Origin of the sequence: Zoogloea sp., from assembly GCF_028689785.1 — a bacterium.
Lineage (GTDB): Bacteria > Pseudomonadota > Gammaproteobacteria > Burkholderiales > Rhodocyclaceae > Zoogloea.
Genome location: NZ_JAQVCN010000009.1, coordinates 1 through 55,621 on the forward strand (window position 1 = coordinate 1; position 55,621 = coordinate 55,621).

The following is a 55,621-nucleotide window of genomic DNA, read 5'->3' on the forward strand; positions in this document are numbered from 1 at the left end:
TGGTCCAGCGTCACCATTTCCAGTTCGGTCTGAGCGGAGGCGGCGGCAGGCTTGAGCATGCCGCTATTATAAAAAAACGAAGCCCCCGACGGGCGGGGGCTTGGGGCTTTGTCAGCAGTCTGAAACGCCGCGGGATTCGCGGCGTTTTTGTTTCAGTTGGCGGATGCGCGGATCATCGACGTCGTTCGTAGGTCACCCATGCAAACGCGAGGCCCGACGTCGAGACCTGGGCATCGCGCTGCGTTTCGTGCCAGGCATTCTGGTCGAATTCTGGAAAGAACGCGTCGCCGGAAAATTCCGCATCGATCTCGGTGAGGTAAAGCCGATCGGCGATGGGCAAAGCTTGGCGGTACAAGTCGGCGCCGCCCATCACGAAGACGATGTCTGCATCCCCGGCAGCGCTCAGTGCGTCGGGCAGGCTGCCCACCATCGTGGCGCCGTCAGCCTGGTAGGCCGCATTACGGCTCACCACGATGTTGATCCGGCCGGGCAGTGGGCGGAAGGCGTCGGGCAGTGACTCCCAGGTCTTGCGACCCATGATGACCGGCTTGCCGCGGGTGGTCTCGCGGAAGAACTTCATGTCTTCCGGCAGGTGCCAGGGCATGCGGTTGTCGACTCCGATCACGCTGTCGCGGGCGCATGCGGCAATAAGCGCCAGAATGGGTCTGCTCATACCGCCACCGGAGCGGAGATGTGGGGGTGCGGATCGTAGCCCTCAAGGGTGAAGTCGTCGATGGTGAAGGCAAAGATGTCCTTCACCGCCGGATTGATGTGCATCGTCGGCAGGGCGCGGGGTTCGCGGGAGAGCTGCAGCTGCGTCTGCTCCAGGTGATTCACGTAGAGGTGGCAATCGCCGCCGGTCCATACGAAATCGCCCGGTTCATAGCCGCACACCTGCGCCACCATCATGGTGAAAAGGGCGTAGGACGCAATGTTGAAGGGGACGCCCAGGAAAATGTCGGCGCTGCGCTGATATAGCTGGCAGGACAGTCTGCCGCCAGCCACGTAGAACTGGAACAGCGCATGGCAGGGGGGCAGGGCCATACCGTCGATTTCGCCCGGATTCCAGGCCGAAACGATGTGGCGACGGGAGTCCGGGTTCTTCTTGAGTGCCTCAATCAGCTGGCCGATCTGGTCGATGCTGCGCCCGTCTGCGGTTTCCCAGTGCCGCCACTGCTTGCCATACACCGGCCCGAGCTCGCCATTCTCGTCTGCCCACTCGTCCCAGATCGAAACCTTGTTGTCCTTCAGGTACTGGATGTTGGTTTCGCCGCGCAGGAACCACAGCAGTTCGTGGATGATCGAGCGGGTATGGAGTTTCTTGGTGGTGAGGAGGGGAAAACCTTCCGTAAGGTCGAAGCGCATCTGCCAGCCGAAAACCGAGAGGGTGCCAGTGCCGGTGCGGTCGTCCTTGCGGTGGCCGCGCTCCGCCACATGGCGCATGAGTTCAAGGTACTGTCGCATGGAGGCTCGCAGGCAAAAACGCCAGTTTACCCGATCGAGGGCCGTCCGGCTTCGACCGGGGGTGTCTGCCGGATTGTGTCGGGCGTGTTTCCCACTGCCGGCCCTCCGAAAAGATCAATAGACCTTTGTGCTAACATCGCCCGGCGTAAAAAAACGTTTCAATCGGCTTGTTTGGGAGGCTAGAGGTTCGTCATGGGGGGAGGCACGGTGGTACACAATGCGCATCCACTCCTGCATCCCGATACCCTGGGAAAGACGCTAACCGAGATTGCCACCAATGCGGCGCCCACCGCCATCATCGAGCTGATCCGCTGGCTGGATTCTTTCCACTACGAGGCCGAGCTGTCCGTTTCTGAGCTGGCCCGTCTAGTGGTCATCCTCGATGAGGCCGCTCAACCCCAGTTGCGGCAGGCGGCGGGGCTCTACCTCTCCAATGCCTTTGGGTCCCGCAGCGTCCGCTACAAGGCCTTGGGCCGGGATTTTTACGCCAGTCTTGGGCGCGCCTACGATCTGGTGCTGGGCGGGCTGCTCCTCGATACGGCCCTTTCTCCGGCAACCGGCCTGCACACGGAAATCCTGTTGCGCACTGTGCGCAGTGCGGCAGGAGAGATGAAATGGGCAGCCTTTGACTATCAGGGGTTGGCGCCGGAAGTGTGGCTGCGGGCCGGCGGTGCCTTCCGCACGGCCAGTGCCAGCGGTGCGCTCAACACACCGGTATCGATCCGCGAGGGGCGCGAGACCCGTTCCACAATCAGCCGCGAGTTTGTGCGCCTGGTGGCCTTGCAATGCGCCAGCCTTGATCAGTTGTCGCCCGAGCGTATCGAAGCGACCGACAAGCTGGTGCGCTACCTGCAGCATTCTCTTGAACTGAGCAGCGAGCCAGCCCCGGGGGGGCTGTTTTCGATTGATCTGGAAACCTTGGCACCACCGCGGCGCTGCCTCAGCTTGCCCGAGGTGCCGTCGACGGCCCTGCGCTTCTTCCGGCCGGCGGACGCCGTGCCCATGCTTGAGGAGTTGCAGCAAACCCTGATTGAGGCGCCGGGGGCTCCGGCCTTCGCCGGGCTCAGCCTGCCTTCGGTGACGGCAAGCATTCGCCACCTGTCTCGACAGTGGGGCGCACAGCCACCCATGCGCCAGTACCGGCGGCATCAGGTGCAAGGGCAGTTGGCGTTGGCCACCGGGCTGGGTTTCATCCGCTCGCTGCTGTCGGGGGATGCGCAACTGCGGCCGGCAGCTGCTTGGACGCTGATGGACGCGAGCCGCAATGGCTTCGGCGTGTCGTCCTCCATGATGGATCCGGAGGTGTGCCGTGTCGGCGCCCTGGTGGGCGCCCATGTGGGTGAGACCGGGCGCTGGGTGCTGGCCCTGGTGCGGCGTGTCCGCTCTTGTGATCAGGCCGGGGTTTCGGTCGGGCTGCAGACCATTTCCAGCGATCCTCAGCATGTCGTCCTGGATGACGGCAGCCGTAGCTGGAGCGGTATTCTGTGTGACCCGGTGGTCCGCGGACGAACTGTCCGGGTGGCGTGTGAGCCCGGTTTCATGCGCGTCGAAGGGCAGGTGTTTGCCAGGCTCGGTGCCCGCATGGTGAAGCTCGAACCGGGGCGGATGTTGATGGGTGGGCCGGGCTACCAGATTATTGTTTGTCAGGTGCCTTAGATTGTTGCTATTGGCTTAATTGTTTGACGCCGCACAGCGGACCTGCTAATTTCCGTCCATGACCTCCAAGCAACAGACCACGCTTCTCTCCCTACTGGCCCTCTCCGGGCTGGGTCTGCTGCTGCCCTAACGGGCACATCTTCTCTCCCCCTTCCTGTTGTCGTACCCCGTCGCCTTTCACAGGCGGATTGCGTCTTTGCACGCGTTTTGAACGGAGTTTCACCATGACCACGCCGAATCTTTCCCTACTGTCCCTACGACTGCGCCCCGGTTGCCAGGCCACGAGCCCGCGGCAGTCTGGCAGCCCTGCGTCCGCATCCGAATACCGTATCCGACGAAAGCAAAGGACAAGTTCATCATGTTGAAGAATCCGAACACCAAGTATTCCGCCTTTCCCCCGGTCGCCCTCGCCGACCGTCAGTGGCCGAGCCGCACGATCACCCATCCGCCGATCTGGATGAGTACCGATCTTCGTGATGGCAACCAGGCCCTCTTCGAGCCCATGAACCCGGCCCGCAAGTTGCAGATGTTCCGCAAGCTCGTGGCCATCGGCTTCAAGGAAATCGAAGTTGCCTTCCCTTCCGCCTCCCAGACCGATTTCGACTTCGTGCGCAAGCTCATTGAGGAAAACGAGATCCCCGATGATGTGACCATCGAAGTCCTCAGTCAGGCCCGTGAGCACCTCATCCGGCGCACCATGGAATCCCTCAAGGGCGCCCGTCGCGCCATCGTGCACATCTACAACGCCACTTCGCCGGTGTTCCGCGAGACGGTGTTTGGCATGAGCAAGGAGGAGGTCAAGGCGCTTGCCGTCTCCAGCGTGACGCTCGTCAAAGCGCTTGCCGCAGAACAGCCGGAGACGGAGTTCATCCTTGAGTACAGCCCGGAGACCTTCACCGCCACGGAGCTCGATTTTGCCAAGGAGGTGTGTGACGCCGTTGTCGATGCCTGGAATCCGCAGCCGGGTGAGAAGGTCATCATCAACCTCCCGTCCACGGTAGAGGTCGCCAGCCCGAATGTGTATGCCGATCAGATCGAGTGGATGAGTCGCCACCTCGCTCGGCGCGATCAGATCGTTCTCAGCCTTCACCCCCACAACGATCGGGGTACGGCGGTGGCGGCGGCAGAGCTCGGCGTGCTCGCCGGTGCCGACCGTGTCGAGGGCTGCCTCTTCGGCAACGGTGAGCGCACGGGCAATGTGGATCTCGTGACCCTTGCCCTCAACATGTACACGCAGGGCATCCATCCGGGGCTCGACTTCTCCGACATCAATGACATCGCCCGCGTGGCGGAGGAATGCACCCAGTTGCCGATCCACCCACGCCACCCGTATGTGGGCGATCTCGTCTTCACGGCTTTCTCGGGTTCGCACCAGGACGCGATCAAGAAGGGCTTTGAGGTGCAGCGCCCCGATGCGCCTTGGGCAGTCCCCTATATGCCGGTTGATCCCGCCGACCTCGGGCGCACCTACGACTCGGTGATCCGCGTCAACAGCCAGTCGGGCAAGGGCGGTGTCGCCCATTTGCTCCAGACGGCCTATGGTTTGGTGATGCCGCGCCGCATGCAGGTGGAGTTCAGTGGGGCGGTGCAGCGTCTTACTGACGAGACCGGCCAGGAGGTGGATGCCCACCAGTTGTGGGCCCTTTTCGGTCGTGAGTACCTTGAGGCCGATGCGCCGATCCGTTACGTGGCCCATCATCTCTTCGAGGCCGGTAGCCGCCAGGGTATCCGCATCGAGGCTGAGGTGAGGGGGCAGGCAGTGGAGTTTGTCGGCGAAGGCAATGGTCCGGTGGAGGCCGCAGTGGCCGCTATCGGCGTGCCGATCCGGGTTCAGAGCTTCGAGGAGCGTTCGATGGGTGAGGGGGCGGATGCCGTGGCCATGTGCATCGTCGAGGTGGCCATGGACGGCGTTGCCGGCAGTCGCTTCGGCGCGGGCATGCACCGCAATACCGTGACGGCGTCGGTGCAGGCGATCATCAGTGCGGCCAACCGAGCCGGTATGCATGTCGCGCCGGTTGCCGAGGACGCTACGGAGGGCTGCGTGGCCTGAGTGCTTATCGTGGTCTGAAATGAAAAACGCCGGACTTCAAGTCGCCGGACTTCAAGTCCGGCGTTTTTCTTTGCTGATGCAGACGCGATCAGACCGCAGCCAGGGCTTGGTCCAGATCGGCCAGGATGTCGTCGATGTGCTCGATCCCGATGGACAGGCGCACCATGTCTTCCGAGACGCCGGCCTTCTTCATCTCTTCCGGGGACAACTGACGGTGAGTGGTGGACGCCGGGTGGCAGGCCAGGCTCTTGCTGTCACCGATGTTCACCAGGCGGGTCACTAGCTTGAGGGCCTCCTGCAGCCTGGCCGTTACCGTCGGCACTCTTTACGCCGAAGTTGAGGATGCCCGAGGCGCGACCGCCCATGTACTTGTGCACCAGAGCGTTGTCCGGATGGTCGGGCAGTCCGGCGTAGTTCACCCAAGCAACCTTGGCATGCCCCTGCAGGAACTCTGCTACCTTCAGGGTGCTTTCGCAGATCCGATCCATGCGCAGCGCCAGGGTTTCGACGCCCTGCAGGATCAGGAAGGCGTTGAAGGGGCTGATGGCGGCGCCCATGTTGCGCAGCGGCACGACACGGGCACGGGCGATGTAGGCCGCCGGGCCCAGGGCCTCGGTGTAGACCACGCCGTGGTAGGACACATCCGGCTCGTTCAGGCGGCGGAAGCGCTCCTTGTGCTCGGCCCACGGGAACTTGCCGCTGTCGACAATGATGCCGCCGATGGAGGTGCCGTGGCCGCCGATGTACTTGGTCAGCGAATGGACCACGATGTCGGCACCGTGCTCGATGGGACGACACAGGTAGGGCGAGGGCACGGTGTTGTCCACGATCAGCGGGATGCCGTGGGCATGGGCGATGGCCGCCAGGGCTTCGAAATCGGTGATGTTGCCCAGGGGGTTGCCGACCGACTCGCAGAAGATGGCCTTGGTGCGCGCATCGATCAGCGGAGCGAAGGAGGCCGGGTCACGGTGGTCGGCAAAGCGCACGTTGATGCCGATCTGCGGCAGCGTGTGGGCGAACAGGTTGTAGGTGCCCCCGTAAAGGGTGGCGGCCGAGACAATGTTGTCGCCAGCTTCGGCGATGGTCTGGATTGCATAGGTGATGGCAGCCATGCCGGAGGCCAGGGCCAGGCCGGCAATGCCGCCTTCCATGGCGGCCACCCGGGCTTCGAGCACGGCCTGGGTGGGGTTCATGATGCGGGTGTAGATGTTGCCGGCCACCTTCAGGTCGAACAGGTCGGCACCGTGTTGGGTGTCGTCGAAGGCATACGACGTGGTCTGGTAGATGGGCACGGCCACGGCCTTGGTGGTCGGGTCCGGGCTGTAGCCACCGTGGACGGCGAGTGTCTCGATTTTCATTGTGTTTTTCTCCGTTTGAAAGCGTGTGGGAAGCTTGCTTTAGTTTGTCTGCTTCCGAGGGGGGATTGGCTGCTGCTCGAAAAACCCTCCCCATGTCTGGGTTATTTGTCGATAATACTCAGAGTGTCGCGGAAATCTCCCTGATTTTGGCGCTTTTCAGCAGGCACATCAAAAATAATGGAGGGGACAAATGGAACTTAAAGGACGCAATGCGACCTGGCTTGAGCTCGCAGTGGCACCGCTCTGGCGCCTGGGGCAGACCCGGATACGCATCCATACATTGAAAGGTGGGCGTGATTGCTGCATGGGCATCACGGTGGATGATCGCTGGCTGTGCGCCAACGACGGCCGGCTTACGGTTTTTGATAGTCGCGATTCTGCCATCCGCTTTCTCGAGCTGTTGCGCATCGAGCACATGGAAGAAGGCTGCCCGACGGACTTGGGGGCCCATTGCGGCACTGGAGAGGTACAGTGTCTGCGCCTGGGCTCCCGCGGATTGCGCGAGTGTGACGGCACGGGTGGGCGTCCGCGGCAAGCCCAAGGGCCGCAGAAGGTTGCCATCCGACCATCTTCGCGACGGACATCCTTTCGAACCGATTTCCTGCGCTGACGCGCACAAATTCAGTATCGTTGTTCCTGACGCCCCGGCCTGTTCCCGGGGCGTTTTGCGTCATGGGGCCGGCATCTGTACTGACTGTCATTCCGTGTGGCATGCCTTGTCGAATCCGGTGGTGGAATTCAATCCGTCGTACGCAGCTTGTGTTTGCAGTGGTCTTGGGTAAAATAATACGGTATTACCTAATGGAGGTTCTGTGGCAAGAGCCAAGGTGGTGACTGTGCTTTCCCAGAAGGGGGGCGCGGGGAAGTCGACCCTCACGATGCAGCTGGCCGGTGGCCTGGCACGTGGTGGGCTGCAGGTGATCGTGATTGATCTTGACCCCCAGGAGACGGCCTTGCGCTGGTCTCATTCCGCGCCGGAGGAAACACCTTTCCCGGCCCGGGTGGTGCGGCTCGACGGGCCTGCCGAGGGCTTGCGGGCCTTCTTGCGACAGCTTGGGCGGGAAGCCGGGGTGGTGTTGCTCGATTGTCCGCCGTCCATCGAACATCCCATGACGCTGGCGGCCTTGGCGGAGGCCGATGTCGCCTTGGTACCCGTGGTGCCCAGTCCGGCTGACCTCTGGTCCACCAAGGCGGTGGAGCGATTGATTCTCCAGGCCCAGGCCAGCCGCAAGGGGCTGCGTGCGGCGCTGGTGCCCAACCGTGTGTTGCGGACCAATCTTGCCTGGGATGTGCTTGAGGTAATGCGCGACTTCTCTCTGCCGGTCCTCGGTGCGGCGCTGTCTCAGCGCAATGCTTTTGCCCAGAGTGCGGTCATTGGCGGCACGGTGTATCAATTGGGCCGCAGTGGGGCCGAGGCAGCACGGGAAGTGGACAAGCTGGTTGTGGAAGTATTGAAATTGACAGGAGAAAAGGTATGAACAGCAAGACCAAGTCTGCTCTGCGTTCGACGCTGCAGAAGGAAAATGAAGCCCTGGCGGTACGCCTGCCTGACCCGGTTCAGGATGCCTCGGCGACGCCTGCCGAACTACCCGCGCCGGTGGCCGAGTCGCCCACCCAGGTGGTGGCCGATGAGGCCGCGCCGGTGGTGGCTGTGGTGGCGCCTGCTACGCCCGAGCTGGTTGCCGCGCCGGCAGCACCGGTGAAGGCCCCGGCCCGGGGGGCGACTGCCAAGCAGACGCCTGCAGCAAAGGTGGCCAAGCCTGTCAAGGCAGCTGCTCCGGCCAAAGCCAGGGTCGCCAGCAAGCCGGTAAAGGCGCCCGCGCCGGCCGTTGAGGCGCCTGTCAAGCCGCTTGCGGCCAAAAAGGCGGTCCCTGCCAAGGCAGTAGCCGCCGTGAAGGCACCCAAGGTCGAGAAGCCGAAGGCCGTGAAGGCGGAGAAGCCGGTGAAGGAGAAGGCGGCCAAGGCAGAGAAGCCGGTCAAGGCTAGCCGCGAGAAGGTGGTACGTGATTCTTTCTCGATGCCCAAAAGCGAGCATGCCCAGCTCAAGCAGCTGCGTGAAACCCTGGCAAAAGCCGGGCGCATCTGCACCAAGTCGGAATTGCTGCGTGCAGGTGTCCAGCTGCTGCTGAAGGAAGATGCGGCCAGCGCCAAAGCTCTTGTGGAACGCCTTGCCGTGGTGCCTAAGGGCAAGGGCGCCAAGTAAAGTTGGGGCCTCTCAGGCCAGGCTTGCTTGCTCCGTGGTTTCCAGCCGGACACGGAGCAGGCCACGCAGGCCGTTACCCATGAAAATGGCCTCCGCGTCATAGAGGTCGCCCAGGTCGAGGTGGGCTTCGCGGGCCTTTCCCTCGCTGAGCAGGCGCTGGCGCAGGACACCATTCAATACTCCGGCCTCCAGCGGCGGGGTCAGCAGGATGCCTCCCTTTTCCACGAAGAGATTGCTGCGGGTGCCTTCGGTCAGCTGCTTCTTCTCGTTCATGAACACCGCGTCGAAATGCCCGAGGGCCATGACCCGCGCCAGTTCTGCGTCGTACAGGGTGCGGGCAGTGGTCTTGTGGCGGAACAGCAGCTCGCGGCTTGAGGTGCGCAGCGGGGACAGCACGATGCTCGGTTTGGCCGTGGGGGCACCCAAGGTCAGGCTGGTCTGCTCCAGCGTGAAGTCGCCGTCGGGCCCCAGGGTGATGCGTACGCGCAGGGCTTCGTCTGCACGTACGCTGTCGAGCAGTTGCAGGAAAATCTTCTCGTCGAAGGGAAAGCCGAAAGTGGCCGCCGAGCTTTGCATCCGTGCCCGGTGTTCATCCATGAAAGGGAATGGGTTTCCCCCAGGGGTGTAGCGGAGGGTTTCAATCAAGCGCAGGCCTTTGGGCAGCGCGGTCAGGAAGCGGGACTTCAGGTGGCATTCGGCCCATTCGGAGGCCGGGATGGAGTCATGCACTACACCGCTGCCCACATTCAGACGGGCCACACCGGATTTGTCCACCAGCAGGCTGCGGATCGGGACGCTGAAGCGGAAGTCGCCGCCGGGGCGTATCCGGCCGAGTGCTCCGCAATACAGGCCGCGGGCCTCCACTTCGAGTTCGTGGATGATCTCCATGGCCCTGATCTTCGGGGCTCCGGTGATCGAACCGCAGGGGAAGAGGGCGCCGAAGATCGTGCCGAGGTCGGCCTTCACCGGTTCGGCAATGACCCTGGACGTCATCTGCCAGACGGTGGGGTAGGGGTCGATGCGGAACAGGTCCTCGACCCTCACGCCGCCCGGAGGGGCCAGGCGCCCCATGTCGTTGCGGATCAGGTCGACGATCATGATGTTCTCGGCCCGGTCCTTCTCGGAGGCGGCGAGCGCCTCTGGTGAAGTATGGCGGGCTGCCGTGCCCTTCATGGGCTGGCTGCTCAGGGTGTGGCCCCGGCGTTCGAGAAAGAGCTCCGGCGAGCGGGACAAGACGGCACCACCGGCGTGGCTGATGAAGGCGCCGTAGCGTACGGGCTGAGCCTTGCGCAGGGCGCGGTAGAGGCTGGCCGGATCACCGAAGGCCTGGCCTGACAGGGGGAAGGTGAAGTTGACCTGGTAACAGTCACCCTCTGCGATGTACTCGCGGATGCGGGCGATGCTTGCCAGGTAGGCGTCTTCCTCGATGAGGGTGTCCAGATGGCTGGTGCCGCCGGCGGGTGATGTGGCTTGCGCGGCGAGCCAGGCGTCGCACGCATCGTCGTTGAGCCATTGACCCTGTTCAAAGATCCAGCCGGTGAATAGCGGGGCCTCTCCAGGGGGAAGCAGCGGGCGCAGGCGTGCTTCGATCATGTAGCCGAGTTCGTAACTGGCGGCCAGCGCTACCCATGCGCCGCGGCGGGCGGCGTCCTCAAGGCGCACCAGAGTGGCCTGCCAGTCGTCCGTGTGCCGGCATTCCACGGTTTCCCGAAGATCGGTGAGAAGCCAGGCGCCGCGTGCATCGGCGGCATCCAGATTGTTGTCGAACAGGGCGAAGGTGAGGGTAGGAGGCTGGGCGTTCACACGCCGCAGTTTAACCGCTCGTCACGGATTGGCGTAGTGGAAGGCCCGGAAGCCATTTTTATGCGCCCTTTGCCGAGCCCCCCGACGGAGGGCTCATGCTGCCTTTAAAGCAAGGGGCTGCCAGCGTGTTCGCCGCGTTCGTATACCACGTGGGCACGGCCGACCAGCAGTGGGTCGAGGGGGCCGATGTGGTCCATGTCCTTGTTGGTGTAGGGGAGCTTGTGCAGGATGTAGCGCATGGCGTTGAGGCGTGCGCGCTTCTTGCAGTCGGATTTGATCACCGTCCACGGGGCATCGGCGGTGTCGGTGTGGAAGAACATGGCTTCCTTGGCCTTGGTGTAGTCGTCCCACTTGTCGAGGGAGGCCAGGTCGATGGGGCTGAGCTTCCACTGCTTGAGGGGGTGAGCCTCCCGCTCCTTGAAGCGGCGGCGCTGCTCTTCACGACTGACCGAGAACCAGAACTTGATGATGTGTACGCCGCTGCGCACAAGCTGGCGTTCGAACTCGGGGGTCTGGCGCATGAACTCCAGATATTCGTCCGGCGAGCAGAAACCCATGACGCGTTCGACGCCTGCCCGGTTGTACCAGGAGCGGTCAAACAGGGTGATTTCGCCGGCGGTGGGAAGATGCTGCACATAGCGCTGGAAGTACCACTGGCCACGTTCGGTCTCGGTGGGCTTTTCCAGGGCGACGACTCGCGCGCCGCGTGGGTTGAGGTGTTCCATGAAGCGCTTGATGGTGCCACCCTTGCCGGCGGCATCGCGGCCTTCAAACAGGATCACGACGCGCTGGCCGGTTTCCTTCACCCAGGCCTGGAGCTTGAGCAGTTCCACCTGCAGGCGGTACTTCTGCTTCTCGTAGGCCTTGCGGGACATCAGGTTCTTGTAGGGGTAGCCGCCGTCACGCCAGCCATCGGCGAGCTCCTCGTCCGGGTGGGAGGGGAGCTTTTTGTAGACGGCCTCGTCCTCGGCCAGCAGGGCGTTGCGCAGGATGGCTGCATCGTCGGGGGAGGCGCCAGCCATGATGGCCTGCAGGGTCTCGGCGATGCTGTGGGTGTCGTGGCGGGCGAGGGTGGCGACGATGTCGCTGACAGCGGAAAGCTTGGCGTCCCGTGCCGCTTCCACCGCCTCGTCGACCACGTAGTCCTCAAGGGCTTCGGGGGTATTTCGGGGGGCAATGTCACCGCCGCTGCTGGGGCGCGGGGGGGATGCCTTTCGTGGGGGCTTGGCAGTGTTGCGAGGGGTGGCGTCCTGTTTTGCACTCATGGCCTGGCTTCCTTCTTCTTGATGACTGCGATTCGCAGGCGCTCGTCACGGCGAAGGGGAAAGATCGGCGCTGGCGAGCAAAAGGTGTTCACCCGTCATTTTCTGGGAAGTGGCAATTCCCCGCAACGGGTATGGTCTTCTAGAGCGCCGAGCGGGAGGCTCTCCGGGCACAGCGTTCGGTGTAGGCGCGGCAACGCTCGATGTATTCGTTGGCGCTCTTGGGCATGGGGGTACGTGCCCGCGTGATGTAGCTGACGAGATCGCGCCCCTGCTGGATGAGCAGGCGGCCGTCGGCCACCAGGTGCTGTTCTTCGAGGTTGGCCGGCATGGCTTCAGCGTTGAAGTGGCCGCACATGCGCTCGGAGGCGGTGACGAAGCTGGTCCAGATGTCGAAGATGTCCGGGTCGGTACGCAGGGTCTCGGTCTTGATCTTGGCTGCGTTGGCGAATTCGTGGATATGGGGCTCGACACCCTTGAAACAGGGGAGCGCCTCGAAGGTGGCGATCATCGCTTCTGCCAGCTGATCGATGTCACGCAGGGTCATGGCGATCTTGACGTAGCGACTCTCGTAGAAGTCTTCGAGGGGAATCGAAAACGCCTTGAAGGGTTCGCCCCACAACTCGTCGATACCTTCTTCGCCGGAGCGGTGCAGGACCAGTCGTCCCAGGCCCAGGGCTTCCTGCAGGCAGCGCCCGCACTCGCGCATCAGCGCATTGTCGGACTGGATCTCGATGCCGACACTCTGCAGTTCGACCAGTTTGGTGAAGATGTCGGCGGCCCGGTTGAACAGCGCGCCGGCCAGCATGGCGCCCTTCACCCTGCGGCGGTCGGTGTCGGTTTCGTCCTCGTAGCTCTTGCGGGCCTCGTTAAGCCGGCTGCCAGGAATGTTGAGGCCGTGCTCGACGTGGTTGAAAAGTCGGCGGGTAAGGGCGCCGATGAGCTTGCGCTTGGCTTGCAGGGTGTCTTCGGGAACCGTATAGGTCTTGACCCAGTATCCCGAGTAAAAAACCCGTTCACGCCCATCAATGATCTGCTTGGTGCCTTCCGGGACGTCGTTGTTCATGATCCGCTCTTGCTAGGGTTGGGGGGCGGCTTGGCCATTTAATGGCTTCGTATGTTTTGCTGCAGCACGAAATTTTGCACCATAACGGGCCTGTCGACGTAGTCGACCAACAAATTCACCCGAAAACTATGCACCTCGTCACAGGGCGGCCTTGCCACCCCCGCCTGCCAGGCGGGGGTCAACCCCCGATGTAGGACATTTCGATCTTGCGCAGGGATGCGGTTTCGGCGGTGCGGATCTCGGAGTAGCGGTCGCTGCGCCCCTGCCAGATGTGCCGGATGGCGGCGGAGAGTTCGGCGTCGCTGCGGCCGCTACGCATGAGGCTGCGCAGATCGTGGCCGCTCTGGGCGAAGAGGCAGGTGTAGAGGCTGCCCTCGGTGGAAAGGCGGGCGCGGGTACAGGTGGCGCAGAAGGCCTGGGTGACCGACGAGATGACGCCGATCTCGCCGCCCCCGTCGGCAAAACGCCAGCGCTCGGCGACTTCGCCCATGTAGTTGGGGTCCACCTGGACCAGCGGATGGTGCTCATGGATGCGCCGCACGACCTCGGCCGACGGCACCACATCGTCCATCCGCCAGCCGTTGGAGCTGCCCACGTCCATGAACTCGATGAAGCGCAGGATGTGCCCGGTGCCGCGGAAGCGTTCGACCATGGGCAGGATCTCCTGGTCGTTGAGGCCGCGCTTGACCACCATGTTGATCTTGATCGGCCCGAGCCCGGCCGCCTCCGCGGCTGCGATGCCCTTGAGCACGTCAGTGACAGGTACGTCCATGTCGTTCATGGCGCGGAAGACGGCGTCGTCGAGGGAGTCGAGGCTGATCGTCACGCGCTGGAGCCCTGCCGCCTTAAGGGCTGCCGCTTTCTTGGGCAGCAGCACGCCGTTGGTGGTCAGGGTGACCTCCATGCCGGGAATGCTCACCAGCTGACTGATCAGCTGCTCGAGATTGCGGCGCAGCAGGGGCTCGCCACCGGTCAGGCGGATCTTGGTGACCCCGTGGGCGGCAAACAGCCGGGCCAGTCGGGTGATCTCCTCGAAGGACAGCAGGGAGTTGCGCGGCAGGAAGGCGTAGTCCTTGTCGAACACCGACTTGGGCATGCAGTAAACGCAGCGGAAATTGCAGCGGTCGGTAACCGAGATGCGCAGATCCTTGACCGGGCGTCCACGGCTGTCCAGCAGCGTGCCGCTGGCGGGGCTCAGGTCGGCCGGAATGGCAGGCTGTTGCCGGAGCTGGCGCTCGTCGGCAAGAGGAATCACTCGCTGGTTCATCGCGTTGTCGGGGGGGGGGGGGGGGGGCGGCACCACCGGCCTTTATAGGGGGGGGGGACGGTACTACTGCCGTTTATCGGTCGATGGGGGGGCACGCCTTGTCTCGCGCTAAGAAACCCCCGTGTTTCAAAAATTATGGCGCCTGGCGGGAGGCAGGGCAAGGCGGAAGCGCGGGCCGACTCGCCGCATGGAGTGGCTGCGTGGCCACGACAAAAAGCAGAAAGCCAGCCCCGAAGGACTGGCTTTCTGCTTGAATCTTGGCTCCTCGACCTGGGCTCGAACCAGGGACCTACGGATTAACAGTCCGGCGCTCTACCGACTGAGCTATCGAGGAATTGAGCTCGATAGTCTAAAGATAAGAAGGGCGGCTGTCAACGATGCCTGATTTGCCGCGCCACGCTGTCCTTGAGTTGCTGGATGACATCCACCACTCTCCGGGCTTCGTCGCGGATACGGTGGATTGCTTCGCCGGCACGGTTGGCGAGGCGGACGCCCTCGGCGACCTGGGTGAGGTTGGCATTCATGTTGGCGGTGACGGCCTTGTTCTCGGTCTGGATGGCGACCACCATACGGGTGATTTCTTCGGTGGACCGGGTGGTGCGCTCCGCGAGTTTGCGAACCTCGTCGGCGACCACGGCAAAGCCCCGCCCGGATTCGCCGGCCCGGGCCGCTTCGATGGCGGCGTTCAGGGCGAGCAGATTGGTCTGGTCGGCGATCTCCTTGATGGTGCTGGTGATCACTGAAATGTCGGCCGTGCGCTGGCCCAGGGAATCCACCTGGACGGCGGCCTCGTCGACGGCGCGGGAGATCGACTGGATCCTGGCGACGGTCTCGAGGATGATGGCTTCCCCGTCGGCGGAGATCCTCTCGGTTTCCTGGGCGGCAGCGGCAGCTGTGGCTGTGCTCTCCTGCTCGGCGTGGTAGCGGCGTACCTGGGTGGTGACATCGGATGCCGTCTTCACGATCCGCACCACCTGACCGTCTTCGTCCAGTACGGGGTTGTAGCTGGCCTCGAGCCAGACGGGGGCGCCGCGTTTGTCGAGGCGGCAGAACTGGCCGCTGAAATGGTGACCGGCCCGCAGGTCGCGCCAGAAGTTTTCGTATTCGCTGCTGCCAGCGAGGTCGGTGGGGCAGAACAGACGGTGGTGCTTTCCGATCACCTCGCCGGCGCTATAGCCCATGGTCTGGAGAAAGTTGTCGTTGGCGCGCAGGACGGTGCCGTCGGGGGAGAACTCGATGACGGCCTTGGAGCGCTCGATGGCGGCGATCAGGGCTGCCGCCCTCGCGGCCTCCTCGACGCGTTCGGTGATGTCCGTGGCGAACTTGATGACCCGGGTGATGTGACCGCTCCGGGGATCGACAACGGGGTTGTAGGTGGCCTCCAGCCAGACCGCCCGGCCGGAGCGATGGCGCCGCCGGAAGCGCCCTCGGAAGAACTTGCCGGCGCGCAGGTCGGACCAGAACTGCTGGTAAGCATGGCTGGTCGTGTAGGCCGGGTCGCACAGGCTGGCGTGGGGCTGCCCGATGATCTCCGTCTGGCGTGCACCCATGGCGGCGCAGAAGTTGTCGTTGGCGGCAAGCACGGTGCCGTCGGGGCTCAGTTCGACGATGGAAAGCGATCGATCCAGGGCTTGTCGGATGGCGATGTGTTCTGCGAGCCGGATTTCGAGTTCTGATACCTGACGTTTCAATCCGCTGCCAAACATTAAGCCATCCTTCCGCTGATACCCGTGCCCGAGGTGCTGTCGTGTGCTGTGGAGGCGATTGTGTCGCCATGCCTTGATCGGGAGTAAAACGACCGTCAGGCGGTGTTCTTGAGGGAGGGGTGTGGCAGATTGTGAAACGATTGATGCAAAGCAAAAAGCCAACCCGGAAGGGTTGGCTTTTTGCTTGAATCTTTGGCTCCTCGACCTGGGCTCGAACCAGGGACCTACGGATTAACAGTCCGGCGCTCTACCGACTGAGCTATCGAGGAACAGAGGCCCGCATTCTAGATGGTGATCTCGGGTAAGTCAAGAATTCGCCGTCTTGGAAGCGTGAATTTCTGCCTCCACTGTAAATGTGGAGGCAGAAACCACCATCAGGCCTTGATGACGGCGGCGATGGCGTCGGCGACGTAGTCGAGGTTCTTGCTGTTCAGTGCGGCCAGGCAGATGCGGCCGGTACCGACGGCGTAGATACCGAACTCGTCCTTCATGCGCTCCACCTGGACGGCGCTGAGGCCGGTGTAGGAGAACATGCCACGCTGCTTGATCACGAAGGAGAAGTCCTGGTCTACCTTGCGGGCGGCCAGCTGCTCGACCAGGCCGGTGCGCATGGCACGGATGCGGTCACGCATGCCGGCCAGCTCAGTTTCCCACTCGGCACGCAGGGCCGGGGTGGACAGCACGGCGGCAACCACCGCGCCACCGTGGATCGGCGGGTTGGAGTAGTTGGTGCGGATCACGCGCTTGAGCTGGGACAGCACGCGGGCGGACTCGTCCTTGTTCTGGGTGACGATGGACAGGGCGCCGACGCGCTCGCCGTAGAGCGAGAAGCTCTTGGAGAAGGAGCTGGACACGAAGAAGGACAGGCCGGAGGCGGAGAACAGGTTCACCGCCACGGCGTCCGGCTCGATGCCGTCGGCGAAGCCCTGGTAGGCCATGTCGAGGAAGGGGATCAGGCCACGGTTGGCACAGGCCTTGACCACCTCGGCCCATTGGGCTTCGGTGAGGTCGGCGCCGGTGGGGTTGTGGCAACAGGCGTGCAGCACGATCACCGAGCCGGCGGGCAGGGTGTTCAGCTTGGCGATCATCGCCTCAGCGTTGGCGCCGCGGGTTTCGGGGTTGTAATACGGGTAGGTGTCCACCGGGAAGCCGGCCGCCTCGAAGAGGGCGCGGTGGTTTTCCCAGGAGGGGTCGGAGATGTACACGGTGGCGCCCGGCACCACGCGCTTGATCAGGTCGCCGCCGATGCGCAGTGCGCCGGTACCGCCGAGGGCTTGGGCGGTGACGACGCGGCCGTCACGGATCAGTGCGCTGTCGGCTCCGAACAGCAGGTTCTGAACGGCGTTGTTGTAGGCAACGGGGCCTTCGATGGGCTGGTAACCCCGGGGCGGGGCGGCTTCGAGGCGGGCCTTTTCGGCGGTCTTGACGGCGCCGAGCAGAGGGATCTTGCCGTTGTCGTCGAAGTAGACGCCAACGCCGAGGTTGACCTTGGTGCTGCGGGTATCCGCATTGAAGGCTTCGTTCAGGCCAAGAATCGGATCGCGGGGGGCCATTTCCACCGCAGCAAAGATCGACGAGCTCATGGGTTCTCCAAATGGGCGAAAGGTGCGGGGCACGGGGTGCCGGCCGCTGGGCGATAATGCGGCCTTGTCCGGATGGTTCCGGGCAGTGCCGACTGACTTCAACCTGAAATTTTATCATGGCCGATCAATCCGATAGTGGGCGTGTGGTGGTTTTCGAGGGGAGCCCCTTCCGGCTCCATCAACCTTTTGCGCCTGGCGGGGACCAGCCGGAGGCGATCCGCCAGCTTGTAGAAGGGATCGGGGACGGCCTGATGTTCCAGACCCTGCTGGGGGTCACCGGGTCGGGCAAGACCTACACCATGGCCAACGTGATTGCCCGCTGCGGCCGACCCGCGCTGGTGCTGGCCCACAACAAGACCCTGGCAGCCCAGTTGTACTCGGAGTTCCGGGAGTTCTTCCCCGAGAACGCGGTGGAGTATTTCGTCAGCTACTACGATTACTACCAGCCCGAAGCCTACGTGCCCTCCCGGGATCTGTTCATCGAGAAGGACTCGGCGATCAACGAGCATATTGAGCAGATGCGCCTGTCGGCCACCAAAAGCCTGATGGAACGTCGCGACGTGGTCATCGTGGCTTCGGTGTCATGCATCTACGGGATTGGCGATCCGGGTGACTATCACAGCATGGTGCTGCACCTGCGTGAGGGCGAGCAGGTGGTGCACCGGGATCTGGTGCAGCGGCTGGTGGCCATGCAGTACAGCCGGGCCGATGTGGACTTCAAGCGCGGTACTTTTCGGGTGCGCGGGGACGTGATCGACATCTTCCCCGCCGAAAGTGCGGAGCACGCCCTGCGGGTGGAGATGTTTGACGATGAAATCGAGCATCTGACCCTGTTTGATCCGCTCACCGGCCACCTCAAGCAGAAGCTGGCGCGCTTCACGGTGTATCCGTCCAGCCATTATGTGACGCCCCGGGCCACCGTGTTGCGGGCGGTTGAGGCGATCAAGGAGGAGCTGCGGGAGCGCATCGAAACCTTCCAGAAGGCCGGCAAGCTGGTGGAGGCCCAGCGCATTGAGCAGCGCACCCGCTTCGACCTGGAAATGCTCAACGAACTGGGCTTCTGCAAGGGCATCGAGAATTACTCCCGACACATGTCCGGGCGCAACCCCGGCGATGCGCCGCCGACCCTCATCGACTACCTGCCCAAGGATGGATTGATGTTCATCGACGAATCCCATGTGTCCATCGGGCAGGTGGGGGCGATGTACAAGGGGGATCGCTCCCGCAAGGAGAACCTGGTGGAATACGGCTTTCGCCTGCCTTCGGCGCTGGACAACCGGCCCCTCAAGTTTGAGGAGTTTGAGCGCCTGCTGCCCCAGACGGTTTTTGTCTCGGCGACCCCGGCGGCTTACGAGAAGGCCAACCAGGGGCAGGTGGTGGAGCAGGTGGTGCGGCCGACCGGGCTGGTGGACCCCATCATCATCGTGAAGCCGGCCACGACCCAGGTCGATGATCTGCTGGGCGAGATCAAGCAGCGGCTGGTGGCGCAGGAGCGGATTCTGGTGACAGTGCTGACCAAGCGCCTCGCCGAGGATCTGACCGAATACCTGGCCGAGAACGGTATTCGCGTGCGTTATCTGCACTCGGACATTGACACCGTGGAGCGGGTCGAGATCATCCGCGACCTGCGCTTGGGCGAATTTGACGTGCTGGTGGGCATCAACCTGTTGCGGGAGGGGCTGGATATCCCCGAGGTGTCCTTGGTGGCGATCCTGGATGCGGACAAGGAGGGCTTTCTGCGCTCGGAACGCTCCTTGATCCAGACCATTGGCCGGGCGGCCCGGCATCTGCACGGTACCGCGATTCTTTACGCGGACCGTATCACCGACTCGATGAAGGCTGCAATCGGCGAAACGGAGCGTCGCCGGGAAAAACAGCTGGCCTTCAACGCTGCTAACGGAATTACACCCAAGTCCGTGACAAAACGCATAAAGGACATCATTGACGGTGTCTATGATGCAGGTTCAGGGGATGCCCCTGTCAGCGCCGCCGAGACCCGTGTCGAGTATGGGGTTCTGGATGAAAAGGCGCTGGCCAAGACCATCCGTCAGCTCGAGAAGGAAATGCAGGAGCACGCCCGCAACCTGGAGTTCGAAAAGGCTGCTGCGGCGCGCGACCGGCTTTTTCGTCTGCGTCAGCAGGCCTTCGGGGCGGAAGGACATGATGCATCCGCTTCACCCGACGCCACTGGCTGAGAGAATCTGAAGAAATTGGTCCTTGAGCTTGTACGTTCCGCCCGCCGGCTGCTTAAATTACCGGTAGGAGGGACACCCATAATGAAAATACTGTTTGTGTGCACCGGCAATATCTGTCGGTCACCCACGGCGGAGGGCGTGGCACGCCGCTGGTTGGCCATGGCAGGGCTGGAGGATGTGGTCGGCGTCGATTCTGCCGGCACCCAGGGCTATCACGCCGGCGAGGCGCCGGATCCGCGTGCCCAGACGGCCGCCCTGCGTCGGGGGTACGACCTTTCCCGTCTCCGGGCGCGCAAGGTTCAGCCCAAGGATTACGCCGATTTCGATCTGGTGCTGGCCATGGACCGGGACCACTTCAACTATCTGCGGGACAGGGCGCCCGATGGTTGCAAGCACAAGGTGCGCATGTTCATGAGCTTTGCCCACAGCTCTCGTCGCGATGATGTTCCTGACCCCTACTATGGCGGGGCAAAGGGCTTCGATGCCGTTCTCGATCTGTGTGAGGACGCGGTGCAGGGGCTGATCGAAGACATTCTTCCGGAAGTGAATCGGCGGCGTCAGTCGGTGAGCTGAGGCGTTTGGCCTGTGCCTGCCTTAGGCAGGGGCCAACAAAGGCAAAAGGCCAGTCCCGGGGGACTGGCCTTTTGCTTGTCGTGCTGCTGATTACTTCTGGGTTTCCACCTGGACCAGCGCTTCCTCTACGACCGGCGCTGCACTGCGGGTGCGACGACGGCCGAGGGGTTGGGCGGGCTCTGCAGGTGTCGCCGCCTGGGCGCTCACCGAGCCAGCACGGGTTTCGATCATCACCAGACCACTGGCTTCGAGATCGGGGAGTTCGATGGCTGCCGGGGCCGCCTTGGTGGCGATCTCGACGATGCTGCTGGCCGCTTCGGGCTCCGCCGGGGCGGTGGGCGTCACCACGTCAGCAGGGGCTTCGACGACGACCGCTTCGGCCGTGGTGGGGCTAAGGTCTTCGCTGGGGGCCGCCACTTCGACCGGAGCCTCGATGGAATCGGGAGCCGCCGGCGCTGCGGGGGCCTCGGCTGCCGCTTCGACCGCGGGCTGCCGGGCGGCCGCAACGGCCTGTTCGATCAGATCAAGATCTGTGCTTGGCGACACTACAGGCGGGGTGATGACCGCCTCTGCGACAATGGGGGCTTCCTCGACTTGTGCGACTGCAGGGGCAGGTTCTGCCGCGGCCTCCGCCACTTCCATGGTTTCGGGAGCTGCAGGAGTCGGTGCCGGAGCGGCTTCGACGGTAGCTGCGACCGCTTCTGCTGCTGCGGTGCTTGTCGCGGCAGTTTCAGCAGGTTCTGCGGCTTGTGGCTGTTCGCCAATCTCCAGCTCACCCTGGGCAGCGTTTTCGTTGGTGTTGGCTTCCTCGTTGCGACGACCGCCACGACGGCCACGACGGCTGCGACGACTGCGTTCGGCACCCGCTTCACCTTCGACGGCGGCGCTTGCCTCGGGGGCAGCGACGGCTGCTGCTACGGCAACCGCGGTCAGTTGCTCGGCGGCGACGAGAGTTTCGGTCTCGGCCGGCTTCGGGGCCTGGGCGTTGCGGTTGCGGCCGCGCTCTCCACGTTCGCTGCGATCACCGCGATCATTCCGCTCACCACGTTCGGCACGCTCACCGTTGCGGCCTTCCCGCTCCTGGCGCTCGCCACGCTGACGCTGGGGCTTTTCGCGGGTCTCGGCCTGGGCCTCGGGGGCGTTGTTGCGGTTGTTGTCCCGGGCTTCACGGTTGTCGCTACGCTCTTCGCGCTGGCCATCACGGCGGCCACGGCCTTCGCGGCCTTCGCGACCCTCCCGGCGGCCCCGTTCGTTGCGCGGACGGGATTCACGACGGGGGGCTTCCGGCTGGACGACCACCGGTGCGGGCTCGGGCTGCTTCTCACCACGGAAGAAGGCAAAGATGCGGGACAGCAGGCCGGGCTGGCTTTCAGGCACGGGGGCGGGGGCCGGCGCTGCCTTTGCTTCCACGATGGGGGCGGGCTGATCTGGCGTGATGCCCTTGACGGCGGCTTCCTGGCGTACCGGGCGATCGGTGTTGGCCGACGGCGGGGAGTAGGACTCGTCAGCGGGCTTGGTGGCCATGCGATAGCTCGGCAGGGTGCTGTCTTCCTGGTTGAGCTGGTCGTGGCGCAGGCGGACGATTTCGTGCTGAGGCGTTTCGAGGTGGCGGTTGGGGATCAGCACCAGGCTGACCTTGTGGCGCACTTCGATCTTGGCAATGTCGTCGCGCTTTTCGTTGAGCAGGAAGGTGGCCACGTCCACCGGCACCTGGCAGTGCAGGGCGCCGGTGTTGTCCTTCATCGCCTCCTCTTCGAGGATGCGCAGGATGTGCAGCGCAGAGGATTCGGTGCTGCGGATGTGGCCGGTGCCGTTGCAGCGCGGGCAAGGGATGTAGCTGGTCTCGGCGAGGGCGGGACGCAGGCGCTGGCGGGACAGTTCCAACAGGCCGAAGCGGCTGATTTTGCCGGTCTGGACGCGGGCACGGTCGTAGCGCAGGGCGTCGCGCAGGCGGTTCTCGACCTCGCGCTGGTTCTTCTGCGACTCCATGTCGATGAAGTCGATGACGATCAGGCCACCAAGGTCGCGCAGGCGCAGTTGGCGGGCAACTTCGTCGGCGGCTTCGCAGTTGGTCTTGAACGCGGTTTCCTCGATGTCGGCACCACGGGTAGCGCGGCCGGAGTTCACATCCACAGAGACCAGGGCCTCGGTGTGGTCGATCACGATGGCGCCGCCGGAAGGCAGGCTGACCTGGCGCGAGTAGGCCGATTCGATCTGGTGTTCGATCTGGAAGCGCGAGAACAGCGGTACGTCGTCGTGGTAGCGCTTCACGCGGTTCACGTTCTGCGGCATCACGTGAGCCATAAACTGGCGAGCCTGTTCGTACACGTCGTCGGTGTCGATCAGGATTTCGCCGATGTCGGGCTGGAAGTAGTCACGGATGGCGCGGATGACCAGGCTACCTTCCTGGTAGATCAGGAAGGCGCCATCCTGGGACTGGGCTGCACCGTCAATGGCGCGCCACAGTTGCAGGAGGTAGTTCAAGTCCCATTGCAGCTCTTCGGCATTGCGGCCGATGGCTGCGGTGCGGGCGATCAGGCTCATGCCACCGGGCACTTCGAGCTGATCCATGACGTCACGCAGTTCGGCGCGCTCGTCACCCTCGACGCGACGGGATACGCCACCACCACGGGGGTTGTTGGGCATCAGCACCAGGTAACGGCCGGCCAGGGAGACGAAGGTGGTGAGCGCGGCGCCCTTGTTGCCCCGTTCGTCCTTTTCAACCTGGACAATCAGTTCCTGGCCTTCCTTGAGGGCTTCCTTGATGGAAGCACGGCTGGCTTCCACGCCAGGCTGAAAGTAGGAGCGGGAGATTTCCTTGAACGGCAGGAAGCCGTGGCGCTCGGCGCCATAGTTGACAAACGCGGCTTCAAGGCTGGGCTCGATGCGCGTGATGACGGCTTTGTAGATGTTGCTTTTACGTTGTTCCTTGGCGGCCGATTCAATGTCGAGGTCAATCAGCTTCTGACCATCGACAATGGCAACGCGGAGTTCCTCGGCCTGCGTCGCGTTGAAGAGCATGCGCTTCATTCGTCTTCTTCTCCCGCGCGGCACACGGGCAGGACGAAGCGCGCCACCCGCTTAACTGCGGTGACTTAGTTTGGCGTTTTCGCGACTATCCTTCATCGGGGGGAAACAAACTAAAGTGGGTGGCGGGATTCGTCTTTTGCACCCTGAACCCGCGATATACGCTGGGGGGCTGCGAAGCGCCGGCTGCGTCGCCTGGTCTCGCCATTCCGGGACGGGGCGTACTCACGGGTACGACGGCGTCTCTCGTTGCGACCTCGGGCCTGCTTGCCTGGTGTGCTTCGCGGCCCCCGGTTTCAGGGCCGTCAATCTGCGTGTGCGCCTGCGCGCAATTGGTACAAGTTTATTGTCGAATACAGTACCATCGCCCTCTTTTTGTCTGGCGATGGACCTTCCTGTGATTTTTCCGGGAGCGGTGAAGGCGCTGGATATCCAGGCGTTGAGTCGCTCTGGGACGACGCGGACCGGTGTTGAAATCTGCCAACACACCTGCAGGTGAGCGCGACGCATCAGAACCGAAAAAACCGTTAATTAGTATATTTCAAAAAGATGGCCTTGAGTAAAGCACCCGCAGTAAGCCATACCCGCGTGGATGAAGGCAGTGCGGGGCAGCGCATCGACAACTACCTGGTAAGAGTGTGCAAGGGGGTGCCCAAGAGCCACATCTACCGCATTCTGCGCAGCGGTGAAGTGCGGGTGAATAGCCGGCGTGTCGACCAGACCTACCGCCTGCAGGAGGGGGACGAGCTGCGCATCCCGCCGATCCGTCTGGCTGACAAGGCTGCGGCCGCACCGGTGCCGGTGGGCAAGGCCTTCGATATCGTCTTCGAGGATGAAGCGCTGCTGGTGCTCGACAAGCCCGCCGGTCTGGCGGTGCATGGTGGAAGCGGTGTCAGCTTCGGGGTCATCGAGCAGTTGCGCCGGCAGCGACCGGAGGCTAAGTTTCTGGAGTTGGTGCATCGCCTCGACCGCGAGACTTCCGGTCTCCTGATCGTTGCCAAGAAGCGCAGCGCGCTTACGGTGCTCCATGACATGATGCGCGACGGTAAGGTGCAGAAGCGCTATTTGACCATGGTGGCGGGGCGCTGGCTCAATCAGCAGCAGCACGTAAAGCTGTCGCTGCACAAGTATCTGCTGGACAACGGTGAGCGCCGTGTCAGCGTGAACCCGGAGGGAAAGCCGGCGCACAGCATCGTCCGGCTGGTGAGGCGCTGGAGTGGTTACAGCCTTGTGGAGGTGGAGCTGAAGACCGGCCGAACCCACCAGATCCGTGTTCATCTCAGTCATCTGGGCTTCCCCTTGTGCGGTGACGACAAGTACGGGGATTTCGCGCTCAACAAGCAGCTCGAGAAGGAGGGGCTCAAGCGGATGTTTCTGCATGCCGCCAAGTTGGCGTTCCGGCATCCGCTGACAGATCAGGCGATTGAACTCTCGGCGCCCCTGCCGGCCGAACTGGAGGGTTTTGTGGCCTTCGTCGAGCAGACCCGGGAGAGAGAGCATGGCTAAGCGCTTTGAGCTGATCGTTTTTGACTGGGATGGCACGCTGATGGATTCGGCGGCAGCCATCGTGCGCGCCATCCAGGCGGCCAGTGCCGACCTGGGGTTGCCGGTGCCGCCGGATGCGCGGGCCCGCTACGTCATCGGCCTGGGGCTGGTGGATGCCTTGCGCCATGCGGTTCCCGAGCTGGCCGAGAAAGACTACCCGGCCATGGTGGAGCGTTATCGCCATCATTATTTGTCGGGTGATCATGAGCTCGCGCTTTTTGAGGGTACATACGCGTTGATCGAGTCGCTCCACGGGCGGGGTTACAGCCTGGCCGTGGCAACGGGCAAGAGCCGCAAGGGCTTGGCGCGGGCCCTTGAGTTTTCGGGTCTGGGGCGTTTCTTTCATGCCACGCGCTGTGCTGACGAGTGTTTCTCGAAGCCTCATCCGGCCATGCTGCATGAGCTGATGGATGAGTTTGGGTTGGGGCCGGACGCCTGTCTGATGATCGGTGATACCACCCATGATCTGCAAATGGCCAAAAATGCCGGGATGGCGGGGTTGGCGGTCAGCTTTGGTGCCCATTCGGTGGGGCAGTTGCTGGCGGAGGCACCCCTGGCCTGCGTGCATACCCCTGCCGAGCTGCGTGCCTGGCTTGAGGAGCGGGCGTGATCTGCAGGTCAGAGGCGGTGCGCGAGGGGGAAGATGGGGTGCGCTTCAGCGTGACGCGCGTGACCGGTGAGGAGCCGGCCTTTGTGGTGCGCTTTCAGGGGCGGGTTCACGCCTATATCAATCGTTGCGCCCATGTGCCGGTGGAGCTGGACTGGCTACCCGGCAAATTCTTCGATGACGCCCGCCTGTATCTTGTCTGCGCGACCCATGGTGCCTTGTACGAACCCGAGACCGGATACTGCGTCTCAGGCCCCTGCCGTGGTGCGCGTTTGGTGTCGTTGGGTGTCGAAGAGCGGGACGGCGGGGTCTATCTGGTCGATTGAACTGGCTCGGGCCCGCTCTTGTTCAGGCGGCGAGGATCAGGAATACAGTGGGTCGTCGAGCGAGATCGGGGGCCGGCGCCCGCTTCCAGTCAGTAATGCTGTGCGTGCTAATCCACTCGCTCTCGAGGGTCAGGTCGCGTGCCACGCACAAACGGGTTTCCGGCCGGCAGTTGCTGCGCAGGGCCTCGAACATGCGCTCGTTGCGATAGGGCGTTTCGATGAATAGCTGGGTGCGGGAATGTCGCGCTGACTCTGTCTCCAACTCGCGAATGCGTTTGTTGCGCGCCTCTTCGTCGACGGGCAGGTAGCCGTGAAAGGCGAAGCTCTGTCCGTTGAGCCCCGAGGCCATCAAGGCCAGCAACAGCGAGGAAGGGCCGACCAGTGGAACAACCCTGATGCCCTTCTCGTGGGCACGGCGGACGAGGAGGGCGCCGGGATCGGCGACGGCTGGACAGCCGGCTTCCGACATCAATCCGGCATCCGTGCCGGCTAGCAGCGGGGCCAGCAATCCATCCAGGCTTGGTGTGTCGGGCCTTTCGGGGAGCTCCCGGATGTCCAGGTCGCGCAGTTGGGCGGGGTGTTCCAGGCGTTTGAGTTCGGCGCGGGCTGTTTTGGCGTTTTCAACGACGAAATAGCTCAGCTGACGTGCCCGGGTGGCAACGTCTGCCGGGGTTGTCAGGCTGCCGGGGCTCGGGCCCAGGCTGACGGGGATCAGATAGAGCGTGCCTTTTTGCATCGTCAGGGCAGGGCCAGGCCTTCGTTGCGGAGCATTCGTGCCAGGGCAATCAGTGGCAGGCCGACGAGCGCGTTTGGATCGTCACCGCTCAGGGCGTCGAGCAGGGTGATGCCGAGCCCCTCGGATTTTGCGCTGCCGGCGCAGTCGAGGGGGCGCTCACGCTCTACGTAGCGGACGATCTCGTCGTCGGAGAGGTGGCGGAAGCGGACCTCCGTGGGGACAGTCTCTATCTGAACACGGCCGCTGCGGGTGTTGAGCACAGCCAGGGCCGTATCGAAGACTGCCGTGCGTCCGCTCATGGCGCGCAATTGGGCCACGGCGCGCTCGACTGTGCCGGGTTTGCCGAAGCGCTGGTCGCCCATGCTGGCCACCTGGTCGCTGCCGATGATCAGCGCGTTGTCAAACTGCCCGGCAACGGCTCTCGCCTTCCCAATGGCCAGGCGTTCTGCGGTGGTGCGGGGGGGCTCGCCGGGCAGAGGAGATTCGTCGATGTCCGGCCGAGCGATCTCGAAGGGCAGGCCGAAGCGCTTGAGCAGCTCCCGGCGGTAGGCGGAGGTGGAGGCGAGGACGAGTTTCATGGCGGAGATTCGGGGTGGCCGGCGTGCTTGGCTAGGGTCTGCAGAGTTTTGACACAGGCAGCCGAAAATAATATCATGCCGCGCTTATGTCGCAAGAAAGCTTCGTGATTGACCTGCGGGCGTTGGCCAAAGACGGACGTCGCGTGCAGAGCGCGGTGCCGGTGGAGCGTCTCGGCCGTTTGGCCGGATCCCTGCTGGAGCCGGTGGGTTCGGTGGAGTTCGAGTTTCAGGGCGAGCGGGACGACGAGGGCAAGCTCTACGTCGAATTGCTGGTCAGGGCGGATCTGGTGTTGCAGTGCCAGCGCTGCCTCGAGGCTCTGGTGTGGCCGTGTGAGGTCAGGAATCGCCTTCTTTTGCTGCGCACTGGTGAAGCACTGCCAGACGATGAGCTCGAGAACGACGAGGTAGACGCCCTTGAGGTGGAGCCGCTGACCGACCTGCTGGCCTTGGTGGAGGATGAGGTGTTGTTGTCCCTGCCCCTGGTTCCGCGTCACGATGATTGCGAACCGCCGGTTAGTGCCGGCGATGATGAAGAGATTTCGCCCTTCGCCGTTCTGCGTCAGTTGCGCGGCAAGGTTTAAGTATTCCTCTAGGAGTGTTTCATGGCTGTCCAGCAGAACAAAAAGTCCCCGTCCAAGCGCGGTATGCACCGTTCCCACGATTTCCTGGTTGCGCCCCCGCTGGCCGTCGAGCCGACCACCGGTGAAGTGCACCTGCGTCACCACGTGTCGCCCTCCGGCGTCTATCGTGGCAAGAAGGTTGCAAAGGCCAAGGGCGAGTAATCCCCCCGGTCTGGAAGCGGCGCGGCGCCTTCGGGCGCTCGCGCCGTTTTTACACATGTCTCAATTTCACTGCGCCGAATGACTGTCACCCTGTCGATTGACTGCATGGGGGGCGATCATGGCCCCTCGGTGACCGTCCCTGCTGCCCTGCATTTCATGCGGAGCGACCGCGATACCCGGATTGTTCTGGTGGGGCGGTCTGAGGCCATCGAGCCTCATCTGGGGACGGCCCTGGCCGAGTTCGGCGAGCGTCTGCGCATCCAGCGTGCCTCGGAAGTGGTGGGCATGGATGAGCCGCCCGCGCTGGCCATGCGCAACAAGAAGGATTCGTCGATGCGGGTCGCGGTGGATCTCGTCAAGTCGGGCGAGTCCCAGGCCGCGGTGTCGGCCGGCAATACGGGGGCGCTGATGGCGATCTCCCGTTTTGTTCTCAAGACCCTTCCCGGTATCGATCGCCCGGCAATCTGCAGCACCCTGCCCACTCTGCGCGGCCAGACCCACGTCCTCGACCTGGGAGCCAACGTGGATTGTTCGCCTGAGCATCTGCTGCAGTTCGGCATCATGGGCGCCATGTTGGTGGCCGCTGTCGAGCACAACGAACGTCCGAGCGTGGGCCTTCTCAATATTGGCGAAGAAGAGATCAAGGGCAACGAAACGGTCAAGCAGGCCGGTGAGTTGCTGCGCAAGAGTGGTCTCAACTTTTACGGCAATGTCGAAGGCAACGACATTTACAAGGGTACGGTCGATGTAGTTGTCTGTGACGGCTTTGTTGGCAACGTGGCCCTGAAGACGTCTGAAGGTCTTGCCCAGATGATGGCAACCTTCCTGCGCGAGCAGTTCTCCCGCAACTGGCTGACCAAGCTGGCCGCGGTCTTCGCCATGTCGGCCCTGAAGGGTTTCAAGCACAAGCTCGATTCCCGCCGTTACAACGGTGCGGCACTCCTGGGTTTGCGTGGCGTGGTCGTCAAGAGCCATGGTGCGGCCGATTCGTTTGCCTTCGAGCAGGCTATCTGGCGGGCCGCCGAGGCCGCCCGCAACCGACTCATCGAGCGCATCAGCGAGCGCATGGAACGCGAAAGGTCTGCCGCATGATCTATGCACGAGTGGCTGGTACGGGGAGCTATCTTCCCGGCAATCCTGTTACCAACGACGATCTGGTTGCCCGCGGAATCGATACCTCCGACGAATGGATCGTCGAGCGTACCGGAATCCGCTCCCGCTACCTGGCGGCACCCGATGTCACTTCCAGTCAGCTCGCCTATGAAGCCAGCGTGCGAGCCATCGAGGCAGCAGGTTGCCGGCCGGACGACATCGATCTGATCATCGTCGCCACGTCCACGCCCGATTTCATTTTTCCGAGTACTGCGACCCTGCTTCAGGCGCGTCTGGGTATTACCAACGGCAGCCCTGCCTTCGACCTTCAGGCCGTGTGCGCGGGCTTCGCCTACGCCATAAGTACGGCCGAGAAGTTCATCCGCTCCGGCGGTACTCGACGGGCGCTGGTGGTGGGGGCAGAAGTCTTCTCCCGCATTCTCGACTGGAATGATCGTGGCACCTGTGTGCTCTTCGGTGATGGCGCCGGGGCTGTGGTGCTTGAGGCCTCGGATGCTCCCGGGATTCTCGCCTCGGCGATCCACGCAGATGGTCGCCACAACCCCATCCTTTGCGTGCCAGGGCAGGTCAGCCGTGGCGAAGTCATCGGTGATCCCTTCTTGCGCATGGATGGGCAGGCCGTTTTCAAGTTCGCGGTCAAGGTGCTGGCGGATGTGGCCCGTGAAGTTCCGGAACTCGGGGGTGTGTCCCTCGATCAGGTGGATTGGCTGATTCCTCCTCAGGCCAATACCCGCATCATTCAGGCCACCGGCAAGCGTCTCGGTCCCTCCATGGACAAGGTCATCGCCACGGTCTCCCGTCATGGCAACACCTCGGCAGCGTCCATTCCTCTGGCCCTTGACGAAGCGGTGCGGGATGGTCGCATCCAGCGCGGGCAAAAGGTCATCCTTGAGGGGATCGGCGGAGGCTTCGCCTGGGGTGCCACGCTCCTGCAGTTCTAAGAAGTTCAATCTGCTTCGCTCAACAAGCCAATTCAAAGGTAGGGAACGATGAATTTTGCTTTCGTGTTTCCGGGGCAGGGCTCACAGTCGGTCGGCATGATGGCCGCCTACGGTGAGTCTGCCGTGATTCGCCAGGCCTTCACTGAGGCCTCCGATGCCCTGGGGCAAGACCTCTGGCAAATGGTGGCAGAAGGCCCCGCCGAGGTGCTCGCCCAGACCGTCAATACCCAGCCGCTGATGCTCACCGCTGGTGTCGCCGTGTATCGCGAGTGGATTGCCCGAGGCGGCGCTGTGCCGGCTCTGGTTGCCGGGCATAGCCTGGGGGAGTACTCCGCTCTGGTGGCTGCTGGAGCTTTGGATTTTGCTGAGGCCGTCAAGCTGGTGCGCCTGCGCGCCCAGGCCATGCAGGAGGCCGTGCCGGCTGGCGAGGGGGCCATGGCGGCCCTGTTGGGGCTGGACGAGCCAGCTGCTGCTGAAGCCTGTGCCGAGGCGGCACAGGGCGAGGTGGTATCTGCAGCCAATCTCAACAGCCCCGGGCAGATTGTCATTGCGGGTGCGAAGGCTGCCGTTGAGCGCGCCATTGCAGCGGCCAAGGCTCGGGGCGCCAAGCGCGCCGTGCTGCTGCCGGTGAGCGCCCCCTTCCATTGCGCCCTGATGAAGCCTGCCGCGGAGCGCCTGGCTCAGCGTCTTGCCGAGATTGAAGTGCGCGTGCCTGGTATTCCGGTGCTCAACAACGTGGATGTGGCGGTGGAGGATCAGCCCGCTCGCATCAAGGATGCGTTGGTGCGCCAGGCCTATTCGCCAGTGCGCTGGATCGAGACTGTTCAGGCTATCGCTGGTCGTGGCGTCACCCATGTCTTCGAGTGCGGTCCCGGCAAGGTGCTGGCAGGCATGACCAAGCGCATCGAAGGCAGTTTGCTGGGCGGAGCTATCGCCGATGTGGCCAGCCTGGAAGAAACACTGAAAACCACGGGGGAAGCATGAGTCAGGTTCTGCAAGGCCAGGTTGCGCTGGTGACCGGCGCGTCCCGCGGTATTGGCCGCGCCATTGCCCTGGAGTTGGGGCGTCTGGGGGCGACCGTCATCGGTACTGCCACCTCCGAGGCCGGTGCGGCCGACATCCAGGCAGGGCTTGAGGCTGCCGGTGTGGCGGGCCGAGGCTTGGCGCTGGACGTGACCAGTGCTGAAGCCTGCGAGGCTGCCCTTGGCGAGATCGAGAAGGTTTTCGGTGCAGTGGGGATTCTGGTCAATAACGCTGGCATCACCCGCGATAACCTCTCCATGCGCATGAAGGATGCCGAATGGGATGCCGTCATCGATACCAACCTGAAGGCCGTCTTCCGCATGTCCAAGCTGGTGATGCGCGGAATGATGAAGGCCCGTGCCGGCCGCATCATCAATATCACTTCGGTGGTGGGGAGCTCGGGTAACGCCGGTCAGGCCAACTACGCAGCGGCCAAGGCCGGCGTGGCGGGGATGACCCGGGCCCTGGCCCAGGAGCTCGGTAGCCGCAACATCACCGTCAATTGCGTGGCGCCGGGTTTCATCGACACCGACATGACCAAGGATCTGCCGGAGGCCCAGCGCAAGGAGCTGGCCAGCAAGATCGCCCTCGGCCGTCTTGGCAAACCCGAAGAGATTGCAGGCGTGGTGGGCTTTCTGGCCTCTCCTGCTGCAGCCTACGTGACGGGCGCGACCCTGCACGTTAACGGTGGCATGTATATGGCGTAAGTCTCGCCGTGCTGGCGGGGGTGCGCGTTTTTGGTAGAATGCGAGGGTTTTTGAATTCACCCTCCAAACTGGGAAGGAGTTACACACATGGAAAACATCGAACAGCGCGTCAAGAAGATCGTTGCCGAACAACTCGGCGTGAATGAATCCGAAATCAAGAATGAATCCTCCTTCGTGGACGATCTGGGCGCCGACTCCCTCGACACCGTCGAGCTGGTGATGGCCCTTGAAGAAGAGTTCGAGTGCGAGATCCCCGACGAAGAAGCTGAGAAGATCACCAGCGTCCAGCAAGCGATCGACTACGTCACCGCTCATCTCAAGAAGTAATTCCCCGGAGCCTGCCTTGACCCGTCGCAGAGTCGTCGTCACCGGCCTTGGCGTTGTTTCGCCGGTCGGTAATACCGTGTCTGAAGCTTGGGATGCCATTACCAACGGGCGTTCCGGCATCGGTGAGATTACCCGTTTTGATACCTCGTCCTTCCCGGTGAAGATTGCCGGCGAAGTAAAGGGGTTCGATCTTGCGGCTTATCTCTCGCCGAAGGAGGCGCGCCGTATGGATGGTTTCATCCACTACGGCCTCGCTGCGGGCATTCAGGCTTTCCGTGATTCCGGAATCGAAGTTACCGAAGCCAATGCAGAACGGATTGGCGTCAATATTGGTTCGGGCATCGGCGGCCTGCCGATGATCGAGGGGACTCACGACGATTTCCTCGCCGGTGGTCCGCGCAAGATTTCCCCCTTCTTCATTCCGGGTACGATCATCAACATGATCTCCGGAAACCTGTCGATCATGTTTGGGCTCAAGGGGCCTAACATCGCGGTGGTGACGGCCTGTACCACGGGTCTGCACGCCATCGGCACCAGTGCCCGGATGATCGAATATGGTGACGCAGACGTGATGGTCTGCGGTGGCGCCGAATCCACGGTCACGCCCCTGGCGGTCGGTGGTTTTGCGTCGGCCAAGGCGCTGTCAACCCGGAACGACGACCCCACCACGGCGAGCCGCCCGTGGGACAAGGATCGGGACGGCTTTGTCCTTGGCGAAGGTGCTGGTGTGCTGGTGCTTGAAGAGTACGAGCACGCGGTAAAGCGTGGTGCCCGCATCTATGCCGAGCTGGCCGGTTTTGGCATGAGCGGTGATGCCTATCACATGACGGCCCCGGATACCGATGGTCCGCGGCGGAGCATGGTCAATGCCCTCCGCAATGCTGGCATCAATGGTGATCAGGTGCAGTACCTCAATGCCCATGGCACCTCCACGCCGCTGGGTGACAAGAATGAGACGGAGGCCATCAAGCTGGCTTTTGGTGCGGACGTGGCTAAATCCCTGGTGGTGAATTCCACAAAGTCCATGACCGGGCACCTGCTTGGCGGAGCTGGGGGGCTTGAGTCGGTGCTCACGACCCTGGCGGTGTATCACCAGGTGTCTCCCCCGACCATCAATATTTTCGAACAGGATCCGGAGTGTGATCTGGACTACTGTGCGAATGTGGCCCGCCCGATGAAGATCGATGTGGCCATGAAGAACAATTTCGGTTTTGGTGGCACCAACGGTACGCTGGTGTTTCGCAAGATCTGACCGCCGGGAGAGCACGGGAGGCCGTGCATCTTGAACGTCATTGAAGTCAGGCCGTCACGGCGTCTCGTTCTGTTTTTGGCAGGCGGGCATGCCCTGGCGGCTTTTTCATGTCTGTTCCTGCCGCAAGGGTGGCAGGCTTGGACAGGCCTAGGCCTTGTCGCCGTGTCTCTGTTCTGTGCGCTTCGTAAGACGCCGGGAGCATCGTCCCTGATCGGGCTGGGGGATGATGGGGGGCTACGGCTTGCCCCAGGCCTTGTCGCGGATGAGGGGGCCGTCGTGATACGGCCTGCGACGGTGGTGAGCGGTGCTGCAGTGTGGTTGGCCTGGCGCGAAGCTCAGGGTGGGCGCAGTGGAGTGCTTCTGCTTCTTCGAGATCAGATGACCCCGGGCGAATGGCGCGAGTTTCAAGTCTGGCTGCGTCTTCGGGTTGCCGGGGTGATGAAGGCCCTTGGCGATTCCTGAGCGTCAGCTGCGGATCCGGCCTGGGCGGATTACGGTGTTCCGGGCCTTGGGCTGGGTTTCCGGATAATCCCTGCTGAAGTGCAGGCCGCGACTTTCCTTGCGTTTCAAGGCGCTGCGAACGATGAGGTCGGCGGTGACAACCAGATTGCGCAGCTCGATCAGATCGTTCGAGATGCGGAAGTGGCTGTAGAACTCGTCGATTTCCCTGGCCAGCAGGCGGATGCGGTGTTGGGCGCGCTGGAGGCGCTTGTTGGTGCGCACGATCCCCACGTAGTCCCACATGAAGCGGCGCAATTCATCCCAATTGTGGGAAATCACGATGGCTTCGTCAGCATCCGTCACCCGGCTTTCGTCCCACTGGGGCAGGCTGTCGGCACCGCGGCGGGGGGTTTTCAGAATGTCGTCGGCTGCAGCCTCGCTGAAGACCAGGCATTCCAGCAGTGAATTGCTGGCCAGCCGATTGGCGCCGTGCAGGCCTGTACAGGCGGATTCGCCGACGGCATGCAGGCCTGGTACGTCCGTGCGTGCATGCAGATCTGTCATGATCCCGCCGCAAGAGTAGTGAGCTGCGGGAACGACTGGGATCGGTTGGCGGGTAATGTCGATACCCAGCTCGGCGCAGCGGGCCAGGATGTTCGGGAAATGGGTTTTCAGGAAATCCGCGGGTTTGTGGCTGATGTCGAGGAAGACGCAGTCAAGGCCATGCTTTTTCATCTCGAAGTCGATTGCCCGGGCGACGACGTCCCGAGGGGCCAGTTCTTCCCGGGGGTCGTGCTCCGGCATGAAGCGTGAACCATCGGGGCGGCGCAGCAGGCCGCCTTCGCCTCGTACGGCTTCGGAAATGAGGAAGGACTTTGCCTGGGGGTGATACAGGCAGGTGGGGTGGAACTGGATGAACTCCATGTTCGCTACCCGGCATCCTGCTCGCCAGGCCATGGCAACTCCGTCGCCCGTGGCAGTGTCGGGGTTGGTGGTGTAGAGGTAGACCTTGCCGGTGCCGCCGGTGGCGAGCACCGTGTGGGGGGCGGCGAAGGTACGGACCTCGTCGCTGGCGATATCCAGCACATAGGCGCCGAGACAGCCGTCGCCGGGGCGGCCAATCTTGTCGCCGACGATCAGGTCCACCGCGATGTGTTGTTCGAAGATCGAAATGTTCGGGTGGGCCCGGACTTGCTCGGTCAGGGTGGCTTGCACAGCAGCTCCTGTGGCGTCGGCCACATGGATGACTCGGCGCTGACCGTGGCCGCCTTCCCGGGTGAGGTGGTAGCCGATGGCTGAGCTGGTGTCCGGGGTGAAAGCGACGCCGTGGTCGATCAGCCAGCGGATGGCCCTGGGGCCATTCTCGACGACGTGGCGGGTGGCCTCGTCGGAGCACAGCCCGGCACCTGCCGTATGTGTGTCGGCTACATGGGCTTCGGTGCTGTCGGCCGGGTCGAGGACCGCTGCGATGCCTCCCTGGGCCCAGGCGCTGGCGCTGTCTTCCAGGGTTCGCTTGGTGATGAGGGCTACCTTGAGCTTGTCGGCAAGGCGCAGTGCGAGGGACTGTCCGGCAAGGCCGCTGCCCAGGATGAGGACATCGAAAGCGATCACTTCTGGAGTTGCCGCGAAGGGCGATATTACGGAGGGCCGACTATAGCATGGGCACTCGGCCACGCTGAATGCCGAAGACCTTGCATGTGACTGAACTATACGTGCGCCCTGCAGTCTAGCGATTACTTCGGCGAGGAATGAGGATGTCTCGCGGTATACTCCGCGGTCGGTGACCGTTCCGGTCACGACAACGAAGGATCACGTTCCCCGACCATGAGTGATCGCGAAATTGACCAGTTGCTGGTCGAGCGAGTGCAGCGTGGAGACAAGCAGGCCTTTGGGCTGCTCGTCTCCAAGTATCAGCGCAAGCTTGGCCGCCTGCTGTCGAGATTGATCCGGGACCCTGCCGAAGTGGAGGATGTTGCCCAGGAGACGTTCATCAAGGCCTATCGTGCCTTGCCGGCGTTCCGGGGGGACAGTGCGTTCTACACATGGCTGTACCGGATCGGGATCAACACTGCAAAGAACTACCTTGTGTCCCAAGGGCGTAGAGCTCCTACGTCTACGGATTTCGATTCGGAGGAGGCCGAGACCTTCGAGGAGGGCGATCAGCTTCGCGATATCAATACGCCTGAACGGTTGCTGATGACAAAGCAGATCGGCGATACGGTGAATGTGGCCATGGAGGCCCTGCCCGAGGAGCTGAGGACTGCGATCGTGTTGCGAGAGATCGAAGGTTTGAGCTACGAAGAGATCGCCACGATCATGGAGTGCCCGATAGGCACGGTGCGTTCGCGGATCTTCCGCGCACGTGAAGCAATTTCAGAAAAGCTCAAGCCGTTGCTCGATACGGCTCCGAACAAGAGGTGGTAAGACGATGAAAGAGAAAGTTTCTGCCCTGCTGGATGGCGCCCTCGATGAGGCGGCATCTGCCCGCATGCTGGACTCCCTGAAACGGGATGGTGGCCTGCGTCGGGAATGGGATCACTACAGTCTTATCGGAGATGTCTTGCGGGATGAGCCGGTGATGTCGGCCGATTTCACCAGCCGCCTCATGCTGCGGCTGGATGATGAGCCGACGGTGTTGGCTCCGGCCCGGGTTGAGCCCCGTCGGGTTGGCTGGGCGCGGCACTTCATGCCGATCGCCGCGTCGGTGATGGGGGTCGCTGCCGTTGGTTGGGTGGCCATGACCCTGAATGCGCCTGGTTCGACATCGGCTCCTCTGGCCGCGCTCAAAAAACCGGTTCCTGCCGTTGCGGTTGCCGATGCCTCGAAGACGGCCCGGCTCGTCGCAGCCGAACCTTCCGAGCGCGAATACCTGATTGCCCATCAGGCAATGGCTCCCTCTGCCGCCATGCCGGGGGTCGCGCAGTATGTGCGTTCCGTTTCCGATACGCGAATGGCCGGCGAGTGATGAAGCGCTTCCTGTGCTTCTTGGCGCTTGTTTTTGCCGGTTGCGGATCGGTGTTGGCCCAGGTACCGAACGATCCCTTGAGCTGGCTGGGGCGGATTTCCAGTGCGGCGCACAAACTCAATTACTCGGGTACCTTTACCTATCAGAGCGGCAAGCACATGGAAACGTCGCGGGTCACCCATCTGGTCGATGCCAACGGCGAATACGAGAAGCTTGAAGCGCTGGATGGCAGCCCGCGGGAGGTGGTGCGGAACAATGATGAAGTCCAGTGCTTTCTTCCCGAACAGAAGCTGTTGATCGTCGATCAGTTTGGTGCCCGGCGCAGCTTTCCGGCGCGTCTGCCTCAATCTCCCAGTGCGCTGGCAGAGAACTACCGGATCCGTAAGGGTGAGATCTCGCGAGTGGCCGGAATGGAGAGTCAGCAGATCATTCTCGAGCCCCGGGACGATATGCGTTTCGGCCATCATCTGTGGGCCGATGTGGCAACCGGGCTGTTGCTGCGCGCCCGTCTGATGAGTGAGAAGGGTGACAGCATCGAGCAGTTCGTGTTCACCGAAGTACAGATTGGCGCGCCCTTCGACAAGGAAAAGGTCCGCTCTCGGTTCACCCGTTCTCCAGACTGGAAGGTGGTGAATGCCCGGGGGAGCGACGTAAAGATCGAGGACATCGGCTGGGTCTTCAAGCACACCATCCCGGGGTTCCGGCAGGTGGTTTCTGTGGCGCGCCAGGCGCGCAAGGAGCGGGGTGAGGCGTATCACGTGGTGTTCTCCGACGGGCTTGCCGCGATCTCGGTGTTCATTGAGCCCGAATCGGGCAAGGGCCTGGCCCAGAGTGGCCTGAGTGCGTCCGGCTCCTTCAATATCTTCCGGCGCACCGTCGCCGACCACCGGATCACCGCGCTCGGAGAAGTTCCGGCGCAGGCGCTGGTGCGGATTGCCGATGGCGTGGAAATGCGGAAGCGGTGATGCGTGCGCAGGGCGTGGTGAGTCGTGTCGAGGGTGATCATGTGTGGGTCGAGGTCTCCGTCTCGGGCGGTTGCGGGCGTTGTCATGAGGCTGGTGGCTGCGGTGGCGTGAACATCGCCCGGCCTTTCGGCAAGGCGCTCCGCGTGTTGCGGCTTCACAATGATGTTGATGCCCTGCCTGGCGAGCGGGTGAGCGTCGTTGTGGATGATGGGCTGCCGCTCAGGGCTGCGTTGCTTGCTTATGGGGCGCCCGTCCTCGGGGTGCTCGCGGGGGCTGCGCTGGGTACCTCATTGGCTGCGAATGGGAATCCCGATCTTGCAGCGGCGCTAGGGGGAGGCGCGGGAGGCGTTCTGATGTATCTCTTTGGGCGTGCCCGTAGTGGTGCGGCCGAGGGGAGCATGAAGATCGAGCGTATTGCTGGCCCTTCTTCGGTCGGAGGTTGTGGCCGATGATCGCCGCCGTGTTTGCTCAAGCAGCCTCTCGTGGTCTGGCGGTGATCTTCTGCGTGGCCCTGGCTGCGCCGGTGGTCGCGAGGGATCTTCCCGATTTTGCCGGGCTGGCAGAGCGTCAGGGAGCCGCGGTGGTGAACATCAGCACCACCCAGGCCGTGCGCCAGGTGCGTCCGGGGGTGCCCAGCCTAGAGGAGGACGATCCCATGTTCGACTTCTTCCGCCGCTTTGTGCCGCGTCATCCGGGGGCGCCACGGGGGAGTGAACCGGACAACCGCTCTCTGGGCTCAGGCTTCATCGTGTCTGCGGATGGTCATATCCTGACCAATGCCCACGTGGTGGACGGTGCTGACGAGATCGTCGTTAAGCTCACGGACAAGCGGGAGTTCCGGGCGCGGGTCATGGGGACGGATGCCCGCACGGATCTGGCCCTGCTGAAAATCGAGGCGGCGGGCTTGCCCCGGGTGAGTCTGGGGGATCCGTCAAAGCTGCGGGTGGGAGACTGGGTGGTTGCCATCGGCTCGCCCTTTGGTTTCGAGAATTCCGTGACGGCGGGGATTGTGAGTGCCAAGGGACGCTCCTTGCCCCAGGAAAACTTCGTACCCTTCATTCAGACTGACGTGGCCATCAATCCCGGAAACTCTGGTGGCCCCCTCTTCAACATGAAGGGGGAGGTGGTGGGAATCAACTCTCAGATCTACAGCCGCACAGGTGGCTTCATGGGTCTGTCATTTGCGATTCCCATCGATGTGGCGATGAATGTGCAGGAGCAGCTGCGTGTAGCCGGTCGGGTCCAGCGCGGCCGGGTGGGCGTGGTCATCCAGGAGGTCTCCCGGGATCTGGCGGATAGCTTCAGGTTGGGCAGGCCGGTAGGTGCGTTGGTCAGTTCCGTTGAAAAGGGTAGCCCGGCAGATAAGGCCGGCTTCGAGCAGGGTGATATCGTCCTGAGCTTCGATGGCCGTGCCGTGGAGGTGTCGACTGATCTTCCGCGGCTCGTCGGCGGGACGCGCCCGGGCAGCAAGGTGCCGGTGCAGGTCTGGCGTCGGGGGGCTGCAAGAAACCTGACCGTCCTTGTGGCCGAGTTGCCCGAAGAGAAGCCGCGCAAGGTGGCGACGCGCCTACCCAAGCCTGAGCTGGTATCGCCCAATAAGCTCGGGATCGCGGTTGCCGAGCCCAATGCCGAGCAGCGTCGGGATGGTCGTTTTGCCGCGGGCGGGGTGGTGGTGGAAGCCCTGCGCAGTGCCTCCGCCCGGGCCTCCGAGATCCAAGCGGGCGATGGGATTCTCGCGCTGGTCAGCAAAGGGGTGCGTATCGAGACCCGTTCCGTTGAGCAGTTCAACCGTGCGGTGGCCAGCCTGGATGCGGGGCAGGCCGTGACCTTGCTGATTGCGCGTGGTGACGTACAGACTTTCGTGCCGGTGCGATCCCTTGAGCGCTGATCGTGAGCTCACCGTGTTGAGCCGGGAGTGGTGCCATTTGTGCCATGAACTGCTTGATGCCCTCAAGCCCCTGCAGAATGAACTGGGCTTTCGCGTGACCGTGGTCGATGTGGATGCCCACGAGGACCTTGAGGCCCGGTGGAGCGAGTGGGTGCCGGTGGTGCTCGACGGCGAGACCGAGATCTGCCACCACTTCCTCGATGAGTCTGCCGTTCGTGCTCATTTCCGGCGTATCGGTTAGAATGCAAGTCTTTGCCAGGCAAACAAAATTTATCAGGGTGCCCTCCGGCACCCTTTTTCATGGCCCACATGCAACACATCAGAAACTTCTCGATCATCGCCCATATCGACCACGGTAAATCCACCCTGGCCGACCGGATCATCCAGCTGTGTGGCGGTCTCTCCGCCCGGGAGATGGAAAGCCAGGTTCTCGACTCGATGGATATCGAGCGTGAGCGTGGTATCACCATCAAGGCCCAGACGGCAGCGCTGAGCTACCGCGCCAAGGATGGTCAGATTTATAACCTCAACCTTATCGACACGCCGGGGCACGTGGATTTCTCGTACGAAGTCTCCCGCTCTCTTGCCGCCTGCGAGGGCGGGCTGCTCGTGGTGGATGCGTCCCAGGGTGTCGAGGCCCAGACCGTGGCCAACTGCTATACGGCACTGGAGCAGGGCGTCGAAGTGGTGCCGGTTCTGAACAAGATGGATTTGCCTCAGGCCAATCCGGACGGTGCCAAGCAGGAAATCGAGGACGTGATCGGGATTGATGCGAGCGATGCGATTCCGTGTTCGGCCAAGACCGGTATGGGCGTCGAGGACATCCTGGAGGCGGTGATTGCGCGGATTCCGCCGCCCAAGGGCGATCCGGAGGCGCCCCTCAAGGCCCTGATCATCGACTCGTGGTTCGACAACTACGTGGGTGTGGTGATGCTGGTGCGGGTAGTCGATGGCGTGCTCAAGCCCAAGGACAAGATTCTCTTCATGTCCAATGGCAATCAGCACCTGTGCGAGCAGGTGGGCGTGTTCACCCCCAAGTCCCTGCAGCGCGACTCGCTGTCCGCCGGCCAGGTAGGCTTCATCATCGCCGGCATCAAGGAGTTGAAGTCGGCGAAGGTGGGGGACACCATCACCCTGGCCAGCCGCAAGGCAGAGCAGCCGCTGGCCGGTTTCAAGGAGATCAAGCCGCAGGTGTTTGCCGGCCTTTATCCGGTGGAGTCCAACGAATACGATCAGCTCCGCGAGTCGCTCGAGAAGCTGCGCCTCAACGACGCTTCCTTGCAGTTCGAGCCCGAAGTTTCCCAGGCCCTGGGTTTCGGTTTCCGTTGCGGTTTCCTTGGTCTGCTCCACATGGAGATCGTCCAGGAGCGCCTGGAGCGCGAGTTCGACATGAACCTCATCACTACGGCGCCGACCGTGGTCTACGAGGTGCTCATGAAGGACGGTACCGTCGAACAGGTCTCCAACCCGTCGCGCCTGCCGGATCTCTCCAAGGTCGAGGAGGTGAGGGAGCCGATCATCAAGGCGGTCATCTTCCTGCCCCAGGAGTATGTGGGTTCGGTGATCACCCTGTGCAACCAGAAGCGCGGTGCCCAGGTGGATATGCTCTACCACGGCCGCCAGGTACAGCTGATCTACGACATGCCCATGAACGAAGTTGTGATGGACTTCTTCGACAAGCTGAAGTCTGTGTCGAGGGGCTACGCGTCTCTCGACTACGAGTTCAAGGAGTATCGTGCCGCCGATCTGGTCAAGCTCGATGTGCTGGTGTCCAGCGAGAAGGTGGACGCCCTGTCCATCATCGTGCACCGGGCCAACTCCCAGTATCGTGGCCGTGAGCTGGTGGCCAAGCTGCGTGAGCTGATCCCGCGCCAGATGTTCGACGTGGCCATCCAGGCAGCCATCGGCTCCAACATCGTGGCCCGTGAAACCATCAAGGCCCTGCGCAAGAACGTGTTGGCCAAGTGTTACGGCGGTGACATCACGCGGAAGAAGAAACTCCTCGAGAAGCAGAAGGAGGGCAAGAAGCGGATGAAGCAGGTGGGTAACGTGGAGATTCCGCAGGAGGCCTTCCTGGCCGTGCTGCGGGTCGATGAAGGTAAATAAGCCGGTGTATCCGGCAGCAGGAGTGCTTGCGTGAATTTCGCCCTGATTCTTTTTGGCTTGCTGGTCGTGAGTGGTGTCCTGTGGGCCCTCGATCGATTTGTTGCGAGCAAGCGGCGTTCGGTTGGTGCCAAATCGCCCTGGTGGGTGGAGTATGGGGCCAGTTTTTTTCCGGTCATCCTGGTGGTCTTCTTTCTGCGCTCATTTGTCGTCGAGCCCTTCAAGATCCCCTCTGGTTCGATGATTCCGACCCTGCTGGTGGGTGACTTCATCCTCGTCAACAAGTGGACTTACGGTATCCGTCTGCCGGTCATCAACAAGAAGGTCATCGAGGTGAATCAGCCCAAGCGTGGCGACGTCATGGTCTTCCGCTTTCCGGCCGACCCGTCCCTCGACTACATCAAGCGTGTGGTGGGCCTGCCTGGTGACAAGGTCGAGTACATCGACAAGAAGCTCAGCGTCAATGGTGTGGCCATGACCCAGCGCGAGGAGGGCGATTATCTTCACGCCGACCGCCTCTACTATTCGCCGCGCCGGGCCGAAAAGCTGGGTGAGGTCGAGCACAGCATCATCGTGGAAAATGACGCACCTGCCTTCGTTTCCCAGATTACCCAGTACGCTTACCGTGACAACTGCACCTATACTAGCCGTGGCGTGACCTGCACGGTGCCCGATGGGCACTATTTCATGATGGGTGACAATCGGGACGGGAGCTTTGACAGTCGGGGCTGGGGCTTCGTGCCCGAGCAGAATATTGTCGGTAAGGCATTCTTCATCTGGTTCAATTTCAGCGACCTGAAACGCATCGGCAGCTTCCATTGATCATGACGCGAAAAAGTCAGTCGGGCCTCAGCCTCATCGGCGTGCTGTTTGTCGGTGCCGCGCTTAGCGCCTTTGTCCTGTTGGGTTTGAAGCTGATTCCGGTCTTGACCGAGTATCACGGCATCAAGCGGTCGATCGCGGCGGTGGCCGGTGAGGCTGACCCCCAAAACGCCAGCGTTTCCCAGTTGCGCAACGCATTCTCCAAGCGCGCCACCGTGGATGACATCACCAGCATTTCCCCCGCCGACCTGGATATCACCAAGGAAGACGGCCGGATCGTGATTTCTGTCGACTACTCCCGCAAGATTCACCTGTTTTACAACGTGAGTCTCGTCATCGATTTCTCGACAAGCACCGGGCCGTCCCGTTGATCAGGCCGACATGAAGCTGGAAGGTTTGCAGCGGGCCATCGGCCATAGCTTTGCCCGTCCCGAGTTGCTCGAACAGGCCGTGACCCATCGCAGTTTTGGGTCGCCCCACAACGAGCGGCTTGAGTTTCTGGGGGATAGTGTCCTCAACTGTGTCACCGCGCTGGCCCTGTTCGGGCGTTTCGGTGAGTTGCGTGAGGGTGATTTGTCCCGCCTGCGGGCCAATCTCGTGCGTCAGGAGGCGCTGCACCGGCTGGCTGACGGCCTGAATCTCGGTGAATACCTGCGTCTGGGCGAAGGTGAGCTGAAGAGTGGTGGCCACCGGCGTCCGTCGATTCTCGCCGATGCCCTGGAGGCCATCTTTGCGGCGGTATATATCGATGCGGGTTTCGAGGCAGCCAAGGCGGTCATTGATCGGCTTTACGCGTCCTCGCTTGCCGGGCTGGATCCGGCCCGCGCCTTGAAAGACCCAAAGACGGCCCTGCAAGAGTGGCTTCAGGGCCGGCGCATGGCGCTGCCCCGTTATTCCCTTGCCGATACCCGCGGCGAGGCTCATCAGCAGGAATTCGAGGTCGAGTGCGAGATCGCCGGCCTCGGTCTCAAGACCCGCGGCGTAGGCGTCAGCCGCCGCGCTGCCGAACAGCAGTCCGCCCAGCGGGCGCTGGAACTTCTCCCCAAGCAATGACCGACACCCAATCTGCCGCCGACCAGCCCTTCCGTACAGGCTTCGTTGCCATTGTCGGACGCCCGAATGTGGGCAAGTCCACCCTGCTCAACCGTTTGATCGGTCAAAAGATCAGCATCGTCTCGCGCAAGGCCCAGACTACCCGTCATCGGGTAACCGGGGTGCTGACCGAAGGGGCGGCCCAGTTTATCTTCGTCGATACGCCGGGCTTCCAGACCCGTCACAAGAACGCCCTCAACCGGGCCATGAACCGCACTGTCACCCAAGTGCTGGCAGACGTGGACCTGGTGCTGTTCGTCATCGAGAGCGGCCGCTACGGCCCCGATGACGAACAGGTGGTGAAGCTCTTGCCTGAAGGCGCCAAAGTCATCCTTGTAGTGAACAAGGTGGATCTGCTTGAGGACAAGGCCCGCATGCTGCCCTTCCTGCAGAAGATGAGCGCGGTCTATCCCTTCGCCGAGATCGTGCCGGTGAGCGCCGAGAAAGGGCGCAACACCGATCAGCTCGTCAAGGCTGCCCAGCCTTACCTCCCCGAAGCAGACCCTATTTTCGATGCGGATGACATCACCGACCGCAGCGAGCGCTTCCTGGCTGCCGAGTTCCTGCGCGAGAAGCTGTTCCGCCAGCTTGGCGAGGAACTGCCCTATGGCATGACCGTCGAGATCGAGAAGTTCGAGGCCGAACCCGGCCTGCGCCGCATTCATGCAGCCATCATTGTGGACAAGTCTGCCCACAAGGCCATGGTGATCGGCAAGGGAGGCGAGCGCCTGAAGCGCATCGGCACAGAAGCCAGACTCGAGATGGAGAAGCTCTTCGACTCCAAGGTCTTTCTGGAGGTCTGGGTCAAGGTCAAGAGTGGCTGGGCTGACGACGAGCGGGCCCTCAAGAGCCTCGGTTACGAATAGGCCTTTCCGGAACTGCCCGCCGTGAGTGCCAGGCAGCGGATAGACCAGCAACCCGGCTTCGTGCTGCACAGCTATCCCTATCGGGAAACCAGCCTGATCGTTGAGGTCTTCAGCCGTGACCACGGCCGTATCGGCCTGGTGGCCAAGGGGGCGCGGCGCCCCATGTCGCAGCTCCGCGGCGTGTTGATGGCTTTCCAGCCCCTGTTCATCGACTGGAGCGGCGGCGGCGAGATGAAGACCCTGGTCCGGGCCGAGTGGCAGGGGGGGCAGCCCCTTCTTGGCGGCCAGGCCCTGCTGTGTGCCTATTATCTGAATGAGCTCCTGCTGCGTTTGATGCCTCGGGAGGACGCGCATCCGGCCCTTTATCAGGCCTACGGTGAGGCTCTGCGGGCTTTGGCCGTGGGCGATTCCCAGGAAGTGGTGCTTCGGCGCTTTGAGCTGGCCTTGCTCCAGGAGCTGGGATACGGCCTTGAATTGGAGACGGATTGTGATGGTTTGCCCGTCCTGCCCGATAGCGACTACGCCTATATAATCGAGCGCGGCGCGGTGGCCCTCGACGAGCATCGGATCGACGATCCGGCGGTGGTCCGCGGCAAGACCCTCATCGACATGGCCCACCAGGATCTGCGTGATCCCGACACCCTGGCCCAAAGCAAGGCTTTGATGCGCCGGCTCATCCAGCATTACCTCGGCGGACAGGTGCTCCAATCCCGCCGTGTATTCACCGAATTGTTTGCCTATCCCGGAGACCCGTCTTGATCGAACTTGGCGTCAATATCGACCACGTGGCCACCCTGCGTCAGGCCCGCCGCACTTGGGAGCCGGATCCTTGCTGGGCGGCCATGGAGGCCCATCTGGGCGGTGCAGACGGGATTACCGTCCATTTGCGCGAGGATCGTCGCCACATTCAGGATGCCGATGTGCGCAAGCTTGGCGAGCTCACCCAGATCAAGCTCAACCTCGAGATGGCAGCAACCGACGAGATGGTTGGTATTGCCTGTGCGCTGAAGCCTCAGATGGCCATGTTTGTGCCTGAGGGGCGCCACGAGGTGACCACCGAGGGGGGGCTTGATATCGTCTCCCAAGAGGCCCGCCTCAAGGATGCGGTGGCGCGTCTGGCCGAGGAAGGCATCATCGTCAGTGTCTTCATTGATGCCGAGATCGCCCAGGTGGAGGCAGCCGAGCGCATCGGCGCGAAGGTCTGCGAAATCCATACGGGCCCTTACGCCCATGCCTTCCACAGCGCCGGGCGCGACGCGGAGAGCCCTGCGGTGCTCGCCGAAATCGACAAGATCCGTCAGGCCGGCGCCGCCATACGGGCGCTCGGGCTGCGCTTCAACGCGGGGCATGCGCTCAATTACTACAACGTCCAGCCCATCGCCCGGTTGCCGGGCATTCGCGAGCTGCATATCGGGCACGCCATCGTCAGCCGTTCGGTGTTCACCGGTCTTCGTGAGGCCGTGCGTGAGATGAAGCGTCTCATGCGGGAAGCCGCCGAGCGCGGCGAGCCGGCGTGATCTACGGGGTCGGCACCGACATCGTGCGGGTGGCCCGTATGGCCGATGCGCTGACCCGCCACGGAGTGCGCTTCGCCGAGCGCATCCTGGATGTCTCCGAGCAGCCCGCATTTCATTCGGCCGCTGCCCCGGACCGCTTCCTGGCCAAACGCTTTGCTGCCAAGGAGGCCTTCGGCAAGGCCCTCGGCACCGGCGTCGCCGTGCCGGCCACGCTGCACGCCCTGCGGGTTGGTCATGATGCGCTGGGCAAGCCCCACTTCGAGTACTCACCAAGCCTCGCCGATTACATGACGGAGCGGGGCCTCTGCGCTCATCTCAGCCTGTCCGACGAGGCCGACTATGTTGTTGCTTTTGCCGTCATCGAAAGACCATGAAGTCCTCTCCTGCCTTCCCCGGCCCCGTCATGCTCGACGTTGTTGGCCACGAGATCACCGCCGAAGAGCGGGAGATCTTGCAGCATCCCCTTGTTGGCGGCGTAATTCTGTTCGCCCGCAACTATGCCGAGCCGGAGCAACTGCGCGCCCTCACTGGGGCGATCCGCGCTGCCCGGCCGGAGCTGGTGATTTCCGTCGATCATGAAGGGGGGCGCGTGCAGCGTTTCCGCGAGGGCTTCACCCGGCTGCCGGCGATGCGTCGTCTCGGCGAGGCCTGGGCGGCTGATCCGGCGGTGGGCAGGGCCTGCGCCCGCCAGGCCGGCTTTGTGCTCGCCGCCGAGTTGCGCGCCCATGGTGTGGACCTTAGCTATGCCCCGGTGCTTGACCTGGATTACGGCGTCAGCAGCGTGATTGGCGACCGGGCTTTCCATCGGGATCCCCAGGTGGCCGCCGAGCTGGCCGGCGAGGTGGTGGCCGGGCTGGCCGACGCCGGCCTGCGAGCGGTAGGCAAGCATTTTCCCGGGCATGGCGCTGTCGAGGCGGATTCCCATGTGGCGATTCCCGTGGACAGCCGCAGCTTCGAAGCCGTGTGGGCCGAGGACATCGTTCCTTTCCGCGTGCTCGCCCCCCAGTTGGGCGGTGTAATGCCTGCCCATGTGATCTTCGAGAACATCGATGCCCGTCCGGCGGGTTTCTCCCATTTCTGGCTGCAGGATGTGCTGCGCGGCAGGCTCGGCTTTCAAGGCGTGATTTTCAGCGACGACCTGACCATGGAAGGGGCCAGTGTGGCCGGGGGCATCGTGGCCCGGGCCGAGGCTGCGCACTCCGCCGGCTGCGACATGGTACTGGTGTGCAACCGCCCGGACATGGCCGTGGACCTGCTCGACAACTGGCGCCCCGAGGCACATGCGGGCAGTCGTGAGCGCATCATGGCACTGCGCCCCAGGCCGGGGACAGCGCCGGCAGATCCTGACACCCTGGCCGGCTGGGCACCTTATTGCGCGGCCCGTGACGGCGTGCGGGCCCTCGCCTGAATTCGGGGCTCGCGGTCGTGGCCTTTGACGCCAAAGCCTTTCTGCGCACCCTTACCGAGGAGCCCGGCGTCTATCGCATGATCGGGGCCGACGATGCGGTGTTGTACGTCGGTAAAGCGAAGAATCTGAAGCGTCGGGTGTCCTCGTATTTTCAGCGTACCCAGCTCAGTCCGCGGATCGCCATCATGGTGGGGCAGGTACAGCGGGTGGATATCACCGCCACCCGCTCCGAGGCGGAGGCGCTGATCCTCGAGAACAATCTCATCAAGAGCCTCGGGCCCAAGTACAACATCCTGTTTCGGGACGACAAGTCTTACCCCTACATCGCCCTGTCGGGGGGAGATTTTCCCCAGATCTACTATCACCGCGGGGGCTTCCGGAAGGGCGTGCGCTATTTCGGGCCCTTCCCCAACAGCTGGGCGGTGCGCGAGAGCCTGCATCTGATGCAGAAGATCTTCCGCCTGCGCACCTGTGAGGACAGCACCTTCAGCAACCGCTCGCGCCCTTGTCTGCTGCACCAGATTCAGCGCTGTACCGGGCCCTGTGTCGGGCTGATCGACAAGGATGCCTATGCCGCTGACGTGCAGCTGGCCAGCCTGTTCCTCAACGGTCGCCATGGTGACGTGGTGGACGATCTGTCCAGGCGCATGCAGGAGGCCTCCGACGCGCTGGCCTTCGAAAAGGCCGTCGTTTATCGCGACCAGATCCGTAACCTGCAGGCCGTGCTTCACAAGCAGTTCGTCGAAAGCGCCAGGGACGAAGATGTGGATGTTCTCGCCGCGGTGGAGCGGGGCGGCATGGTATGCGTCAACCTGGCCATGATCCGTGGCGGGCGTCACCTGGGTGACCGGCCCCTGTTCCCCAGCAACGCCCAGGGCTGCACGCCCCTGGACGCGCTGGTGGCCTTCGTCGAGCAGCACTACCTGGATCACCCGTTGCCGGGAAAGATTCTGGTCAACGTCGACCCTGTGGTCGTCAAGGATGCCCTCGACGAGGTGATCGAAGGCAAGGTCGGTGTCATGGCTGCCCGCTACGAGAACGAGCGGGCGTGGATGGGCATGGCCGAGAACAACGCCGGCCTGGCCCTGATGGTGCGGGAGCAGGAGTCCAGTCGGGGGGAGCAGCGTCTCGAGGCCCTGCGCGATGCCCTTGGTTTGGCGGATACGCCCAGCCGGATCGAGTGTTTCGACATCTCCCACACCATGGGTGAATCCACAGTGGCCTCCTGCGTGGTATGGGATGGCAAGGCCATGAAGAAGTCCGAGTATCGGCGCTACAACATCGCCGGCATTACCGCCGGCGATGACTACGCCGCCATGCGCCAGGCCCTGACCCGGCGCTACGAGAAGGTGGCTGCCGGCGAAGGTGTTCGCCCCGACCTGATCCTCATCGATGGCGGCAAGGGGCAGATGGGAGTGGCCCGGGAGGTGCTGGCCGAGCTGGGGCTGGAGGCCATCACGATGTTTGGCGTGGCCAAGGGCGAGAGCCGCAAGCCAGGGCTGGAAGAGCTGGTCTTTCCCGACGGGCGTGAGCCGGTACACATGCGCCCAGATGCGCCGGCACTGCACTTGATCCAGGAAATCCGTGACGAAGCTCACCGCTTTGCCATCACTGGCCACCGGGCCCGCCGGGCCAAGACCCGTAACACCTCGCGCCTGGAGGACATCGCCGGGGTCGGGCCGACACGGCGGAAGAAGCTGCTGGCAGCCTTTGGCGGCATCGAGGGTGTGCGAAAGGCCACGATAGAGGATCTGTGCCGGGTGGAAGGCATCAACCGGCACCTTGCCGAACAGATATACAATGCGATGCGATAGCCCGCAAACGTCGACATGCTTTTCAATATCCCCAACTCCCTGACCTGGGCGCGCATTGCCCTGATCCCCTTTTTCGTCGGCATCTACTACCTTCCGGATTCCGTCATTTCCGCGGAAGACAAGAACCTGGTGGCCACGCTGACCTTCATCGCTGCCGCGGTGACGGACTGGTTTGACGGCTATCTTGCGCGCACCCTCGGTCAGACCTCGGCCTTCGGCGCCTTTCTTGATCCGGTGGCCGACAAACTGATGGTGGCCGCCGCCCTGATCGTTCTCGTGCACCTCGGCCGGGTGGATTCCCTGATTGCGCTGGTCATTATCGGCCGCGAGATCACCATCTCGGCCCTGCGCGAATGGATGGCCAAGGTGGGCGCGGCTGGCAGCGTGGCGGTGGCTTTTGTCGGCAAGCTCAAGACTGCGGCCCAGATGTCGGCGATCCCTCTGCTGTTGTACCAGGCCCCGGCGTTCGGTTTTGACGGGATGGCACTTGGTACCGTGCTGATATATGTGGCTGCGGTTCTGACCCTGTGGTCCATGGGCTACTACATGCGTTGTGCCTGGCCCGAGCTGATGAAGCGTAGCCGCTGAAAGCGGCAATCCGGATTTGACATCCAGAATTTTTTGCCTATAATGGCGGTCTGTCGAGCGGCAGTAGCTCAGTTGGTAGAGCGCAACCTTGCCAAGGTTGAGGTCGAGAGTTCGAGACTCTTCTGCCGCTCCAAAGAATTTCCGGGGAAGCCTAGCTTCCCCGTTTAGATTGACGGCGCGATAGCAAAGCGGTTATGCACCGGATTGCAAATCCGTGTAGGTCGGTTCGACTCCGGCTCGCGCCTCCAGGTGTAGATCCAAGCGGCAGTAGCTCAGTTGGTAGAGCGCAACCTTGCCAAGGTTGAGGTCGAGAGTTCGAGACTCTTCTGCCGCTCCAGAATGCGACGGGGAAAGCGATGATTCGAGAGAATCTGCTTTCCCCGTTTTGTTTTTGGGCTACCTGCCTTTCTTTGAGGCGATTTTTCCGTTTTCGCCCCCGTGTCTCCTGGACGCGCAGCATTCCGGCGTGCCTGAATCCCTTTCTCTCCCGGTGTAGCCTGCCTGACAAGGGGTTGTCGTAAGCCTGTCACGGTGCTGACTCAGGATTGGTGTCGTCGACAGTGATGTCGGCCCACTCTGGGCCGGACCGACGGGAGATCCGGATGAAGCAAGTTCTCGATGCGCTCGCCAGAAAGCTGTGCAACACCGCCTTTGGTCCGGAGGTGACGGCTTTTCTGATGGATGGGGAGTGGCAGGCCCCTTTGTTTGTTCCAGATGCGTTCGACACGGCGGAGAGGGGGGTATTGGAACTGCCCGAGATCGTTGCTGGTTCGCGGGAGTTTCTTCGCTGCTGAGGCCCGGCGCCTCGGGATACGATCCTGCCTTGGGGCCTCCTTTTGCGGCTGCTTCATTCGCAAGCATTCGTCATTGATCTGCCTGCATGGCCCGCCCGGTTCGGGTTGGGTGTGACTGCCTTGGCTGTTTTCTAGTACTATTCAAAGGTTTACACCGATATTTGCATCGGTATGGCTCGACTCCCCGGGGAGTCGGGCCTTTATGCGTTCCCCGCACCGGCGCGGGGCTGGCAGGGTTGAAAGGTCTGGTTTGAGCGGTACGGAATTCTCGGTTCTGATGGCGACCTACAGGCGCGACGATGCGGGGCATCTCGAGCAGGCCCTGGAGAGTCTGACCAGGCAGAGCCTCGTGGCTTCGGAAGTGGTGCTGGTTGAAGATGGGCCTATCGGCGATGCAGCGCGGGCCGTCATCGAGCGCTATCGTGCCGCCCTCAACATCCAGTCGCTGGTGATGCCCCGCAACGTCGGGCTGGCAGCCGCCCTCAATGCCGGATTGCAGCACTGCCGCCACGAACTCGTGTTTCGCTTCGACAGTGACGATATGGCGTTGCCGGAACGCTTCGCCCGGCAGCTTGCAGCCTTTGCTGCCGGCCCGGCGATCGATGTCGTTGGTAGTTTTGCGCAGGAAATGGACAGCGCCGGTACACCGGGGAGAGTCCGTTCAATGCCGATTTCCCACGACGAGATTCTCGCCAAGCTGTGGGCCTGCCCCCTTATTCATCCCACGGTGGCCTACCGGCGCAGCCGGATATTGGCCGTTGGCGGCTACCGCACCGATCTGCGGCGCAGTGAGGACTACGATCTGTGGTTTCGTTGCGCCAAGGCAGGCATGCGCTTCGGCAACCTGCCGGAAGCCCTGATCCTCCATCGTTTCGATCAAACCAGCCATCTGCGCCACGCTTTCCGGGATGCCCTGGAGAGGGCGCTGAGCGGCTACCGGGGGGCCTGTCTGCTCGGAATGCCCCTCTGGAAGCGCCTGGCCTGCTTTGTGCCCCTGGTGCGTGCGGTGTTGCCCACGCCCCTGCGCCACCCGGTCTATCGCCTGCTGTCGCGCTTCGACCCCCGACGCTCCGGTTCGCCAGACTAGCTGCTGCGGGTTCTGCACCCACCTCAAGCCTCAGTGCATGTCGTCCTTGTCCGGGGGAACCGGCAGGATGGGAATGCCCTCGTCGATCAACTCGATCATCTCCTCCCTGTCGGCCTTGCCCCGGATGGCTCTTTCCTCGCTGTCGCCGTAATGGATACGGCGGGCCTCCTCGGCGAAGTGCTCGCCCACGTCCTCGGATCTGGCGGCGGCGCTGCGCAGGGCTTCGATCAGGCGAGCGGCAATGGCCTGAGGGTCGGGAGAGGCGGAAGTGGCAGGGGCAGAATGGGACGAGGTCTGGATGTACGGGGCCGAAGGCAGGCGCCGTACGTCACTGCTACCGCAATGGGGGCAGGTCACCAAACGGGTAGTGCGCTGGCTTTCGAAGGCGTCGCTGGAGGCAAACCAGGCTTCGAAGCGGTGCTCCCTGTCACAGCACAGGTCGAGGACGATCATGGTGAAGAGCTTTCATCGCTTCGCGAGACGTGGATTCAAGGCGAAGGCGTGCGTAATGCCAATATGGGCTCGGTGGGCTGAGGGATCGTATCGAAATCAACGCCCACCGTGAATGCTATGAAATCGGAAGCGGATATGTTATCAATTCAGCCTCACAAACAGGCCTGCGGCGGCCTGCAAAAGTGTAGTCCGTTTTCTTTTGATTCAAGATATTCTTTCCTCTTCCCGGCATTCAGAGGAGAGGTCTTGATGATGATTCTTTGCCCAATCTGGGTGATGGGGCGGTGGGGGTGAATGTGAATCTGGACGCATTGCTTGAACCCACGCCTGGCGATCTGCCTTGTGGTCCGAATCTGGAATACGACGACGATTTCCGTGAGCTTGAAAAGGCCGCCAACGGGACTCCCGAACTCGAGTTCGGTGCGGGTAACGGTGATGGCGTCACCCGGATCGAGGGCGTGGGGCCGGACTGGGCCAAAGTGCGCAAGCTCTCTGAGGGGCTCTTCTCCCGAAGCAAGGATCTCCGCGTTGCTGTTTTACTGACCCGGGCGCTGACCCATTCCGACGGTCTGGCCGGGCTGGAAGCCGGGCTGCAATTCACACTCTCCCTCCTTGAGCGCTTCTGGGACCATGTCCACCCAATGCTCGACCGGGACGACAACGATGACCCCACCGAGCGGATCAATGCCCTGGCCGGGCTGGCCTCGGAAGGCATGGTGGGGGCCGTTCGTGATGCCTGGGTGGTGCGCTCCCGCCAGATCGGCATGCTCGTCGTCCGTGACGTGGAGGTGGCCGCAGGGCGGCTGCAGCCCAGAAGCGGCACGGAGGCATTGTCGGAAGGGCAGGTCATCGGGCTGATCACCGCCGGTCTGGCGGATGATCCGGGGCTTGCCCTCCGGGTGCGGAAGCTCGAAGCGCTGCTCAAGAGTATTGATGTGCTCCTGTCCGAGCGGGTCGGTGCTGCAGACGGCATCGATTTCAAGCCGTTTCAGACTGTTCTTTACCCGGTCCGGCAGTTTGTCGAGCGGTGTCCGGGAGGAGGGCAGGACGACTCCATATCCGTCGATGCCACACCGGCCGACACGGGGAGTGTGAGCACGGGGGCAGTCAAGGCTCCTGCGGCCCCGGGGGAAATCAATTCCCGTGCAGACGTGCTCCAGACCCTCGACCGGCTATGTGATTTCCTGGCCCGCACTGAACCGGGCAGCCCGGTTCCGATGGTCCTGCGGCGGGCCCAGAAGATGATGAACATGAACTTCCTCGAGCTCATGAACGACCTTGCTCCCGATGGCCTGGGGCAGGCAGAAAAGGTCGTTGGAGCACGTTTCGAATATCCGGAGTCGTGATACCGGCGAATTGCGCAGTGCAGTATCGCCACCCCCACATGGAGGCACAAAATGGCAGACAGCAGTCAGAAGTTCATTGCTCGTAACCGGGCGCCGCGGGTTCAGATTGAATATGACGTGGAGCTCTACGGTGCCGAAAAGAAGGTCCAGCTGCCCTTCGTCATGGGGGTGCTCTCAGATTTGTCCGGCAGCCCTGCCGAGCCCCTGGCGCCGATTGCGGAGCGCAAGTTCCTGGAAATCGACGTGGACAATTTCGATAGCCGCATGAAGTCGATGAAGCCACGGGCGGCTTTCCAGGTTCCCAATACCCTGACTGGTGAAGGCAATCTCAATGTCGAGCTGACTTTTGAAAGCATGGACGACTTCACTCCGGCCGCCATTGCCCGGAAGGTCGACGCCCTCAACAAGCTGCTTGAGGCCCGTCAGCAATTGTCCAACCTGATTACCTACATGGACGGCAAGACCGGCGCGGAAGAGCTGGTGGGGCGCTTGCTCAACGACCCGGCCCTGTTGCAGACCCTTGCCACGGCGCCGAAGCCTTCCGAAGGCTGAACGGGCGACAACCCGCTGCGCGTCATCACCCCCGCGCGCCACTACCCAATAACAACCGGAGAATATGAGCATGGTCGATCCGCAACTTCAGGCCGACGCCAAGGGCGTTGCCGGGGCAGAAAGCAGCGAATTCGCATCGCTGCTGCAAAGGGAGTTCAAGCCGAAGTCCGAAGAGGCACGGGATGCTGTCGTCAAGGCCGTTGAGACCCTCGCGAAACAGGCGCTTTCCCAGACCCAGCTGGTGGGCAATGATGTCGTCAAGTCCATCGAGGCGATGATCGCCCAACTCGACAAGAAGCTCTCGGAACAGATCAACCTGATCATGCACAACTCCAGCTTCCAGAAGCTGGAGGGGGCATGGCGCGGGCTTCATTACCTCGTCAATAACACCGAAACCGACGAGATGCTGAAGATCCGGGTGATGAACATCACCAAGTCGGAGCTGCACAAGAACCTGAAGCGCTTCAAAGGCACGGCCTGGGACCAGAGCCCGGTGTTCAAGCGCATCTATGAGGAAGAGTACGGTCAGTTTGGCGGCGAGCCCTTTGGTTGCCTGGTTGGCGACTACTACTTTGATCAGACACCGCCCGACGTGGAACTGCTTGGTGAAATGGCCAAGATCTCGGCTTCCGCCCACGCCCCCTTCATTGCCGCCGCCAGCCCGGCGCTGATGCAGATGGATTCCTGGCAGGAACTCGCCAACCCGCGGGATCTCACCAAGATCTTCGGCACCCCCGAATACGCCGCCTGGCGTTCCTTGCGGGAGAGCGACGACGCACGCTACATCGGCCTCGCCGCGCCGCGTTTCCTGGCCCGGGTGCCGTATGGCGCAAGGACCAACCCGGTGGACGAGTTTGCCTTCGAGGAAGATACCGGCGCCGCAGACCACAGCAAGTACACCTGGGCCAACTCGGCCTACGCCATGGCGGTCAATATCAACCGCTCGTTCAAATATTACGGCTGGTGTTCGCGGATCCGCGGCATCGAGTCGGGAGGGGCAGTCGAGGGGCTACCGGTGCATTCCTTCCCCACCGATGACGGTGGTGTGGACATGAAGTGCCCCACGGAGATCGCCATCAGCGACCGGCGTGAGGCGGAGCTGGCCAAGAACGGCTTCATGCCCTTGGTGCATAAGAAGAACTCTGATTTCGCCGCCTTCATCGGTGCCCAGTCGTTGCACAAGCCGGCCGAGTACGATGATCCCGATGCCACGGCCAATGCCAATCTGGCGGCACGCCTCCCGTATCTGTTTGCCTGCTGCCGCTTTGCCCATTATCTGAAGTGCATCGTGCGTGACAAGATTGGTTCGTTCAAGGAGCGCGACGACATGGAGCGTTGGCTGAAGGACTGGATCATGAACTACGTGGATGGGGATCCGGCCCATTCATCGGAAGAGACCAAGGCCCGGCGCCCCCTGGCGGCGGCGGAGATCGTGGTGGAGGAGGTGGAAGGCAACCCGGGTTACTACACCTCGAAGTTCTTCCTCCGCCCGCATTACCAGCTGGAAGGCCTGACCGTGTCCCTCAGGCTGGTGTCCAAGCTGCCTTCCCAGAAGGCAGCCTGACGGAACTCGAGAGGCGGGGGGTATCCCCGCCCAAGGGGTGAAGCGAGAGGCGGATGCCGGATCGGGGGGGAAGTGGGTTCCGTCTCCATCCTGGCTTTTTGTGGATCACAATTTAGCGGAGCGCGGAGGTAGATCATGGCAGTCGATATGTTTTTCAAACTCACCGGCATTGAGGGTGAGTCCAAGGACGACAAGCACGAGAAGGA

Annotated in this window: 55 protein-coding genes, 5 tRNA genes and 1 pseudogene (1 of these 61 cut by a window edge); 45 read left to right on the plus strand and 16 right to left on the minus strand. The window is 62.7% G+C overall.

Features of this window, described 5'->3' with window-relative positions; genetic code table 11:
* Nucleotides 1–172 precede the first annotated feature (172 nt).
* Nucleotides 173–673 (minus strand): dihydrofolate reductase, encoded by a 501-nt coding sequence (locus PHI64_RS06370; protein WP_299880340.1) that lies wholly within the window; start codon nucleotides 671–673, stop codon nucleotides 173–175.
* Nucleotides 670–1,464 carry a thymidylate synthase gene (locus PHI64_RS06375; RefSeq protein ID WP_299880343.1) on the minus strand — a complete coding sequence of 265 codons (795 nt, stop codon included), beginning with the start codon at nucleotides 1,462–1,464 and terminating at the stop codon, nucleotides 670–672. The genes PHI64_RS06370 and PHI64_RS06375 overlap by 4 nt, the downstream gene beginning before the upstream one ends.
* A gap of 207 nt (nucleotides 1,465–1,671) precedes the next feature.
* Between PHI64_RS06375 and PHI64_RS06380 the strand changes: the two genes are divergently transcribed.
* On the plus strand, nucleotides 1,672–3,120 hold the full coding sequence (locus PHI64_RS06380) for a hypothetical protein (RefSeq protein WP_299880346.1): 1,449 nt from the start codon (nucleotides 1,672–1,674) through the stop codon (nucleotides 3,118–3,120).
* Nucleotides 3,121–3,478: 358 nt separating this feature from the next.
* Nucleotides 3,479–5,170, plus strand: coding sequence for a 2-isopropylmalate synthase (gene leuA / locus PHI64_RS06385; protein ID WP_299880349.1), 1,692 nt, complete (start codon nucleotides 3,479–3,481; stop codon nucleotides 5,168–5,170).
* Between the two features lie 88 nt (nucleotides 5,171–5,258).
* Here the strand turns inward: leuA and PHI64_RS06390 are convergent.
* Nucleotides 5,259–6,528: pseudogene (locus PHI64_RS06390) on the minus strand (aminotransferase class I/II-fold pyridoxal phosphate-dependent enzyme).
* Between the two features lie 190 nt (nucleotides 6,529–6,718).
* On the opposite strand from PHI64_RS06390, the gene PHI64_RS06395 reads away from it, so the two are divergent.
* The 3 genes from PHI64_RS06395 (at nucleotide 6,719) to PHI64_RS06405 (ending at nucleotide 8,731) form a co-directional block, all read left to right on the plus strand.
* Entirely contained in the window at nucleotides 6,719–7,138 is a 420-nt protein-coding gene (locus tag PHI64_RS06395; RefSeq protein ID WP_299880352.1) for a hypothetical protein, read from the plus strand.
* A gap of 220 nt (nucleotides 7,139–7,358) precedes the next feature.
* Complete coding sequence (parA, locus tag PHI64_RS06400) at nucleotides 7,359–8,006, plus strand: ParA family partition ATPase (RefSeq protein WP_366945145.1); 648 nt, start codon at nucleotides 7,359–7,361, stop codon at nucleotides 8,004–8,006.
* Nucleotides 8,003–8,731, plus strand: coding sequence for a hypothetical protein (locus PHI64_RS06405; protein WP_299880355.1), 729 nt, complete (start codon nucleotides 8,003–8,005; stop codon nucleotides 8,729–8,731). The genes parA and PHI64_RS06405 overlap by 4 nt, the downstream gene beginning before the upstream one ends.
* A gap of 12 nt (nucleotides 8,732–8,743) precedes the next feature.
* Here the strand turns inward: PHI64_RS06405 and pabB are convergent, their stop codons facing one another.
* The 8 genes from pabB to PHI64_RS06445 all read right to left on the minus strand — a co-directional run bounded on the left by pabB (nucleotide 8,744) and on the right by PHI64_RS06445 (nucleotide 17,418).
* Complete coding sequence (pabB, locus tag PHI64_RS06410; RefSeq protein WP_299880358.1) at nucleotides 8,744–10,534, minus strand: aminodeoxychorismate synthase component I; 1,791 nt, start codon at nucleotides 10,532–10,534, stop codon at nucleotides 8,744–8,746.
* A gap of 104 nt (nucleotides 10,535–10,638) precedes the next feature.
* Nucleotides 10,639–11,799 (minus strand): polyphosphate kinase 2, encoded by a 1,161-nt coding sequence (ppk2, locus tag PHI64_RS06415; protein WP_299880360.1) that lies wholly within the window; start codon nucleotides 11,797–11,799, stop codon nucleotides 10,639–10,641.
* Between the two features lie 139 nt (nucleotides 11,800–11,938).
* Nucleotides 11,939–12,862, minus strand: coding sequence for a hypothetical protein (locus PHI64_RS06420; RefSeq protein WP_299880363.1), 924 nt, complete (start codon nucleotides 12,860–12,862; stop codon nucleotides 11,939–11,941).
* 178 nt (nucleotides 12,863–13,040) lie between these two features.
* Nucleotides 13,041–14,129: a GTP 3',8-cyclase MoaA gene (gene moaA / locus PHI64_RS06425; RefSeq protein ID WP_299880366.1), complete on the minus strand. Its 1,089-nt coding sequence runs from the start codon at nucleotides 14,127–14,129 to the stop codon at nucleotides 13,041–13,043.
* A gap of 258 nt (nucleotides 14,130–14,387) precedes the next feature.
* Nucleotides 14,388–14,463, minus strand: a tRNA-Asn gene (locus PHI64_RS06430).
* A gap of 37 nt (nucleotides 14,464–14,500) precedes the next feature.
* Entirely contained in the window at nucleotides 14,501–15,820 is a 1,320-nt protein-coding gene (locus PHI64_RS06435) for a methyl-accepting chemotaxis protein (protein ID WP_299880369.1), read from the minus strand.
* A 208-nt stretch (nucleotides 15,821–16,028) separates the two neighbouring features.
* A tRNA-Asn gene (locus PHI64_RS06440) sits at nucleotides 16,029–16,104 on the minus strand.
* A gap of 105 nt (nucleotides 16,105–16,209) precedes the next feature.
* On the minus strand, nucleotides 16,210–17,418 hold the full coding sequence (locus tag PHI64_RS06445) for an amino acid aminotransferase (protein ID WP_299880372.1): 1,209 nt from the start codon (nucleotides 17,416–17,418) through the stop codon (nucleotides 16,210–16,212).
* 116 nt (nucleotides 17,419–17,534) lie between these two features.
* Between PHI64_RS06445 and uvrB the strand changes: the two genes are divergently transcribed.
* Both uvrB and PHI64_RS06455 read left to right on the plus strand, forming a co-directional pair.
* Nucleotides 17,535–19,613 (plus strand): excinuclease ABC subunit UvrB, encoded by a 2,079-nt coding sequence (gene uvrB, locus PHI64_RS06450; protein ID WP_299880375.1) that lies wholly within the window; start codon nucleotides 17,535–17,537, stop codon nucleotides 19,611–19,613.
* A gap of 78 nt (nucleotides 19,614–19,691) precedes the next feature.
* Entirely contained in the window at nucleotides 19,692–20,186 is a 495-nt protein-coding gene (locus tag PHI64_RS06455; RefSeq protein ID WP_299880604.1) for a low molecular weight protein-tyrosine-phosphatase, read from the plus strand.
* Between the two features lie 90 nt (nucleotides 20,187–20,276).
* Here the strand turns inward: PHI64_RS06455 and PHI64_RS06460 are convergent, their stop codons facing one another.
* Nucleotides 20,277–23,216: an Rne/Rng family ribonuclease gene (locus PHI64_RS06460; protein ID WP_299880378.1), complete on the minus strand. Its 2,940-nt coding sequence runs from the start codon at nucleotides 23,214–23,216 to the stop codon at nucleotides 20,277–20,279.
* A gap of 546 nt (nucleotides 23,217–23,762) precedes the next feature.
* Here PHI64_RS06460 and PHI64_RS06465 point away from each other — a divergent pair.
* Genes PHI64_RS06465 through PHI64_RS06475 form a run of 3 tightly spaced genes read left to right on the plus strand, consistent with a single transcriptional unit; the run spans nucleotide 23,763 to nucleotide 25,691 of the window.
* The gene (locus tag PHI64_RS06465; protein ID WP_299880381.1) at nucleotides 23,763–24,719 is read left to right on the plus strand and encodes an RluA family pseudouridine synthase; all 957 of its coding nucleotides are present in this window, start codon (nucleotides 23,763–23,765) and stop codon (nucleotides 24,717–24,719) included.
* On the plus strand, nucleotides 24,712–25,368 hold the full coding sequence (locus tag PHI64_RS06470) for an HAD-IA family hydrolase (RefSeq protein WP_299880384.1): 657 nt from the start codon (nucleotides 24,712–24,714) through the stop codon (nucleotides 25,366–25,368). The genes PHI64_RS06465 and PHI64_RS06470 overlap by 8 nt, the downstream gene beginning before the upstream one ends.
* Nucleotides 25,365–25,691: a Rieske 2Fe-2S domain-containing protein gene (locus PHI64_RS06475; RefSeq protein ID WP_299880388.1), complete on the plus strand. Its 327-nt coding sequence runs from the start codon at nucleotides 25,365–25,367 to the stop codon at nucleotides 25,689–25,691. Before PHI64_RS06470 ends, PHI64_RS06475 begins: the two co-directional genes overlap by 4 nt.
* Nucleotides 25,692–25,713: 22 nt before the next feature.
* Here the strand turns inward: PHI64_RS06475 and PHI64_RS06480 are convergent, their stop codons facing one another.
* Both PHI64_RS06480 and PHI64_RS06485 read right to left on the minus strand, forming a co-directional pair.
* Nucleotides 25,714–26,427 (minus strand): SAM-dependent methyltransferase, encoded by a 714-nt coding sequence (locus PHI64_RS06480; protein ID WP_299880392.1) that lies wholly within the window; start codon nucleotides 26,425–26,427, stop codon nucleotides 25,714–25,716.
* 2 nt (nucleotides 26,428–26,429) lie between these two features.
* Nucleotides 26,430–27,005, minus strand: a complete 576-nt coding sequence (locus PHI64_RS06485) for a Maf family nucleotide pyrophosphatase (protein WP_299880395.1) — start codon at nucleotides 27,003–27,005, stop codon at nucleotides 26,430–26,432.
* Nucleotides 27,006–27,109: 104 nt separating this feature from the next.
* Between PHI64_RS06485 and PHI64_RS06490 the strand changes: the two genes are divergently transcribed.
* The 9 genes from PHI64_RS06490 to PHI64_RS23560 all read left to right on the plus strand — a co-directional run bounded on the left by PHI64_RS06490 (nucleotide 27,110) and on the right by PHI64_RS23560 (nucleotide 33,612).
* Entirely contained in the window at nucleotides 27,110–27,586 is a 477-nt protein-coding gene (locus PHI64_RS06490; protein WP_299880398.1) for a YceD family protein, read from the plus strand.
* 21 nt (nucleotides 27,587–27,607) lie between these two features.
* On the plus strand, nucleotides 27,608–27,787 hold the full coding sequence (gene rpmF / locus PHI64_RS06495) for a 50S ribosomal protein L32 (RefSeq protein WP_079435603.1): 180 nt from the start codon (nucleotides 27,608–27,610) through the stop codon (nucleotides 27,785–27,787).
* Between the two features lie 78 nt (nucleotides 27,788–27,865).
* Nucleotides 27,866–28,879 (plus strand): phosphate acyltransferase PlsX, encoded by a 1,014-nt coding sequence (gene plsX / locus PHI64_RS06500; RefSeq protein WP_299880403.1) that lies wholly within the window; start codon nucleotides 27,866–27,868, stop codon nucleotides 28,877–28,879.
* Nucleotides 28,876–29,841: a beta-ketoacyl-ACP synthase III gene (locus tag PHI64_RS06505; RefSeq protein WP_299880408.1), complete on the plus strand. Its 966-nt coding sequence runs from the start codon at nucleotides 28,876–28,878 to the stop codon at nucleotides 29,839–29,841. The genes plsX and PHI64_RS06505 overlap by 4 nt, the downstream gene beginning before the upstream one ends.
* Before the next feature lie 48 nt (nucleotides 29,842–29,889).
* Nucleotides 29,890–30,825, plus strand: coding sequence for an ACP S-malonyltransferase (fabD, locus tag PHI64_RS06510; protein ID WP_299880411.1), 936 nt, complete (start codon nucleotides 29,890–29,892; stop codon nucleotides 30,823–30,825).
* Nucleotides 30,822–31,571 carry a 3-oxoacyl-ACP reductase FabG gene (fabG, locus tag PHI64_RS06515; protein WP_299880414.1) on the plus strand — a complete coding sequence of 250 codons (750 nt, stop codon included), beginning with the start codon at nucleotides 30,822–30,824 and terminating at the stop codon, nucleotides 31,569–31,571. The genes fabD and fabG overlap by 4 nt, the downstream gene beginning before the upstream one ends.
* 87 nt (nucleotides 31,572–31,658) lie before the next feature.
* Nucleotides 31,659–31,898 (plus strand): acyl carrier protein, encoded by a 240-nt coding sequence (acpP, locus tag PHI64_RS06520; RefSeq protein ID WP_079435598.1) that lies wholly within the window; start codon nucleotides 31,659–31,661, stop codon nucleotides 31,896–31,898.
* Between the two features lie 16 nt (nucleotides 31,899–31,914).
* On the plus strand, nucleotides 31,915–33,150 hold the full coding sequence (fabF, locus tag PHI64_RS06525) for a beta-ketoacyl-ACP synthase II (RefSeq protein ID WP_299880419.1): 1,236 nt from the start codon (nucleotides 31,915–31,917) through the stop codon (nucleotides 33,148–33,150).
* Nucleotides 33,151–33,180: 30 nt separating this feature from the next.
* Entirely contained in the window at nucleotides 33,181–33,612 is a 432-nt protein-coding gene (locus tag PHI64_RS23560) for a protein YgfX (RefSeq protein WP_366945147.1), read from the plus strand.
* A 3-nt stretch (nucleotides 33,613–33,615) separates the two neighbouring features.
* Here the strand turns inward: PHI64_RS23560 and nadB are convergent, their stop codons facing one another.
* Nucleotides 33,616–35,202 (minus strand): L-aspartate oxidase, encoded by a 1,587-nt coding sequence (nadB, locus tag PHI64_RS06530; protein ID WP_299880428.1) that lies wholly within the window; start codon nucleotides 35,200–35,202, stop codon nucleotides 33,616–33,618.
* 213 nt (nucleotides 35,203–35,415) lie between these two features.
* On the opposite strand from nadB, the gene rpoE reads away from it, so the two are divergent.
* The 22 genes from rpoE (at nucleotide 35,416) to PHI64_RS06640 (ending at nucleotide 51,500) form a co-directional block, all read left to right on the plus strand.
* Entirely contained in the window at nucleotides 35,416–36,015 is a 600-nt protein-coding gene (gene rpoE / locus PHI64_RS06535) for an RNA polymerase sigma factor RpoE (protein ID WP_296565846.1), read from the plus strand.
* A gap of 4 nt (nucleotides 36,016–36,019) precedes the next feature.
* On the plus strand, nucleotides 36,020–36,556 hold the full coding sequence (locus PHI64_RS06540; RefSeq protein ID WP_299880435.1) for a sigma-E factor negative regulatory protein: 537 nt from the start codon (nucleotides 36,020–36,022) through the stop codon (nucleotides 36,554–36,556).
* A gap of 50 nt (nucleotides 36,557–36,606) precedes the next feature.
* On the plus strand, nucleotides 36,607–37,521 hold the full coding sequence (locus PHI64_RS06545; protein ID WP_366945149.1) for a MucB/RseB C-terminal domain-containing protein: 915 nt from the start codon (nucleotides 36,607–36,609) through the stop codon (nucleotides 37,519–37,521).
* Entirely contained in the window at nucleotides 37,521–37,973 is a 453-nt protein-coding gene (locus PHI64_RS06550; protein WP_299880441.1) for a SoxR reducing system RseC family protein, read from the plus strand. The genes PHI64_RS06545 and PHI64_RS06550 overlap by 1 nt, the downstream gene beginning before the upstream one ends.
* The gene (locus tag PHI64_RS06555) at nucleotides 37,970–39,409 is read left to right on the plus strand and encodes a DegQ family serine endoprotease (RefSeq protein WP_299880444.1); all 1,440 of its coding nucleotides are present in this window, start codon (nucleotides 37,970–37,972) and stop codon (nucleotides 39,407–39,409) included. The genes PHI64_RS06550 and PHI64_RS06555 overlap by 4 nt, the downstream gene beginning before the upstream one ends.
* Nucleotides 39,399–39,650, plus strand: coding sequence for a glutaredoxin family protein (locus PHI64_RS06560; RefSeq protein WP_299880447.1), 252 nt, complete (start codon nucleotides 39,399–39,401; stop codon nucleotides 39,648–39,650). Before PHI64_RS06555 ends, PHI64_RS06560 begins: the two co-directional genes overlap by 11 nt.
* Nucleotides 39,651–39,718: 68 nt before the next feature.
* Nucleotides 39,719–41,515 carry a translation elongation factor 4 gene (lepA, locus tag PHI64_RS06565; protein WP_299880606.1) on the plus strand — a complete coding sequence of 599 codons (1,797 nt, stop codon included), beginning with the start codon at nucleotides 39,719–39,721 and terminating at the stop codon, nucleotides 41,513–41,515.
* Between the two features lie 30 nt (nucleotides 41,516–41,545).
* The gene (gene lepB / locus PHI64_RS06570) at nucleotides 41,546–42,334 is read left to right on the plus strand and encodes a signal peptidase I (RefSeq protein ID WP_299880450.1); all 789 of its coding nucleotides are present in this window, start codon (nucleotides 41,546–41,548) and stop codon (nucleotides 42,332–42,334) included.
* 2 nt (nucleotides 42,335–42,336) lie between these two features.
* Complete coding sequence (locus PHI64_RS06575; protein ID WP_299880453.1) at nucleotides 42,337–42,705, plus strand: DUF4845 domain-containing protein; 369 nt, start codon at nucleotides 42,337–42,339, stop codon at nucleotides 42,703–42,705.
* Between the two features lie 10 nt (nucleotides 42,706–42,715).
* Complete coding sequence (gene rnc, locus PHI64_RS06580; protein WP_299880456.1) at nucleotides 42,716–43,387, plus strand: ribonuclease III; 672 nt, start codon at nucleotides 42,716–42,718, stop codon at nucleotides 43,385–43,387.
* Entirely contained in the window at nucleotides 43,384–44,292 is a 909-nt protein-coding gene (gene era, locus PHI64_RS06585) for a GTPase Era (protein ID WP_299880459.1), read from the plus strand. The genes rnc and era overlap by 4 nt, the downstream gene beginning before the upstream one ends.
* Nucleotides 44,293–44,313: 21 nt before the next feature.
* Nucleotides 44,314–45,051 carry a DNA repair protein RecO gene (gene recO, locus PHI64_RS06590; RefSeq protein ID WP_299880462.1) on the plus strand — a complete coding sequence of 246 codons (738 nt, stop codon included), beginning with the start codon at nucleotides 44,314–44,316 and terminating at the stop codon, nucleotides 45,049–45,051.
* A complete protein-coding gene (locus PHI64_RS06595; RefSeq protein WP_299880465.1) occupies nucleotides 45,048–45,809 on the plus strand; it encodes a pyridoxine 5'-phosphate synthase in 762 nt (253 codons plus the stop codon). The genes recO and PHI64_RS06595 overlap by 4 nt, the downstream gene beginning before the upstream one ends.
* Nucleotides 45,806–46,183 carry a holo-ACP synthase gene (acpS, locus tag PHI64_RS06600; RefSeq protein ID WP_299880467.1) on the plus strand — a complete coding sequence of 126 codons (378 nt, stop codon included), beginning with the start codon at nucleotides 45,806–45,808 and terminating at the stop codon, nucleotides 46,181–46,183. Before PHI64_RS06595 ends, acpS begins: the two co-directional genes overlap by 4 nt.
* The gene (gene nagZ, locus PHI64_RS06605; RefSeq protein ID WP_299880470.1) at nucleotides 46,180–47,217 is read left to right on the plus strand and encodes a beta-N-acetylhexosaminidase; all 1,038 of its coding nucleotides are present in this window, start codon (nucleotides 46,180–46,182) and stop codon (nucleotides 47,215–47,217) included. The genes acpS and nagZ overlap by 4 nt, the downstream gene beginning before the upstream one ends.
* Before the next feature lie 17 nt (nucleotides 47,218–47,234).
* Entirely contained in the window at nucleotides 47,235–49,031 is a 1,797-nt protein-coding gene (uvrC, locus tag PHI64_RS06610; protein ID WP_299880473.1) for an excinuclease ABC subunit UvrC, read from the plus strand.
* A 15-nt stretch (nucleotides 49,032–49,046) separates the two neighbouring features.
* The gene (pgsA, locus tag PHI64_RS06615) at nucleotides 49,047–49,619 is read left to right on the plus strand and encodes a CDP-diacylglycerol--glycerol-3-phosphate 3-phosphatidyltransferase (RefSeq protein WP_299880477.1); all 573 of its coding nucleotides are present in this window, start codon (nucleotides 49,047–49,049) and stop codon (nucleotides 49,617–49,619) included.
* A gap of 57 nt (nucleotides 49,620–49,676) precedes the next feature.
* Nucleotides 49,677–49,752: transfer RNA gene (locus PHI64_RS06620), tRNA-Gly, on the plus strand.
* A 41-nt stretch (nucleotides 49,753–49,793) separates the two neighbouring features.
* A tRNA-Cys gene (locus tag PHI64_RS06625) sits at nucleotides 49,794–49,867 on the plus strand.
* Between the two features lie 13 nt (nucleotides 49,868–49,880).
* Nucleotides 49,881–49,956: transfer RNA gene (locus tag PHI64_RS06630), tRNA-Gly, on the plus strand.
* A 265-nt stretch (nucleotides 49,957–50,221) separates the two neighbouring features.
* Entirely contained in the window at nucleotides 50,222–50,413 is a 192-nt protein-coding gene (locus PHI64_RS06635; RefSeq protein ID WP_299880480.1) for a hypothetical protein, read from the plus strand.
* Nucleotides 50,414–50,690: 277 nt separating this feature from the next.
* On the plus strand, nucleotides 50,691–51,500 hold the full coding sequence (locus tag PHI64_RS06640; protein WP_299880483.1) for a glycosyltransferase: 810 nt from the start codon (nucleotides 50,691–50,693) through the stop codon (nucleotides 51,498–51,500).
* A 30-nt stretch (nucleotides 51,501–51,530) separates the two neighbouring features.
* On the opposite strand, the gene PHI64_RS06645 is transcribed toward PHI64_RS06640, so the two are convergent.
* Nucleotides 51,531–51,953, minus strand: coding sequence for a DUF1178 family protein (locus tag PHI64_RS06645; protein WP_299880486.1), 423 nt, complete (start codon nucleotides 51,951–51,953; stop codon nucleotides 51,531–51,533).
* Between the two features lie 260 nt (nucleotides 51,954–52,213).
* On the opposite strand from PHI64_RS06645, the gene tssA reads away from it, so the two are divergent.
* The 4 genes from tssA to PHI64_RS06665 form a co-directional block, all read left to right on the plus strand.
* Complete coding sequence (gene tssA / locus PHI64_RS06650; protein WP_299880489.1) at nucleotides 52,214–53,299, plus strand: type VI secretion system protein TssA; 1,086 nt, start codon at nucleotides 52,214–52,216, stop codon at nucleotides 53,297–53,299.
* Between the two features lie 51 nt (nucleotides 53,300–53,350).
* Nucleotides 53,351–53,851, plus strand: coding sequence for a type VI secretion system contractile sheath small subunit (gene tssB, locus PHI64_RS06655; protein ID WP_299880492.1), 501 nt, complete (start codon nucleotides 53,351–53,353; stop codon nucleotides 53,849–53,851).
* A 70-nt stretch (nucleotides 53,852–53,921) separates the two neighbouring features.
* Nucleotides 53,922–55,415, plus strand: a complete 1,494-nt coding sequence (gene tssC, locus PHI64_RS06660) for a type VI secretion system contractile sheath large subunit (RefSeq protein WP_299880495.1) — start codon at nucleotides 53,922–53,924, stop codon at nucleotides 55,413–55,415.
* 135 nt (nucleotides 55,416–55,550) lie between these two features.
* Nucleotides 55,551–55,621: the 5' end (the start) of a type VI secretion system tube protein Hcp gene (locus PHI64_RS06665; protein WP_299880498.1), read on the plus strand. Its footprint extends 412 nt past the window's final position; the window shows 71 of its 483 coding nt (coding positions 1–71); its start codon is at nucleotides 55,551–55,553; the stop codon falls past the right edge of the window.

What these genes read in the sequence shown, in the direction of transcription:
- PHI64_RS06370 (WP_299880340.1), bottom strand. Translation starts at nt 673, where the DNA reads ATGAGCAGACCCATTCTGGCGCTTATTGCCGCATGCGCCCGCGACAGC.
- PHI64_RS06375 (WP_299880343.1), bottom strand. Translation starts at nt 1,464, where the DNA reads ATGCGACAGTACCTTGAACTCATGCGCCATGTGGCGGAGCGCGGCCAC.
- leuA (WP_299880349.1), top strand. Translation starts at nt 3,479, where the DNA reads ATGTTGAAGAATCCGAACACCAAGTATTCCGCCTTTCCCCCGGTCGCC.
- PHI64_RS06395 (WP_299880352.1), top strand. Translation starts at nt 6,719, where the DNA reads ATGGAACTTAAAGGACGCAATGCGACCTGGCTTGAGCTCGCAGTGGCA.
- PHI64_RS06405 (WP_299880355.1), top strand. Translation starts at nt 8,003, where the DNA reads ATGAACAGCAAGACCAAGTCTGCTCTGCGTTCGACGCTGCAGAAGGAA.
- ppk2 (WP_299880360.1), bottom strand. Translation starts at nt 11,799, where the DNA reads ATGAGTGCAAAACAGGACGCCACCCCTCGCAACACTGCCAAGCCCCCA.
- PHI64_RS06420 (WP_299880363.1), bottom strand. Translation starts at nt 12,862, where the DNA reads ATGAACAACGACGTCCCGGAAGGCACCAAGCAGATCATTGATGGGCGT.
- moaA (WP_299880366.1), bottom strand. Translation starts at nt 14,129, where the DNA reads ATGAACCAGCGAGTGATTCCTCTTGCCGACGAGCGCCAGCTCCGGCAA.
- PHI64_RS06445 (WP_299880372.1), bottom strand. Translation starts at nt 17,418, where the DNA reads ATGAGCTCGTCGATCTTTGCTGCGGTGGAAATGGCCCCCCGCGATCCG.
- uvrB (WP_299880375.1), top strand. Translation starts at nt 17,535, where the DNA reads ATGGCCGATCAATCCGATAGTGGGCGTGTGGTGGTTTTCGAGGGGAGC.
- PHI64_RS06460 (WP_299880378.1), bottom strand. Translation starts at nt 23,216, where the DNA reads ATGAAGCGCATGCTCTTCAACGCGACGCAGGCCGAGGAACTCCGCGTT.
- PHI64_RS06465 (WP_299880381.1), top strand. Translation starts at nt 23,763, where the DNA reads ATGGCCTTGAGTAAAGCACCCGCAGTAAGCCATACCCGCGTGGATGAA.
- PHI64_RS06470 (WP_299880384.1), top strand. Translation starts at nt 24,712, where the DNA reads ATGGCTAAGCGCTTTGAGCTGATCGTTTTTGACTGGGATGGCACGCTG.
- PHI64_RS06480 (WP_299880392.1), bottom strand. Translation starts at nt 26,427, where the DNA reads ATGCAAAAAGGCACGCTCTATCTGATCCCCGTCAGCCTGGGCCCGAGC.
- PHI64_RS06485 (WP_299880395.1), bottom strand. Translation starts at nt 27,005, where the DNA reads ATGAAACTCGTCCTCGCCTCCACCTCCGCCTACCGCCGGGAGCTGCTC.
- rpmF (WP_079435603.1), top strand. Translation starts at nt 27,608, where the DNA reads ATGGCTGTCCAGCAGAACAAAAAGTCCCCGTCCAAGCGCGGTATGCAC.
- plsX (WP_299880403.1), top strand. Translation starts at nt 27,866, where the DNA reads ATGACTGTCACCCTGTCGATTGACTGCATGGGGGGCGATCATGGCCCC.
- PHI64_RS06505 (WP_299880408.1), top strand. Translation starts at nt 28,876, where the DNA reads ATGATCTATGCACGAGTGGCTGGTACGGGGAGCTATCTTCCCGGCAAT.
- fabD (WP_299880411.1), top strand. Translation starts at nt 29,890, where the DNA reads ATGAATTTTGCTTTCGTGTTTCCGGGGCAGGGCTCACAGTCGGTCGGC.
- fabG (WP_299880414.1), top strand. Translation starts at nt 30,822, where the DNA reads ATGAGTCAGGTTCTGCAAGGCCAGGTTGCGCTGGTGACCGGCGCGTCC.
- acpP (WP_079435598.1), top strand. Translation starts at nt 31,659, where the DNA reads ATGGAAAACATCGAACAGCGCGTCAAGAAGATCGTTGCCGAACAACTC.
- rpoE (WP_296565846.1), top strand. Translation starts at nt 35,416, where the DNA reads ATGAGTGATCGCGAAATTGACCAGTTGCTGGTCGAGCGAGTGCAGCGT.
- PHI64_RS06540 (WP_299880435.1), top strand. Translation starts at nt 36,020, where the DNA reads ATGAAAGAGAAAGTTTCTGCCCTGCTGGATGGCGCCCTCGATGAGGCG.
- PHI64_RS06550 (WP_299880441.1), top strand. Translation starts at nt 37,521, where the DNA reads ATGCGTGCGCAGGGCGTGGTGAGTCGTGTCGAGGGTGATCATGTGTGG.
- PHI64_RS06555 (WP_299880444.1), top strand. Translation starts at nt 37,970, where the DNA reads ATGATCGCCGCCGTGTTTGCTCAAGCAGCCTCTCGTGGTCTGGCGGTG.
- lepA (WP_299880606.1), top strand. Translation starts at nt 39,719, where the DNA reads ATGCAACACATCAGAAACTTCTCGATCATCGCCCATATCGACCACGGT.
- PHI64_RS06575 (WP_299880453.1), top strand. Translation starts at nt 42,337, where the DNA reads ATGACGCGAAAAAGTCAGTCGGGCCTCAGCCTCATCGGCGTGCTGTTT.
- rnc (WP_299880456.1), top strand. Translation starts at nt 42,716, where the DNA reads ATGAAGCTGGAAGGTTTGCAGCGGGCCATCGGCCATAGCTTTGCCCGT.
- era (WP_299880459.1), top strand. Translation starts at nt 43,384, where the DNA reads ATGACCGACACCCAATCTGCCGCCGACCAGCCCTTCCGTACAGGCTTC.
- nagZ (WP_299880470.1), top strand. Translation starts at nt 46,180, where the DNA reads ATGAAGTCCTCTCCTGCCTTCCCCGGCCCCGTCATGCTCGACGTTGTT.
- pgsA (WP_299880477.1), top strand. Translation starts at nt 49,047, where the DNA reads ATGCTTTTCAATATCCCCAACTCCCTGACCTGGGCGCGCATTGCCCTG.
- PHI64_RS06635 (WP_299880480.1), top strand. Translation starts at nt 50,222, where the DNA reads ATGAAGCAAGTTCTCGATGCGCTCGCCAGAAAGCTGTGCAACACCGCC.
- PHI64_RS06640 (WP_299880483.1), top strand. Translation starts at nt 50,691, where the DNA reads ATGGCGACCTACAGGCGCGACGATGCGGGGCATCTCGAGCAGGCCCTG.
- PHI64_RS06645 (WP_299880486.1), bottom strand. Translation starts at nt 51,953, where the DNA reads ATGATCGTCCTCGACCTGTGCTGTGACAGGGAGCACCGCTTCGAAGCC.
- tssB (WP_299880492.1), top strand. Translation starts at nt 53,351, where the DNA reads ATGGCAGACAGCAGTCAGAAGTTCATTGCTCGTAACCGGGCGCCGCGG.
- tssC (WP_299880495.1), top strand. Translation starts at nt 53,922, where the DNA reads ATGGTCGATCCGCAACTTCAGGCCGACGCCAAGGGCGTTGCCGGGGCA.